Source organism: Enterobacter cloacae complex sp. 2024EL-00711 (assembly GCF_047529885.1).
GTDB classification, from domain to species: domain Bacteria; phylum Pseudomonadota; class Gammaproteobacteria; order Enterobacterales; family Enterobacteriaceae; genus Enterobacter; species Enterobacter ludwigii.
The window spans coordinates 1-57,671 of the sequence record NZ_JBLIZC010000005.1 but is presented as its reverse complement, the minus strand read 5'-3'; the positions used below and the strand labels follow the sequence as shown (position 1 = coordinate 57,671).

At 54.8% G+C, this 57,671-nt stretch carries 49 protein-coding genes and 1 pseudogene (1 of these 50 running past the window's edge); 31 read left to right on the top strand and 19 right to left on the bottom strand.

Annotation, left to right across the window (positions count from 1 at the left end; all coding sequences use genetic code 11):
- Both ACMVME_RS14945 and ACMVME_RS14940 read right to left on the bottom strand, forming a co-directional pair.
- On the bottom strand, positions 1-90 hold the start of the coding sequence (locus tag ACMVME_RS14945; RefSeq protein WP_014171487.1) for a response regulator. 612 nt of this gene lie to the left of the window's left edge; the window shows 90 of its 702 coding nt (coding positions 1-90); its start codon is at positions 88-90; its stop codon lies beyond the left edge, outside the window.
- Between the two features lie 3 nt (positions 91-93).
- Positions 94-1,731 carry a sensor histidine kinase gene (locus ACMVME_RS14940; protein ID WP_032678909.1) on the bottom strand — a complete coding sequence of 546 codons (1,638 nt, stop codon included), beginning with the start codon at positions 1,729-1,731 and terminating at the stop codon, positions 94-96.
- 178 nt (positions 1,732-1,909) lie between these two features.
- On the opposite strand from ACMVME_RS14940, the gene yjdI reads away from it, so the two are divergent.
- Both yjdI and ACMVME_RS14930 read left to right on the top strand, forming a co-directional pair.
- Positions 1,910-2,140, top strand: a complete 231-nt coding sequence (gene yjdI, locus ACMVME_RS14935) for a 4Fe-4S mono-cluster protein YjdI (protein WP_020883756.1) — start codon at positions 1,910-1,912, stop codon at positions 2,138-2,140.
- A gap of 10 nt (positions 2,141-2,150) precedes the next feature.
- A complete protein-coding gene (locus tag ACMVME_RS14930; protein WP_014171484.1) occupies positions 2,151-2,423 on the top strand; it encodes a GNAT family N-acetyltransferase in 273 nt (90 codons plus the stop codon).
- Between the two features lie 28 nt (positions 2,424-2,451).
- On the opposite strand, the gene ACMVME_RS14925 is transcribed toward ACMVME_RS14930, so the two are convergent.
- The gene (locus tag ACMVME_RS14925; RefSeq protein ID WP_207968527.1) at positions 2,452-3,063 is read right to left on the bottom strand and encodes a LysE family translocator; all 612 of its coding nucleotides are present in this window, start codon (positions 3,061-3,063) and stop codon (positions 2,452-2,454) included.
- Between the two features lie 116 nt (positions 3,064-3,179).
- Here ACMVME_RS14925 and ACMVME_RS14920 point away from each other — a divergent pair, with 116 nt between their 5' ends.
- The gene (locus tag ACMVME_RS14920; protein WP_032670215.1) at positions 3,180-3,653 is read left to right on the top strand and encodes an Lrp/AsnC family transcriptional regulator; all 474 of its coding nucleotides are present in this window, start codon (positions 3,180-3,182) and stop codon (positions 3,651-3,653) included.
- Positions 3,654-3,685: 32 nt separating this feature from the next.
- Here the strand turns inward: ACMVME_RS14920 and ACMVME_RS14915 are convergent, their stop codons facing one another.
- Positions 3,686-4,915, bottom strand: a complete 1,230-nt coding sequence (locus tag ACMVME_RS14915; RefSeq protein ID WP_032678908.1) for an amino acid permease — start codon at positions 4,913-4,915, stop codon at positions 3,686-3,688.
- A gap of 118 nt (positions 4,916-5,033) precedes the next feature.
- Positions 5,034-5,495, bottom strand: coding sequence for a multidrug/biocide efflux PACE transporter (locus tag ACMVME_RS14910; RefSeq protein WP_014171480.1), 462 nt, complete (start codon positions 5,493-5,495; stop codon positions 5,034-5,036).
- A 103-nt stretch (positions 5,496-5,598) separates the two neighbouring features.
- Here ACMVME_RS14910 and ACMVME_RS14905 point away from each other — a divergent pair, with 103 nt between their 5' ends.
- From ACMVME_RS14905 to ACMVME_RS14895, 3 genes are all read left to right on the top strand, one after another.
- Positions 5,599-6,465 carry a LysR family transcriptional regulator gene (locus ACMVME_RS14905; RefSeq protein ID WP_014171479.1) on the top strand — a complete coding sequence of 289 codons (867 nt, stop codon included), beginning with the start codon at positions 5,599-5,601 and terminating at the stop codon, positions 6,463-6,465.
- Between the two features lie 93 nt (positions 6,466-6,558).
- Positions 6,559-7,737 (top strand): acetyl-CoA C-acetyltransferase, encoded by a 1,179-nt coding sequence (locus ACMVME_RS14900; protein WP_020883759.1) that lies wholly within the window; start codon positions 6,559-6,561, stop codon positions 7,735-7,737.
- 317 nt (positions 7,738-8,054) lie between these two features.
- Positions 8,055-8,738, top strand: a complete 684-nt coding sequence (locus ACMVME_RS14895; protein ID WP_014171477.1) for a porin — start codon at positions 8,055-8,057, stop codon at positions 8,736-8,738.
- A 152-nt stretch (positions 8,739-8,890) separates the two neighbouring features.
- Here the strand turns inward: ACMVME_RS14895 and ACMVME_RS14890 are convergent, their stop codons facing one another.
- A complete protein-coding gene (locus ACMVME_RS14890) occupies positions 8,891-10,066 on the bottom strand; it encodes an oligogalacturonate lyase family protein (RefSeq protein ID WP_104440344.1) in 1,176 nt (391 codons plus the stop codon).
- A gap of 298 nt (positions 10,067-10,364) precedes the next feature.
- Here ACMVME_RS14890 and kduI point away from each other — a divergent pair, with 298 nt between their 5' ends.
- The 3 genes from kduI (at position 10,365) to ACMVME_RS14875 (ending at position 13,755) form a co-directional block, all read left to right on the top strand.
- Entirely contained in the window at positions 10,365-11,201 is an 837-nt protein-coding gene (gene kduI / locus ACMVME_RS14885) for a 5-dehydro-4-deoxy-D-glucuronate isomerase (protein WP_104440343.1), read from the top strand.
- Between the two features lie 63 nt (positions 11,202-11,264).
- Entirely contained in the window at positions 11,265-12,026 is a 762-nt protein-coding gene (gene kduD, locus ACMVME_RS14880) for a 2-dehydro-3-deoxy-D-gluconate 5-dehydrogenase KduD (protein WP_014171473.1), read from the top strand.
- Between the two features lie 295 nt (positions 12,027-12,321).
- Entirely contained in the window at positions 12,322-13,755 is a 1,434-nt protein-coding gene (locus ACMVME_RS14875) for a sugar porter family MFS transporter (RefSeq protein WP_279382300.1), read from the top strand.
- A gap of 38 nt (positions 13,756-13,793) precedes the next feature.
- On the opposite strand, the gene ACMVME_RS14870 is transcribed toward ACMVME_RS14875, so the two are convergent.
- The 4 genes from ACMVME_RS14870 to ACMVME_RS14855 are packed head-to-tail and all read right to left on the bottom strand — an operon-like array spanning position 13,794 to position 18,020.
- Positions 13,794-15,080: an ABC transporter substrate-binding protein gene (locus ACMVME_RS14870; RefSeq protein WP_044867121.1), complete on the bottom strand. Its 1,287-nt coding sequence runs from the start codon at positions 15,078-15,080 to the stop codon at positions 13,794-13,796.
- 14 nt (positions 15,081-15,094) lie between these two features.
- Positions 15,095-16,222, bottom strand: coding sequence for an ABC transporter ATP-binding protein (locus tag ACMVME_RS14865; RefSeq protein WP_014171470.1), 1,128 nt, complete (start codon positions 16,220-16,222; stop codon positions 15,095-15,097).
- A 12-nt stretch (positions 16,223-16,234) separates the two neighbouring features.
- Positions 16,235-17,137: a carbohydrate ABC transporter permease gene (locus ACMVME_RS14860; RefSeq protein ID WP_025203331.1), complete on the bottom strand. Its 903-nt coding sequence runs from the start codon at positions 17,135-17,137 to the stop codon at positions 16,235-16,237.
- Positions 17,130-18,020 (bottom strand): carbohydrate ABC transporter permease, encoded by an 891-nt coding sequence (locus tag ACMVME_RS14855; protein WP_014171468.1) that lies wholly within the window; start codon positions 18,018-18,020, stop codon positions 17,130-17,132. The genes ACMVME_RS14860 and ACMVME_RS14855 overlap by 8 nt, the downstream gene beginning before the upstream one ends.
- Positions 18,021-18,561: 541 nt before the next feature.
- Between ACMVME_RS14855 and wzz(fepE) the strand changes: the two genes are divergently transcribed.
- Entirely contained in the window at positions 18,562-19,686 is a 1,125-nt protein-coding gene (wzz(fepE), locus tag ACMVME_RS14850) for an LPS O-antigen length regulator Wzz(fepE) (protein ID WP_032670189.1), read from the top strand.
- Between the two features lie 41 nt (positions 19,687-19,727).
- Here the strand turns inward: wzz(fepE) and ACMVME_RS14845 are convergent, their stop codons facing one another.
- Positions 19,728-20,051: a cupin domain-containing protein gene (locus ACMVME_RS14845; RefSeq protein ID WP_044867117.1), complete on the bottom strand. Its 324-nt coding sequence runs from the start codon at positions 20,049-20,051 to the stop codon at positions 19,728-19,730.
- Between the two features lie 136 nt (positions 20,052-20,187).
- On the opposite strand from ACMVME_RS14845, the gene ACMVME_RS14840 reads away from it, so the two are divergent.
- Complete coding sequence (locus ACMVME_RS14840) at positions 20,188-20,880, top strand: aspartate/glutamate racemase (protein WP_207968525.1); 693 nt, start codon at positions 20,188-20,190, stop codon at positions 20,878-20,880.
- On the opposite strand, the gene ACMVME_RS14835 is transcribed toward ACMVME_RS14840, so the two are convergent.
- Positions 20,875-21,798, bottom strand: a complete 924-nt coding sequence (locus ACMVME_RS14835) for a LysR family transcriptional regulator (RefSeq protein WP_014171464.1) — start codon at positions 21,796-21,798, stop codon at positions 20,875-20,877. The genes ACMVME_RS14840 and ACMVME_RS14835 overlap by 6 nt on opposite strands.
- Before the next feature lie 122 nt (positions 21,799-21,920).
- Here ACMVME_RS14835 and lysA point away from each other — a divergent pair, with 122 nt between their 5' ends.
- Entirely contained in the window at positions 21,921-23,183 is a 1,263-nt protein-coding gene (gene lysA, locus ACMVME_RS14830) for a diaminopimelate decarboxylase (RefSeq protein WP_151887160.1), read from the top strand.
- On the opposite strand, the gene ACMVME_RS14825 is transcribed toward lysA, so the two are convergent.
- Complete coding sequence (locus ACMVME_RS14825; protein ID WP_032678896.1) at positions 23,153-24,190, bottom strand: LacI family DNA-binding transcriptional regulator; 1,038 nt, start codon at positions 24,188-24,190, stop codon at positions 23,153-23,155. The two genes, lysA and ACMVME_RS14825, sit on opposite strands and share 31 nt — an antisense overlap.
- A 300-nt stretch (positions 24,191-24,490) precedes the next feature.
- Here ACMVME_RS14825 and ACMVME_RS14820 point away from each other — a divergent pair, with 300 nt between their 5' ends.
- The 4 genes from ACMVME_RS14820 to ACMVME_RS14805 all read left to right on the top strand — a co-directional run bounded on the left by ACMVME_RS14820 (position 24,491) and on the right by ACMVME_RS14805 (position 28,588).
- Positions 24,491-25,816, top strand: a complete 1,326-nt coding sequence (locus tag ACMVME_RS14820) for a PTS sugar transporter subunit IIC (protein ID WP_104440341.1) — start codon at positions 24,491-24,493, stop codon at positions 25,814-25,816.
- 7 nt (positions 25,817-25,823) lie between these two features.
- The gene (locus tag ACMVME_RS14815; RefSeq protein WP_104440410.1) at positions 25,824-27,251 is read left to right on the top strand and encodes a glycoside hydrolase family 1 protein; all 1,428 of its coding nucleotides are present in this window, start codon (positions 25,824-25,826) and stop codon (positions 27,249-27,251) included.
- Positions 27,252-27,341: 90 nt separating this feature from the next.
- Positions 27,342-28,115: a GntR family transcriptional regulator gene (locus tag ACMVME_RS14810; RefSeq protein ID WP_014171459.1), complete on the top strand. Its 774-nt coding sequence runs from the start codon at positions 27,342-27,344 to the stop codon at positions 28,113-28,115.
- The gene (locus tag ACMVME_RS14805) at positions 28,112-28,588 is read left to right on the top strand and encodes a GNAT family N-acetyltransferase (RefSeq protein WP_063156813.1); all 477 of its coding nucleotides are present in this window, start codon (positions 28,112-28,114) and stop codon (positions 28,586-28,588) included. The genes ACMVME_RS14810 and ACMVME_RS14805 overlap by 4 nt, the downstream gene beginning before the upstream one ends.
- Here ACMVME_RS14805 and galR read toward each other — a convergent pair.
- A complete protein-coding gene (gene galR / locus ACMVME_RS14800; protein ID WP_020883772.1) occupies positions 28,549-29,565 on the bottom strand; it encodes an HTH-type transcriptional regulator GalR in 1,017 nt (338 codons plus the stop codon). The genes ACMVME_RS14805 and galR overlap by 40 nt on opposite strands.
- A 424-nt stretch (positions 29,566-29,989) precedes the next feature.
- On the opposite strand from galR, the gene aas reads away from it, so the two are divergent.
- Positions 29,990-32,149, top strand: coding sequence for a bifunctional acyl-ACP--phospholipid O-acyltransferase/long-chain-fatty-acid--ACP ligase (gene aas, locus ACMVME_RS14795; protein WP_020883773.1), 2,160 nt, complete (start codon positions 29,990-29,992; stop codon positions 32,147-32,149).
- On the top strand, positions 32,142-33,335 hold the full coding sequence (lplT, locus tag ACMVME_RS14790) for a lysophospholipid transporter LplT (protein WP_025203340.1): 1,194 nt from the start codon (positions 32,142-32,144) through the stop codon (positions 33,333-33,335). Before aas ends, lplT begins: the two co-directional genes overlap by 8 nt.
- 78 nt (positions 33,336-33,413) lie before the next feature.
- On the opposite strand, the gene ACMVME_RS14785 is transcribed toward lplT, so the two are convergent.
- The 4 genes and pseudogenes from ACMVME_RS14785 to ACMVME_RS14770 all read right to left on the bottom strand — a co-directional run.
- The gene (locus tag ACMVME_RS14785) at positions 33,414-34,454 is read right to left on the bottom strand and encodes an NADP(H)-dependent aldo-keto reductase (RefSeq protein ID WP_047956049.1); all 1,041 of its coding nucleotides are present in this window, start codon (positions 34,452-34,454) and stop codon (positions 33,414-33,416) included.
- Positions 34,455-34,586: 132 nt separating this feature from the next.
- Entirely contained in the window at positions 34,587-34,805 is a 219-nt protein-coding gene (locus tag ACMVME_RS14780) for a YgdI/YgdR family lipoprotein (RefSeq protein WP_020883776.1), read from the bottom strand.
- Positions 34,806-34,933: 128 nt separating this feature from the next.
- Complete coding sequence (mutH, locus tag ACMVME_RS14775; protein ID WP_032678891.1) at positions 34,934-35,626, bottom strand: DNA mismatch repair endonuclease MutH; 693 nt, start codon at positions 35,624-35,626, stop codon at positions 34,934-34,936.
- A gap of 154 nt (positions 35,627-35,780) precedes the next feature.
- Positions 35,781-35,846, bottom strand: a pseudogene (locus ACMVME_RS14770) (hypothetical protein); the annotation flags it as partial.
- 463 nt (positions 35,847-36,309) lie between these two features.
- Here ACMVME_RS14770 and rppH point away from each other — a divergent pair.
- From rppH to recD, 12 genes are all read left to right on the top strand, one after another.
- Positions 36,310-36,840, top strand: a complete 531-nt coding sequence (gene rppH / locus ACMVME_RS14765) for an RNA pyrophosphohydrolase (RefSeq protein ID WP_013098553.1) — start codon at positions 36,310-36,312, stop codon at positions 36,838-36,840.
- 12 nt (positions 36,841-36,852) lie between these two features.
- Positions 36,853-39,099, top strand: coding sequence for a phosphoenolpyruvate--protein phosphotransferase (gene ptsP / locus ACMVME_RS14760; protein ID WP_014171450.1), 2,247 nt, complete (start codon positions 36,853-36,855; stop codon positions 39,097-39,099).
- A 213-nt stretch (positions 39,100-39,312) separates the two neighbouring features.
- Entirely contained in the window at positions 39,313-40,188 is an 876-nt protein-coding gene (lgt, locus tag ACMVME_RS14755) for a prolipoprotein diacylglyceryl transferase (RefSeq protein WP_251858939.1), read from the top strand.
- Between the two features lie 6 nt (positions 40,189-40,194).
- Positions 40,195-40,989: a thymidylate synthase gene (gene thyA / locus ACMVME_RS14750; RefSeq protein WP_251858941.1), complete on the top strand. Its 795-nt coding sequence runs from the start codon at positions 40,195-40,197 to the stop codon at positions 40,987-40,989.
- A 184-nt stretch (positions 40,990-41,173) separates the two neighbouring features.
- Positions 41,174-41,638, top strand: coding sequence for a prepilin peptidase-dependent protein (locus tag ACMVME_RS14745; RefSeq protein ID WP_063925556.1), 465 nt, complete (start codon positions 41,174-41,176; stop codon positions 41,636-41,638).
- Positions 41,629-42,189: a prepilin peptidase-dependent protein gene (locus ACMVME_RS14740; protein WP_025203343.1), complete on the top strand. Its 561-nt coding sequence runs from the start codon at positions 41,629-41,631 to the stop codon at positions 42,187-42,189. Before ACMVME_RS14745 ends, ACMVME_RS14740 begins: the two co-directional genes overlap by 10 nt.
- The gene (locus ACMVME_RS14735) at positions 42,186-42,587 is read left to right on the top strand and encodes a DUF2509 family protein (protein ID WP_032678889.1); all 402 of its coding nucleotides are present in this window, start codon (positions 42,186-42,188) and stop codon (positions 42,585-42,587) included. Before ACMVME_RS14740 ends, ACMVME_RS14735 begins: the two co-directional genes overlap by 4 nt.
- Positions 42,572-42,895: a prepilin-type N-terminal cleavage/methylation domain-containing protein gene (locus ACMVME_RS14730; protein ID WP_014171443.1), complete on the top strand. Its 324-nt coding sequence runs from the start codon at positions 42,572-42,574 to the stop codon at positions 42,893-42,895. Before ACMVME_RS14735 ends, ACMVME_RS14730 begins: the two co-directional genes overlap by 16 nt.
- Before the next feature lie 12 nt (positions 42,896-42,907).
- On the top strand, positions 42,908-46,282 hold the full coding sequence (gene recC / locus ACMVME_RS14725) for an exodeoxyribonuclease V subunit gamma (protein ID WP_251858942.1): 3,375 nt from the start codon (positions 42,908-42,910) through the stop codon (positions 46,280-46,282).
- Between the two features lie 139 nt (positions 46,283-46,421).
- A complete protein-coding gene (gene ptrA, locus ACMVME_RS14720) occupies positions 46,422-49,304 on the top strand; it encodes a pitrilysin (RefSeq protein ID WP_068794977.1) in 2,883 nt (960 codons plus the stop codon).
- Positions 49,301-52,843: an exodeoxyribonuclease V subunit beta gene (recB, locus tag ACMVME_RS14715; RefSeq protein WP_068794976.1), complete on the top strand. Its 3,543-nt coding sequence runs from the start codon at positions 49,301-49,303 to the stop codon at positions 52,841-52,843. The genes ptrA and recB overlap by 4 nt, the downstream gene beginning before the upstream one ends.
- The gene (gene recD, locus ACMVME_RS14710; protein ID WP_068794975.1) at positions 52,840-54,660 is read left to right on the top strand and encodes an exodeoxyribonuclease V subunit alpha; all 1,821 of its coding nucleotides are present in this window, start codon (positions 52,840-52,842) and stop codon (positions 54,658-54,660) included. The genes recB and recD overlap by 4 nt, the downstream gene beginning before the upstream one ends.
- A gap of 34 nt (positions 54,661-54,694) precedes the next feature.
- On the opposite strand, the gene argA is transcribed toward recD, so the two are convergent.
- The gene (gene argA / locus ACMVME_RS14705) at positions 54,695-56,026 is read right to left on the bottom strand and encodes an amino-acid N-acetyltransferase (protein ID WP_020883786.1); all 1,332 of its coding nucleotides are present in this window, start codon (positions 56,024-56,026) and stop codon (positions 54,695-54,697) included.
- A gap of 227 nt (positions 56,027-56,253) precedes the next feature.
- On the opposite strand from argA, the gene amiC reads away from it, so the two are divergent.
- On the top strand, positions 56,254-57,507 hold the full coding sequence (gene amiC, locus ACMVME_RS14700; protein WP_020883787.1) for an N-acetylmuramoyl-L-alanine amidase AmiC: 1,254 nt from the start codon (positions 56,254-56,256) through the stop codon (positions 57,505-57,507).
- The last annotated feature ends 164 nt before the right edge of the window (positions 57,508-57,671 follow it).

Sequence of the window (57,671 nt, the reverse complement as noted above, 5' to 3'; positions counted from 1 at the left end):
GAAATTTTGCTCGATATACTCGCGATGCAGTTCCGCCAGGTGCGGCTCATCCTCAACAATCACAACATCAAGTGCTCGGGTCGTGGTCATGCGTTAGCCCTGTCGAACGGGGAGTGGATTGGGAATAAACACAGAGAATATCGTGCCTTGAGGAGCGTTATCCGTTATCTCAATGCTGCCGCCCGCCTTGTTGATATAGCCTGCCACCAGAAACAGGCCAATACCGTGCTCTGTGCCCACAATGTCGTTCTCGCTTTCCGGCTTGCTGCTGAATCCCTGGCGGAAAAGATGCGGTTTCATCGCCTCATCCACCCCGCAACCCCGATCGGCCACTTCTATCAGCAACTCCTGGTTGCGATCGGAAATGTAAAGCTCTACAGGTGCGGGAACCGGGGCTTTCAGGGTGGCGTCAACGGCGTTATCCAGCAGGTTGCCAATCACCGACACCAGCTCCGTTTCCGTGATGCTGGCAGGCATGCGGGTGAGCTGGCAGGCGGGATCAAACTGCAGTTCAACGCCCTTTTCCCGGGCGCTGACATATTTCCCTAGCAGCAATCCGCACAGGGCCGGCGAGACAAAATGGGCTGAGACGAAGTCCAGCACGCGCTGCGCTCCTTCTGACTGTGCCTGGATGTAACGGATCGCCTCGTCATAGTGTTTCATCTGCAGCAACCCCACCAGCGTGGCGGTCCAGTTCAGCTGTTCATGACGCATAATGCGCAGGTTATCCGCATAGCGTTTAATCTGGCTTAGCTGGCTGCTGAGAGTGTTGATATCATTCTTGTCGCGAAAGCTATAAACCCAACCGCTTTCAACACCAGGTTCAACCTCAATCGCCACGCGGTTCACAATCACCTCGCGCTGGTTAAGCACCGCAATCTGGTCGTGGCTGCCGCGGCTAACCGAGGCGTAGCGCTGAGATAAAAAACCGGGGGACGTTTGCAGAACGTCTTCCAGCGGTTTGCCGATAAGCGCTTTCTCACTTTGATGAATATCCAGCATCTCTCTGGCGGCACGGTTAATTAAAATCAGCTGCTTTTCTTCATTGACGGCAAATACCCCTTCATACATTGCTTCCAGCAGCGCGCGTTGCTGTAAGACCAGTTGCGCAATATCTTTTGGCTCAAGGCGGAACATCTGCTTTTTAAGATTGCGGGTAAACAACCAGGAAAAAATAAACAGTAACAGCAACAGACCCATACCGTATAACCCGGACTGCCAGAGAATACGCGCATTGATATTCGCAATGTACGACGTCAAATAACCGACCGAGACAATCCCAATCACCTGATGCTGCGCATTAAAGATGGGCGCTTTGCTGCGCAGTGAAACCCCAATCCCACCCTTACGCACCGAAATAATTGTTTTGCCTTGTAATACCTCCGCATTATCCCCGCCGATCATCGGTAAATTGATGCGTTCCGGTGATTCTGAATGATAGAGATGCTGTTCCCGGGTATCGCCAATGACAATATAACTGGCATCACTTTCGGCCCGTATAGGCTGAATTAAACGGGCGATGGCGGGGATATTTCTGGCCGCGACGTTTTCCGCCAGACCCGGCATCAACGCGATTTCGCTGGCCTGAACCCGGGCGCGCTGGCCGAGATCGTGATGCAATTGCCGGTCAATAAAATGAAACAGGATGGTTCCCAGCAGAACTAACAGCAGGCAGGAGAAGCACACCAGCGCTAAAAAAAGTTTTACCTGAAAAGAGAGTCTGCGTTTCATACGACCTGACGCGGGGAGTCTGATTAGAGCGGTCTGCGCAGACTGACATGAGGAAATGGGGGATGCAATCTGGCGAAAACAGAGTTGTGACCTGGCTTTTCGTTTTGGGGGTTATAGCTATCAGGATCGCGTAAGGCTATGCTTCATTCAGCACCCGAATAATTACAGAGGCAATGTCGTGGATAAAGCGCTACTGGATGCAGGCTACCGGGCCTATACCGGAGAGAAAATTGACGTTTACTTCAACACCGCGATCTGCAAACACTCAGGAAATTGCGTGCGCGGGAGCGCTAAGCTCTTCAACCTGAAACGTAAACCGTGGATTATACCGGATGAAGTGGACGTCGAAACGGTTGTACATGTGATTGATACCTGCCCGAGCGGTGCGCTGAAGTATCGCCAAAAATAAGCGAGGAACCATGGATATTCTGGAAGGCCATAACAAGTTTTACGTCAACGATGCTGACGGTAACCAGGTTGCAGAGATTGTCTTCGTACCGACCGGTGAACATCTGAGCATTATCGAGCACACCGATGTGGATCCGAGCCTGAAAGGGCAAGGTGTGGGTAAACAGCTGGTGGCAAAAGTGGTCGCGAAGATGCGCGGTGAAAATCGAAAAATTATCCCGCTATGCCCGTTTGCCAAACATGAGTTTGATAATACGCGGGAATATGACGATATTCGGGCGTAGAAACACACCGGCAATGGCCGGTGTTTTTTCATCTGATCTGTTCAAACAGCAGCACCGCCGCAATCACTACCATCATTCCCCCTGATGCTCTGCTCACCAGACGCGCGGCCTGCGGGCGGGTGGCCAGGATGGCTTTTGAACCGTATCCCACCAGCAGATAGACCAGCGTACAGGTGATGAGGTGTAGCAAGCCCAGCGCGGACATCTGCATCGCAACCGACCAGCTTCCCTTCGGGTCAGTAAATTGTGGAAGCAGGGCAAGGAACAGCAAAAAAACTTTCGGGTTAAGGCCGCTGATACATAATCCCTTCACCGCCCACTGTTTCCAGTTTGCCGCCGAGGTTGTGGCGCTTTCCGGTGCGCCAGGAGCGCGTAACAGTGAGATACCAAGCCACAGCAAGTAAAGTGCTCCCGCTATTGTCAGCCCGGATAATGCCAGCGGATGTTGCGCCATCATGACGCCCACGCCCGCGACCACAATCAGTGTCGCCAGCAGATGCCCGGACATGAGGCCCATCACTGCGGGTACCACGCGCCGCCCGTGGATGCCGGCGCTAATGGCGTAAGCCCAGTCGGCGCCCGGTGTCATGATGAGCAGGAAAGACACCACCCAAAACCCGGCCACAATACTCATTTCCATCGTCTGTAAAACTCCAGAATTTCACCCGTCAACAGAGAGAAAGCATATCGGTATCCGGACGAAATGAGTTTTCAATGTTATGCTCAAAAGACGGTGAAATTGACAAAATCTTCCACATGGACAGCATTGATCGAAAAATTCTTGCGCAGTTGCAGGCTGATGGCCGTTTATCTCTTACGGAGCTGGCTGAACGGGTGAACCTGAGCCTCTCGCCGTGTCACCGGCGCGTGCGGGCGCTGGAGCAAAGCGGGGCCATTACGGGATACCGGGCCAGTCTCGATCCCGCCAAAATGGGGTTTAACTTTCTGGCGATCGTGTTTGCGACGCTGAAAGAGGGCGACAGAAAGGCGGTGAGCGCCTTTGAGGAGGCGGTGGAAGAGATCCCGCAAATTGTGCTGGCGCAGCGTTTATTTGGCGATCCTGATTATCTGATGCACGTCGTGACCCGCGACCTGCCGGCTTTTCAGAAACTCTATGATGAGAAGCTCTCTGCGATGCCCGGCGTTCAGCATCTTCGCTCAACGCTGGTCATGAAAACGGTCGTGCAGGACAGGCCGTTTCCGCTCGACATCTCAGGGCGTGACGAATAACGCGCCCGGCAGAACGCCGGGCGCAGGGGCGTTTAGCCTACAAACATCACTGACACGCACAGTACGCCAACGATCAGCGTCAGCAGGTTGCCGACAGATCGGTACGGTTTCAGGGACGGGATCAGGTACGTCGACAGCGTCGGCATGATAAACAGGATCATGGCGATAAGCGGACCGCTGATGGCATAAATCATCGAAATGGCATTCGGATTAATGCAGCACACCGCAAAGGTGATTAACGACACCCCCATGATGGAGATCGCGCGGTTAAAGGCGCGGCTCTTTTTCACGCCCACCTGGTTCAGCGATGACTTCACAATCTCCGTCGCCCCTTCGATCACCCCAAAATAGGTGCCGAGGAACGATTTCGACATGGCGATAATCGCCACAATAATCCCGGAAATCCCCAGCCATGCCGGAGAAGAGGGCATCATCGACAGCGCCGACAGAATGGTTACCCCTTCCTGTTTTGCCGAAACGATATAGGACGGTGGAATAGAGAGCAGGCAGCTGAACACGAAGAACAGCACGCTCAGGCAGATAATCAGGTACGCCACCTTCATGATTTTCTTGCACTTGTCCATGGCGGCGTCGCCAAACTTCTCACGGCGGTCAACGGCAAACGTCGAGATAATCGGCGTATGGCTGAAAGCGAATACCATCACCGGGATCGAAATCCAGACCTGATGCAGCGTATGGCGGTCAAATGCCATCTGGCTTGTGAGCAGCGCGGGTTGCCAGCTTCCGGTCAGATAGAGCGAGACAAACAGAAAGTAGGCGATCAGCGGAAACACCAGGAAGCCCATCACTTTTATGGTGATATGCCGTCCCATCAGGAAGATCAGATTTAACACCAGCACCACGCCAAAACTGACCAGCACGCGAACGGCGGTATCCACCGTCATGTGTTTTGCCAGCTGCTCAGTTAACGAGTTGGTGATGGCCACTGCATAAATCTGCACCACCACGAAGAAGGCGATGAAATAGAGCGTGGTGATCAGGTTGCCTATCTTCCTGCCGTAATAATGGGAAACGGCGCCGGTGATCCCTTCATTGCCTTTTGTTTTCGACGACAGGATAAATTGTGCCAGCGCGCGGTGCGGCCAGTAGGTTAATGGGTAGGCCACAAGGGCAGTGATAAACAGGACGATAGCGCCTGCGGAGCCCAGCTGAATGGGCAAGAACAGCGTTCCTGCGCCCACGGCCGTGCCATAGAGAGCGAAACTCCAGAGAGTCTCATCTTTTGACCAAATTTTCGACATTAGAGCAACGTATCAACTATCAAACCAACAGAATGGAGCGCAATTTACCATAATTATGGGTTGAGAGCGCAGTTGCTTCGAAGGAGTTTGGCCGGAGCGGGCGTCCGGCCAGAGGGAATTAGCCTGCGAGGGCGCGTCGCTGCTGGCGACGTTTAAGGAATTTCTCGCGCAGCGTATCGTAAGCCCAGTTATAGAACATGGTGTACGGCAGGAAGAACAGGAAGAAACCAATTTCCAGTGTGAATGCCTGCAGCAGCGTGACGCCCAGCACCGCGGCGACTATCGACACGCCGATCACAATAAACCCGCACTCGAATCCCAGCGCATGCAGTGCGCGGATTTTTGCCGTGCGTGTGATGCGGTGAACCGGCCAGAAACGGTCGAAGCCGACGTTATAGATAATGTTCCAGAGCATGGCGGTGGTTGCCAGGATAATGGTCAATCCACCCATCTCCACCACGGAACGTTGCATAAGCCACGCCGCCGTCGGGGCGAGGATCGCCGTGGCAATCCCTTCGAAACAGACGGCATGAAATATCCGCTCCGGCAGTTTACGTTGGAGCGCATCCTGATGTTGCATAGTTTTAGACCTCGTGAATACGCATTTTGGCGTTGATGCGGCCTATTGTTATCGCTAAAGGTGATATATTAAAGATGGTATCCATCGATAAAGTAGATAGTGCATGCGTTATTCTCCTGAAGCCCTTACCGCATTCGTTGAGACCGTCGCGGCGGGCTCTTTTTCTGCCGCCGCGCGTCGGTTACGTAAAAGCCAGTCGACCGTGAGCACATCCATCGCCAATCTTGAAGCCGATCTGGGCTTCGATCTGTTTGACCGTTCGGCCCGTCAGCCGGTGTTAACCGCCCAGGGCGAACAGGTGCTGGGTTATGTGCAGGCGATCCTCGCGGCCAGCACGCGGCTTGACGAGCTGGCGGTGTCGTTAACGGCACAAACGGAGGCGCGCCTGACGTTTGTTCTTTCCGATACCCTCAACCCGGACGTGCTGGAAGACCTGATGAACCAGTTTGACCAGCGCTTTCCCCATACCGAATTTGAATGCCTGATTGGCGAGGAAGAGGACGTTATCGATCTGCTGCAGAAGTCGCGTGCGCAGGTTGGTCTCACAGAAGCGCGTGACAGTTATCCGACCGATATTGGTTTTACCCGGTTGCCGATACAGACCCGGATGGCAATCTATGTCGCGACCAACCATCCTCTGGCCGGGCAGCAAGAAATCCAGGCCGATGAGCTGCACGGCTGGCGGGAATTGCGGCTCAGCACCTATCTGGAGCGGGAGGCAACGCTCGCACGCGGACCCGTCTGGTCGGCACCCAACTACCTGTTACTGCTGAGTATGGCGGTTCAGGGGTTTGGCTGGTGCGTGCTGCCGTGCGCGCTGGTGGATGAATTTGCCGCCGCGAAATCGCTGGTGCAGCTGAATGTCCCCGGCTGGCCACGGGCGATCGGTATCGATCTGCTCTGGAATAAACGATCCCCGCCCGGCGTTGCCGGAAGCTGGCTGCGGCAGTATCTGCAGGATGCGCGCTAATCCTTGTGATTAAACTCACTATTTTTAAACAATTAAGATAATTGCCAATAACAATCCACTACTATCGTCATGTCATTTAACACAGAGGTTGTGATGAAAGATGTCGTTATAGTGGGTGCGTTGCGTACGGCTATCGGCTGTTTTCAGGGGGCGCTTGCACGCCACTCGGCTGTTGATTTGGGCAGCGTAGTGGTGAAAGCGCTGGTGGAACGCAGCGGGATTGCAGCACATGAAATTGATGAGGTGATCCTGGGACAGGTGCTGACCGCCGGTGCCGGGCAAAACCCTGCCCGTCAGGCGGCGCTTAAGGGCGGCCTGCCCAATACCGTCTCCGCTATCACCATCAACGACGTCTGTGGCTCAGGGTTAAAAGCGCTGCATCTGGCGACGCAGGCCATTCAGTGTGGTGAAGCGGATGTCGTGATTGCCGGCGGACAAGAAAATATGAGCCGGGCACCACACGTGCTGACCGACAGCCGTACCGGCGCGCAGCTGGGCAACAGCCAGTTGCTCGACAGTCTGGTGCATGACGGTCTGTGGGATGCGTTCAATGACTATCATATGGGCGTGACGGCGGAAAATCTGGCACGTGAGTATGGTATCAGCCGTGAGTTGCAGGACGCTTACGCGTTAAGCTCGCAGCAAAAAGCGCGCGCGGCGATTGATGCCGGGCGCTTTCGGGATGAAATCGTCCCGGTCAGCACGCAGCGTCAGAACGGTGAGGTTGCCGTGGTGGATACCGATGAGCAGCCGCGCACCGACGCCAGCGCTGAAGGGCTGGCGAGGCTCAATCCTGCGTTTGAAACTCAGGGCTCAGTGACGGCGGGAAACGCCTCCTCCATTAATGATGGCGCTGCGGCCGTGATGATGATGAGTGAAAGCAAAGCCCTCGAGCTGGATCTGCCCGTCCTGGCCCGCATTAAGGCATTTGCCAGCGTGGGTGTTGATCCTGCGTTAATGGGTATCGCCCCGGTTTATGCTACCCGTCGCTGCCTGGAACGCGCAGGGTGGCAGCTCTCTGATGTGGATCTGATTGAAGTCAACGAGGCCTTTGCCGCGCAGGCAATCTCGGTTGGCAAAATGCTGGAATGGGATCCCCTGCGGGTGAACGTGAACGGTGGGGCAATCGCACTGGGTCATCCTATCGGCGCGTCCGGTTGTCGAATTCTGGTATCGCTGGTGCATGAAATGAAAAAGCGCAATGCCCGCAAAGGCATTGCGACGCTCTGTATCGGTGGTGGACAAGGTGTCGCCCTCGCCATTGAACGCTAAAATCCCGCCCGCATAAAAGAGCCTCCCTTCAGGAGGTTTTTTTTTACATAACGTATGACGAATTAACCGTTATTAGCACATTCTCACTCTGCTATTGAATAATTACGGCCTTAATTATTATCGTTGTTAACGTCTTAGTGTGATCCCCCTCCGATAATTTCACGTTAATACACCCTGTTTGTTGATGGGTGTCACGTCCATCTTTGCCAAAAAAAATGAAACAAATAATTACGATCTTTGTCACTAAAATAATGTTCTTTAAAAAATAAACTGCAGTTTCATAAATAAGAAACATTATTTCAGTTGAGGGTTTTTTCATGTTTAAGAAATCTCTGGTCCTTACTTCCCTTATCGGTACGTCCTTCATGGCTCAGGCCGTTACCGTCGATCTGCGCCATGAATATATCGACAGTGGTGCCAATGCTGACCGTGTCTCGGTCTCACATCGCTTTGCTAACGGGGTCGGTTTTTCTGTAGAAGCTAAATGGAAATCCGGTGGTGATAAAGCCGACCAGCCGTTTGCGGATGTGGTGGGTAACGGGCATGAAGATCAAATTAGCTGGCGCTGGAAAGCGACTGAGAATATTGCACTGACGCCAGCGTTTACCCTTGAAAGTAACGACAGCCGCACAATATATAAACCGAATCTGCATCTGCAATATAGTTTCGACAATGGCTTCTACGTTGCCGCGCGTTATCGTTATGAATATACCCGCTACCCGTCAAGCTCGAATAAAGATGACGACAAAGTTAACCGTGGTGATGCCTGGGTTGGCTGGGTAATGGGTGACTGGCGTACCGAACTCAATTATGTTTATGCGAAGAGTTCTGAAGGTATGGTTCGTAATAATAACAAAGATTATTCCAACGAATATAACGCCAAGCTGGCGTATAAATGGGATAAAAACTGGGCACCGTATGTTGAAGTGGGTAACATCGGCGTGAAAGATACCGATGAACGCCAGACCCGCCTTCGTTTAGGCGTGGCCTATTCTTTCTGATATCACGTTATTCCGCTGAACATTGCCGGGTAGCGCCAGTGCCTACCCGGCTTTCCCATGTCTGATAAGCGCCGCCCAACGGGCAAAAGCCCACTGAAAAAAAAGCCCTCCGAAACGGAGGGCAAGGCCAGTTACAGAAACACAAACTCAAATCATGCATGCAACATTTCAGGTTGCTCAGGAAGTTTCGCGATATAGAGGGCGGGTTGACCGTCTTTATCGGAACTGAACAGCACCGCTTTCTCGTCCGGAGTAAAGGAGGGATGCGGGTGGGTGACCTGGCGGCTATTTGCCACCGTTGCCCAGGAGGTGTCGTGACGGGCAATGCGGAAGTAGCTTTTTTTTGCCACGTCAAAGGCGTACAGATACGGATCGTTATCGATGGTGTAACCGTGCGTATCCTTCACATCAACCGGCGTGCCTGAACCGTCGCCCACCAGCAGGGAGCCGTCAACGTTGCTCATCAGATGGGAACAGGCGGGCATTGGCATGACTGCGTCATTGACGCCCGTATCCGGATTGAAGCTGCAGATGGTGCGGCCCTTTTGGCCCTTCAGATAAGAGACATACACAAGGGCAGAACCGTTCGGCACCCAGAATTCATGGGTACAGCTTTCGCCTTCCGCATGCGTTTTCACTTTGCGCACGTGCGTACCATCTTCGTTGACCAGCCACATGCGGGCGTCGACCAGGTCGTGGGGCCCTTCATGGCAAAACGCCACCGTGTTGTCATCGAACGGACGATAGATAGGGTGGCCAAGCCAGTTTTTCTCTTCGTGGATTGTGGTGCTTAAACCGGTTTTCAGATCCACCCGCAGCAGTCGACAGTGCGGCCCCTTATGGAAGAAGTCGTGGAAAATTTTCCAGTCGTTGAGCGGCGTCCAGTCACGTCGGGCGATTTCTATCCCAACCAGTTTGGTGCAGTCGCTGTTGGCGACCCAGGTACCGTAACCGACCCAGTCATCGGGGACACGGTACACCTCGCGTTCTACCAGGGTATGGAGATCCACCTCCAGCAGCGTGCGGTCGTTCTTCACATAGTAGAAGGATTTATCATCCGGAGAGAGGAACCCGCCAAAGGTATTATCCCCCGCGCCTTCCGTCAGCTGTACCGCTTCGGCCTTCAGCAGATCCAGCAGGTAGTAGTTCCAGTGACCGTCAAACGCCCCTGCGAACAGCAGGTGGCTGCCATCATTAAAGAAGCACTTCTGGTAGAAGTAGTTGCGGTGACAGGTCACGTCGGGTGGGGTCAGGCGGGTGACTTCCACGCCTGTATCCGGATCGTGGCTGATCTCGTAGTTCAGCTTGACCCGCATACCTTTAGCCATAATGCACTCCTTTGAACGATAAAAGTAGATTAAAAAGTGAGTATTAAATTATCAAAACAATGTTTCATTATGTGTGACTGATGGCGCACTTTGTCTGTTTCATTGGCGAGATTAATGTCTGGCTCTCTTTATCGTGATCCGAACGCCATTTCTGGTATAAACAAACAGAAAAAATGAAACGTTGTTTTAAATGTAATTGAAAACCCCCTTCTCTGGGGCTAGACTGTGCTCATCATGAAAACGGAACGTCGTTTCGTTAATTTTCTGCCTGCGGGCACGATCATTTCTGGAGGTTACGGTGGACGTCAGACAAAGCATCCACAGTGCGCACGCCAAAACGCTGGATACTCAGGGGCTGCGCAATGAGTTTTTAGTCGAGCAGGTGTACGAGGCCGATAATTACACCATGGTCTACAGCCATATCGACCGTATTATCGTTGGCGGGATTATGCCGGTGACGCAGACCGTCTCCGTGGGCGGAGAAGTGGGTAAACAGCTTGGTGTGAGCTATTTCCTTGAGCGTCGCGAGCTGGGCGTGATTAACATCGGTGGCCCCGGCACCATCACCGTAGACGGACAGTGCTATGAGATAGGTCATCGCGACGCGTTGTATGTCGGTAAAGGGGCGAAAGAGGTCGTGTTCGCCAGCATCGACAGCGGTAAACCGGCGAAGTTTTACTACAACTGTGCGCCCGCACATACCCCGTATCCCACCAAAAAAGTGACCCCGTCGGATGTCGCCCCGGTGACGCTGGGTGACAACCTCACCAGCAACCGTCGCACCATCAATAAATACTTTGTTCCGGATGTGCTGGAAACCTGCCAGCTCAGCATGGGGCTGACCGAGCTTGCTCCGGGCAACCTGTGGAACACCATGCCGTGCCATACCCACGAGCGCCGTATGGAAGTGTATTTCTACTTCAACATGGACGAGGACGCCTGCGTGTTCCACATGATGGGGCAACCGCAGGAAACGCGCCATATCGTGATGCATAACGAGCAGGCGGTGATTTCGCCGAGCTGGTCTATTCATTCGGGCGTAGGCACGAAAGCGTACACCTTCATCTGGGGTATGGTCGGTGAAAACCAGGTCTTTGATGACATGGACCACGTCGCGGTTAACGATCTGCGCTAGCCGCAGGCAGTTAAGCATAAACCTGCCTGTTGGTGACAGGCGTTGAAAGATTAAGGAACAAACATGATTCTGGATGCATTTTCTCTGCAGGGTAAAGTGGCTGTGGTGTCCGGTTGTGACACCGGACTGGGCCAGGGTATGGCGTTAGGGCTGGCGGAAGCGGGCTGCGATATCGTCGGGATTAACATTGTTGAGCCTACTGAAACCATCGAGCGCGTCACCGCGCTGGGGCGTCGTTTTCTGAGCCTGACCGCCGATCTGCGTAAAATTGACGCCATCCCTGAACTGCTGGATCGCGCGGTGGCGGAATTCGGCCATATCGACATTCTGGTGAACAATGCCGGACTGATTCGCCGTGAAGACGCGATTAATTTCAGCGAGCGCGACTGGGACGACGTGATGAACCTGAACATTAAGAGCGTTTTCTTTATGTCCCAGGCGGCGGCGAAACACTTCATTGCCCAGGGGAAAGGCGGCAAGATCATTAATATCGCCTCTATGCTCTCCTTCCAGGGCGGTATCCGCGTGCCGTCTTATACCGCATCCAAGAGCGCGGTGATGGGCGTTACCCGTCTGCTGGCAAACGAGTGGGCGAAGCACAACATCAACGTCAACGCGATTGCGCCGGGGTACATGGCGACGAATAACACTCAGCAGTTGCGTGCTGACGAACAGCGTAGCGCGGAAATCCTCGACCGTATCCCGGCGGGCCGCTGGGGCCTTCCGGACGATCTTAAGGGGCCGATCGTGTTCCTGGCCTCTCCGGCATCCGATTACATCAACGGCTATACCGTGGCGGTCGATGGCGGCTGGCTGGCGCGTTAATTGCGTATTCCGTCTTAAACCTCTGCCGGTGGGTGGAGGTTTTTTTTACCCAAAAATTGCCATTATCCATATGGCTCAAGACGAAAAATCCATACTAAAAAATCATAAATGATATGTATCACAGTTTTATTGCTTAAAAATTAAATGATTAATAAAAACTGGCGGTATTTCATCGTTAGTTGAAATTGTAATGTCCATCACAGATCGCTATGCCACAGCGAAATAATCCATATCTTCGCGAATTACGGCCTGACACTTTTCCGCGCTATCTCGTAATTTCAGTTAACGAATTTCGCTGTTCAGGCAGGAAAATATGACATCTATAAATGACTCTACCCTTATGCCCGCCGCGTTGCGTGATACCCGACGCATGAATCAGTTTGTCTCCATCGCGGCTGCAGTGGCCGGTTTACTGTTCGGTCTGGATATTGGCGTGATCGCCGGGGCGCTGCCCTTTATCACCGATCACTTTACGTTGAGTAACCGCCTGCAGGAGTGGGTGGTCAGCAGCATGATGCTGGGTGCGGCCATCGGCGCACTGTTTAACGGCTGGCTTTCGTTCCGCCTCGGGCGAAAATACAGCCTGATGGTGGGGGCGATTCTGTTTGTCGCCGGCTCTATTGGGTCAGCATTTGCCACGAACGTGGAAATGCTGCTGCTCTCCCGCGTGCTGCTCGGCGTGGCGGTGGGGATTGCCTCTTACACTGCGCCGTTGTACCTCTCCGAAATGGCGAGCGAGAACGTGCGCGGCAAGATGATCAGTATGTACCAGTTGATGGTGACGCTGGGCATCGTGCTGGCGTTTCTGTCTGACACCTATTTCAGCTACAGCAGCAACTGGCGTGCGATGCTGGGCGTGCTGGCGCTCCCGGCGCTGGTGCTGATTGTTCTGGTGGTTTTCCTGCCAAACAGTCCGCGTTGGCTGGCGCAAAAGGGCCGTCATGTGGAAGCGGAAGAGGTGCTGCGGATGCTGCGTGATACCTCAGAAAAAGCACGTGAAGAGCTGAACGAGATCCGCGAAAGCCTGAAGCTGAAGCAGGGGGGCTGGGCGCTGTTTAAGATCAACCGCAACGTACGCCGCGCGGTGTTCCTCGGCATGTTGCTGCAGGCGATGCAGCAGTTCACCGGGATGAACATCATCATGTACTACGCGCCACGTATCTTCAAAATGGCGGGGTTCACCACCACGGAACAACAAATGGTTGCCACGCTGGTGGTGGGGCTGACCTTTATGTTCGCCACCTTTATCGCGGTGTTCACCGTGGATAAAGCCGGACGTAAACCGGCACTCAAGATTGGCTTTAGCGTCATGGCGCTCGGTACGCTGATCCTTGGCTACTGCCTGATGCAGTTTGATAACGGCACGGCCTCAAGCGGTCTTTCCTGGCTCTCTGTTGGCATGACCATGATGTGTATTGCCGGATATGCGATGAGCGCTGCGCCCGTCGTGTGGATCCTGTGTTCCGAAATTCAGCCGCTCAAATGCCGTGACTTTGGCATCACCTGTTCCACGACCACCAACTGGGTGTCGAACATGATCATCGGCGCGACCTTCCTGACGCTGCTGGATTCAATTGGCGCGGCAGGAACCTTCTGGCTCTATACGGTTCTCAACGTCGCGTTTATCGGGGTCACGTTCTGGCTGATCCCTGAAACCAAAGGCGTCACGCTGGAGCATATCGAGCGCAGGCTGATGTCCGGCGAGAAGCTGCGTAATATTGGCGTGTAATCTGTTGCCGGGTGGCGAAGAGGCCACCCGGTTTTTCGTTAGCGCATCGCGCGTTTCAGAATACGTTCAGCCTGACGCTGGAAGTCAGCGGCGGTCTCTTCCACGGATTTCTGTCCATAATCGATGTACTGCAGAGAGGTGCCGAACTGGGCCACAATCTGCGGATCGTCAAAGTAAGGTGACACGGAAAGTTTGGCTGGCAGAGACTGCGCCAGACGCAGCCCCGCAACCGACGGATCGCTCTCTTTGATGGTGCCGTCTGCGGTCAGGAACTGCACCGCGGCTTTACTCAGCGGCACGCCACGCTCCAGACCCAGCGTATCCACCCCCTCTTTACTGTTCAGCAGGAAGTTAATCAGTTTCGCCGCCGCTTCCGGGTTTTTGGTGGATTTACCAATCGAGAGCATCTGCGCCGGTTTGAAGAAAAGGCCCGCATCGGTTGCGCCCGGCAGCATCGGGTAACTGCCCAGCACCAGTTTTGCCGGTGGCTTCAGGTTATCGGAATACTTGTTGATGGTGGAGTTCCACATGTAGGTTCCCGCCCATTCTCCCTGGATCCACGGCTTCATCTCATACATGTTGCTCTTACCAAACGACGCATAGTATTTGGTGTCCGGCATGACGTGGCTATCCACCAGCGTTTTGTAGGTCTGGAAGAATTCCACCCACTGCGCTTTGCTGTAGGCGAACTTCTTGGTTTTCTCGTCCACGGCAGGGATGTTGTACTTCTGAATCATGTACGAGTTCAGCAACGCCAGCGTGTCCTGATGCTCCAGCACGACCGGGTAGTACTGCTTGCCGAGTTTACTCTCGAAGGTTTTACCCGCTGCCATCAGCTCGTCCCAGGTTTTCGGGTATGCAATACCGGCTTTTTTCCAGGTCTCGTCGTTGAAGTAGAACACGCGTGCGGTGACGGAGATCGGAATGCCGTTCAGCTTGCCGTTGATGGTGGTGGACTGAAGTTCTTTGGGATCGAACTGGGTCAGGTCGATCACGTCTTTCATTTTGTTCAGGTCGTAGAACCCGTCGCCGGTTTTCGAGAAGATTGGCAGCCAGTTCCAGTTGGTCTGCATCACATCCGGCTCGGTGCCGCCCGCAATTTGAGTGGTCAGGCGGGAGAGGTGCCCATCCCAGCCGGTGTACTCTGCTTTAACGTTGATATCCGGGTTCTGCTTATGGAATTCCTCCAGCGCTTTCAACGTCACCTGATGGCGGCCATTACCGCCCCACCAGGACATGCGTAATTCGACATCTTGCGCCATCGATGGCAAAGCGGTAAGGCCCAGCGTCGCGGAGATTGCTGCGCTTAAAAGCACTTTTTTCATTTTTATAAACTCCATCAGAGAGAGAGGTTCTGTTCAGTTTTTGCGTCAAAAATATGACATTTATTCATATCAAATTTGAAATACACCTTGCGATGAAGGCCTTTATCAATCATGGGCTTAGCTTCATCGGAAGGAATTCTGGCGGTCAGTTCGTAGTCCGCAACCTTCAGATAGACGAAGAATTCGTGGCCCATGTTTTCCACGCGAACCATTTCGCCACTGCAGCCCCCGTCAACGAATGGTGCGTCGGAGAGGGAAACGAATTCCGGACGTACGCCGTAGTAAATGGCCTGCCCGGCATAAGCGGAGACTTTCTCCTGCATCCCGGCGTTCAGCGGCATGGTTTCATTGCCGATGGCGATGTGCAGTTTCCCGGCGCTTTCCACCAGCTGGCTTTGACGAATATTCATCTCCGGCGCGCCGATAAAGCCTGCCACGAACATGTTTTTCGGCTTGTGGTAGAGGTTGTCCGGGGTATCAACCTGCATGATGTGGCCGAGTTTCATCACGCAGATGCGGTCGCCCATGGTCATCGCTTCGGTCTGGTCGTGGGTGACGTAGACGGTGGTCGCCGGTTTACCGGATTTCTTCAACTGCTTGTGCAGGTCGGAAATACGAATGCGCATTGAGGCGCGTAGTTTGGCGTCGAGGTTTGACAGCGGTTCGTCGAACAGGAATACATCCGGCTTTTTCACAATCGCACGGCCTACCGCCACGCGCTGTGCCTGGCCGCCGGAAAGCTGGCGTGGCAGGCGGTCGAGTAACTCTTCCAGCTCAAGGATTTTGGCCGCTTCGTTGACCTGAGATTCAATCTGATCTTTTGGCAGTTTGCTCAGCTTCAGACCAAAGGCCAGGTTTTCGCGCACCGTCATGTGGGGATAGAGCGCGTAGTTCTGGAACACCATCGCAATCCCGCGCTCTTTTGGCGCGAGGTTGTTCACAATCTTATCGCCGATGCGGACTTCACCCCCGCTGATGGTTTCCAGGCCAGCCAGCATGCGCAGGGTGGTGGATTTGGCGCAACCGGAGGGGCCAACGATCACCATGAACTCTCCTTCAGCGATTTTCAGGTCAATGGCATGTACCGCTTTAAAGCCGTTGGAGTAGACCTTTTCCAGTTTGTTGAAGATAACTTCAGCCATAATATTTCCCTCTTAACCTTTAATTCCGCTGCTGGTGACGCCCTGGACGAAGTAGCGCTGTGCCAGGAAGAAGACAATGATGGATGGCAGAATGGAGATGCTCGCCATTGCCAGAATTTCGTTCCACGGCGCCCCTTCGGTGACGTCGATGGACATTTTCAGCGCCAGTGCAATCGGGTATTTATCCACGCTGTAGACATAAATCAGCGGCCCGATAAAGTCGTTCATTGACCACATGAACTGGAACAGGGCGACGGAGATAATGGCCGGTTTCAGGATCGGCACCACCACGTACCACAGCACCTGAAGCGAGTTACAGCCGTCAATTTGCGCCGCCTCCTCCATGTCACGCGGCACGCCGCGCAGGAACTGGATAAGCATGAAGACGAAGAACCCCTGGGTGGCGAAGGCCAGCGGCAGGTACAGCGGCATATAGCTGTTGAGCATGCCCATTTCACGGAACATCAGGTACTGCGGGATCAGCAGCACGGTGCTGGGGAGCAGCATGGTGGTGATGAGGGTAGCGAACCAGAATTTCTTCCACGGGATTTCAAAGCGCGCAAAGCCGTACGCCACGATGGTGGAGGAGATAATGGTCAGGATCACTTTCGGGATCACATACTTAAAGGTGTTCAGCATGTAATGGCCGAAGTTGTATTCGGTACCGGTTTTCCAGCCATTCACAAAACCGTCCCAGGTCGCATGGGCAGGCCACAGGCTGAGAGTGGTGAAAATCTCGTGGTTCGGTTTGAACGACGCCGAGAACATCCACACCAGCGGATAAAGCATCAGCAGGCCGACAAACAGCAGGATCACGTAGCGCACAGCGGCGTTAATTTTCTCTCTGCGCAGCGTGCGGGCGACTTCACGCTCGGCAATCGTCCTCGCCGTGGAAAGTTGTTGGATATCAGCCATTTTTGCCTCCTTTATCGGCGGAGTAGAACACCCAATATTTCGATGACTTAAAGGCGATACCGGCAAAAATGGCCACCACCAGGAACAGGATCCACGCCAGTGCTGCGCCGTAACCCATGTCAAAGTATTTGAACGCGGTGTCGTAGATGTAGAGTGAGAACAGGTAAGTGGAATACGTTGGCCCGCCGCCGGTAATGACATACGGTCCGGTAAATTCCTGGAACGCCTGGGTGGTCTGCATAATGAAGTTGAAGAAAATCACCGGCGTGATCAGCGGCACGGTCACTTTCGTGAACATCTGCCATTTGGATGCCCCATCGATCATCGCAGCTTCATACTGCGACTGCGGAACGTTTTGCAGCGCGGCCAGGAAGATGACCATCGCGGAACCGAACTGCCAGACGCGCAGCAGGGTAACCGACATCAGGGCCAGCGAGGGTTCACCCAGCCAGTTCACCGGGTCAAAACCAAATACGCCAATAAAGCTGTTCAGCAGACCATCAATGGCAAAGAGCGCGCGCCACAAAACAGCAATGGCCACGGAGCTGCCGAGGATCGACGGAATATAGTAGGCGGTGCGGAAGAATCCAATACCGCGTAATTTAAAGTTCAGAACAAACGCAATCCCTAATGCAAAGGCGAGCTTCAGGGGGATGGTCAGAAATACATACGCAAACGTCACTCCCATTGATGTCCAGAAGAGCGTGTCTTCCGTAAACATGTAGCGATAATTTTCAATGCCGTTAAATACCGGCGGGCTCATCAGGTCGTAATCCGTAAAACTCAGGAAAAACGATGAGACGAAGGGGAAAGCCGTAAAGAGTATCAACCCAATGATGTAGGGTGATATCCACGCGAGCCCCAGCAGCTTGTTTTCATTCATACTTACCTACCTGGTAATCAATGGTTTAAAACGGAATCTGCGTCTGTAACAACCTTTCAGGCTGTCGAAACCGAGCCTGAACGGCAATGTTCTGGGTAATACGTGTCACGGTTACTTCATTTAACTTTGTTTTATAAGACTTTTTAAGATTTCATCGTTGAGCGAAACGCCTGGGTTTCAATACGGTAGAACTCGTGTTCCTGGATAATAAAACGCCGTTTTATTTTATATTATTGCTATTTGTTTCTGCGTCATTCGCTTAATAGCGGAAATGTGATCAAAGTCGAAACGGTGTTTCAATAAGGTGATGAGGATGGCATTTTTGCGCTATTTCAGGCGTTCAAAGAAGAGAGAGGCGGGCGGGGCGGAAAGAACCGGATGATTAATAAAGACAATACCGTGGAGAAACTAACTACTAATTCTGATAGCAGGTCTACAGCTGGATCATTCTTTCGTTCAGATAATTCTTACTTTCTTGTATCATCGGACCACTGTAACCAATCAGGCAGAAATGGTCTGCACCCTCAAAAGAAGAATGGCTATGTCAGCAATGGATTTCAAAAAAAATACGGATCTCGACTTCCCCCATTACGCGGCCCCGGCAGTCAGTTCCAAAGAAATTGACCTTCTGGGACTGTTAGAAGTTCTTCTGGCGGCAAAAAAACGTATCGTCGTGATTGCCTTCGCATTCGCACTGGTTGGACTGGCCATCGCGTTCTTACTGCCACAAAAATGGACCAGTAAAGCGGTGATCACACCGGCGGAACAGACGCAGTGGAACCCGCTGCGCCAGATGATGGTCGCCCTGCAGGTGCTCGACGTGGACGTGAAAATTACCCGTCCGGACGTGTTTAACCAGTTTATTAAAAAGTTCCAGTCGCAGTCGTTGCTTGAGGAGTACATGAAATCCTCACCTTACGTGATGGCACAGCTGGAAGGCACTGATGTGGATCCGCTTGAGCTGCATCGTGCGGTGGTCAATATCTCCGAAAAGATGAAAGCGGTAGATAACACCCTGGCAAAAGATGCGGATAAAGCGCCGTACGTCTCGTGGACATTGAGCTTCACCGCGCCGACGGCGGGGGATGCGCAAACGGTTCTTAAAGGTTACGTGGATTACATCTCGCAGATTGTTGAGCAGGAAACCATGGAGAATATCCGTAACCAGATCACCCTGAAAACCAAAGTGGTGGAGCAACAGCTGGAGCTGGATCGGGTACGTCTGACGAATGTTCACAACACCAATCTGCAGCGTCTTAACTATTCTCTGGAAGTGGCCAACGCGGCGGGTATCAAAAAGCCGGTCTACAGCAACGGTCAGGCGGTTAAAGACGATCCGGATTATTCCGTTGCGCTCGGTGCCGACGGTATCGCGCAAAAACTGCAGATTGAAAAAAATCTCAAGGACATCGCTGAGCTGAACGCAGACTTCCAGAACCGGGAATACTACCTGGCGCAGCTGAAAAAGCTGTCTGTCGAAGACGTCAAACTTGAACCGTTCAAGTATCAGCTCTCTCCATCCATGCCGGTGAAAAAAGACGGTCCGGGCAAAGCCCTGATTGTGATCCTGGCGGGACTGCTGGGCGGGCTGTTTGCCTGTGGCAGCGTATTACTGCGTGAGGCCATGCTCAGCCGCAATCCTCTGGTCGAGCCTGTAACGGAATAAAAAACGCAGACGAGAAGGGCGCTGTTATCAGCGCCCTTTTTTTATTTCAAAAAATCCTCACGTACCGGCGTGAAGGTATCCAGCAGCTTGCCGGGTTTAAGACACACGCAGCCGTGCATCACATATGGCTTTTTGTAGAGGGTATCCCCGGCTGTCACCACATGTTTTTCATCTCCAATCGTGAACTCAAACTCGCCGGACAGCACATAGGTTAACTGTTCATGAGGATGGTTATGCAGTGGGCCTGTCGCGCCCTGTTCAAAATTCACCTCCACCGCCATCATTTTACCGGCATAGGCAAGAATACGGCGCGTCACGCCGTTCCCCAGATCGTCAAGCGTGGTCTCGTTGTGGAAAATAAACATATCGTCACCCCAGAATGTATTAAAACAATGTTTCATTTAATTTATATCACCATGGGTTAAAAAGAAACGACGTGACAAAGAACTGGAAACACGATCACAAGTTTGCTTCACTGGGATAAACACTTAAGGAGGGATGATGAAAACGATCGGCCTGCTAGGGGGGATGAGCTGGGAATCGACAATCCCCTATTACCGCCTGATTAATGAAGGGGTGAAGCAACGTCTGGGGGGCCTGCATTCTGCCAGCCTGCTGCTGCACAGCGTAGATTTCCATGAAATCGAAGCCTGCCAGTCGAGCGGTGAATGGGATAAAACCGGGGAAATACTGGCCGAGGCCGCGCTGGGGCTGGAGCGTGCGGGAGCAGAGGGGATTTTGCTCTGTACCAACACTATGCATAAAGTCGCGTCCCATATCGAAGCGCGCTGTTCGCTGCCCTTCCTGCACATTGCCGATGCAACCGGGCGGACCATCACCGCAACTGGATTACGTCGTGTGGCGCTGCTGGGAACGCGCTACACCATGGAGCAGGATTTTTACCGCGGTCGGTTGAGCAGCCAGTTTGGCATTGAAAGCCTGATCCCGGATGAGGCTGACCGGGCCCGCATCAACCAGATTATCTTTGATGAACTCTGCCTCGGCACCTTTAGCGAATCATCCCGGGCATATTACGTCAGCGTGATTGAAAAACTCGCGCAGCAGGGGGCGGAAGGGGTGATTTTCGGCTGTACGGAAATCGGTTTACTGGTGCCGGTTGAGCAAAGCCCGATTCCGGTCTTCGATACCGCCGCGATTCATGCCGCCGATGCCGTGGAGTTTATGCTGTCATAAACTTTGCCGATCGGATAAACGAAGCGCCACCTGACGGGCATGGGCTATCAGGTGCTCCGTAAACGCCTCCACCAGTGCTGAGACCGGGCGATGGAGGGGGCGGATCAGGCTCACGGTGAACGGGACTGACAGGCTAAATGGGCGGATGACAATATCGCGCCCGGCGTAATCCAGCGCCGTCAGTGGATTCACCACCGAAACGCCCACCCCGGCGCGCACCATGGCGCAAATGGAGGCCGCACTGTGGGTCTCAACCACCATCCTGCGCTTCACCTGATGCTCGGCAAACAGTGAATCCAGCAGCTGCCGGTAGCTGTCGGTTTGTGACAGGCTAATGTAGTTTTCACCGTGAAAATCCGCTGGCGTCAGAATCTGCTTGCGGGCAAGCGGGTGCCCGGCTGGCAGCACGCACACCTCATCTAAAGAGAGCAGTTCCGTGCGTTCCGTTCCCGCGGGCGTAGAGAGGGTTTCGGTCAGGCCTAAATCATGGCGCTGTGCGGAGAGCCACTCCTCAAGCAGCGGTGACTCCTGCGGGACAATCGTGAGATTCACCTCCGGATATCGGGCCAGAAAAGGCTGGAGCAGCGTCGGCAAAAAAGACTGCGAAAAGACGGGCAGGCAAACAATCGATAGCTCGCCCTGCCGAAACTCGCGCAGGCTTTCCGCCGCACTGACAATGCGATCCAGGCCGTACCATGAGCGCTGCACCTCCTCGAACAGGCGCAGCCCCTGTACCGTCGGGTGAAGCCTGCCGCGGGTGCGTTCGAACAGCTTCAGTCCCAGCACTTTCTCGAATCGCGCCAGCTCGCGGCTGACCGTTGGCTGCGAGGTATGGAGCATCTGCGCAGCCTCGGTGAGGTTGCCCGTGGTCATCACGGCGTGAAAAATCTCGATATGGCGTAAATTGACGGCGGGCATAGGTCACCTGAATACAAAGAACTGTCCATATCATTTTTGCATAGACTCGCGATAAAACGATATTTTTTATTCTCTTCCTGCTGTGGCGTAATCATAAAAAAATGTCACCCCGGAGAAAGACCATGCCACGCCCGCTTAACCAGACTGATACCGATTTGAATGCCGAAAACCTGCTACGCCTGCCTGCCGAGTTTGGCTGTCCGGTGTGGGTCTACGACGCGCAGATTGTTCGCGAGAAGATTGCTGCCCTGCATCAGTTTGACGTGGTGCGTTTTGCCCAGAAGGCGTGCTCCAATATCCACATTCTGCGTCTGATGCGTGAGCAGGGTGTGAAGGTCGACTCCGTCTCCCTGGGGGAGATTGAGCGCGCGCTGGCGGCCGGGTTTGATCCGAAAGCCGATCCTGACGCGATTGTGTTTACCGCCGATGTGATCGACGACGCCACGCTTGCTCGCGTCCATGAGCTACAGGTGCCGGTAAACGCCGGGTCCGTGGATATGCTGGAACAGCTTGGGCAAGTTTCTCCGGGCCACCGCGTCTGGCTGCGCGTGAACCCTGGCTTTGGTCACGGTCATAGCCAAAAAACCAATACCGGCGGCGAAAACAGCAAGCACGGTATCTGGTACGCCGATATGCCCGCTGCCCTGGACGTACTGCAGCGTTACAATCTGAAGCTGGTGGGCATTCATATGCACATCGGCTCCGGTGTGGATTACGCGCACCTTGAGCAGGTTTGTGGCGCAATGGTGCGCCAGGTGATCGAGTCTGGTCAGGATCTGGAGGCGATCTCCGCCGGGGGCGGTCTTTCCATTCCCTACCGTGAAGGGGAAGAGGCGATCGACACCGATCACTATTACGGCCTGTGGAGCGCCGCGCGTGACCAGGTCGCCGCGCATCTTGGTCATGCCGTGAAGCTGGAAATTGAGCCGGGTCGTTTCCTGGTGGCTGAATCCGGTGTGCTGGTGGCGCAGGTTCGCAGCGTGAAAGAGATGGGCTCGCGCCACTTTGTGCTGATTGACGCCGGCTTTAACGATCTGATGCGCCCGTCAATGTACGGCAGCTATCATCACATTTCGGCTCTGGCTGCCGATGGCCGCGATTTAACTCACGCGCCGCGTATCGAGACGGTTGTCGCGGGCCCGCTGTGTGAGTCTGGTGATGTCTTTACCCAGCAGGAAGGGGGGAAAGTGGAAACCCGCGCGCTGCCGGAAGTTAAACCAGGCGACTATCTGGTGCTGCACGATACCGGTGCCTACGGGGCGTCAATGTCCTCAAACTACAACAGCCGCCCGCTGCTGCCAGAAGTGTTGTTTGATAACGGCAAGGCGCGGCTGATCCGCCGCCGCCAGACCATTCAGGAACTGCTGGCGCTGGAACTCGTCTGAGTGAAGTACGGCCCCGTCGTGACCGAGTCGCGTAATACCAGCGTACCGGTGAACGGCGGGATCGCGTCGACCGGTTGGTTTTTTGCCAGCCGGATCGCCTGATCGATAGCTGTAACGATCATATTGTCGATGGGCAGGTAAACCGACGAGAGCGCTGGCTCCAGCCATTTCGCGCATGGGGCATCGTCAAAGCCAAACAGGGAAATATCCTGTGGGATCCGCAGCCCCGCCTGGTGTAACGCCTTGGACGCACCCAGCGCCATATCATCGTTACAGGCAAACAGAGCGCTAAACGCTATACCGTCGGCAATCAGCTCTTTGCAGAGCTCATATCCTCGCGTCATTCCCGCATCGCCATACTTAATCCGCCGCTCGTCCAGACGAATGCCGTGCTTTTCCAGCGCTTTACGGTAGCCCATCAGCCTCGCTTTCCCGGTTGGCGTGTGGATCGGGACGGTGATACAGGCGATCTCCCGGTGGCCCTGGTTGATCAGGTAATCCACTGCCTTAAAGGCGGCATCCTGCTGTTCGAAGAACACGCAGCGATCGGGCGCCTGGCTGACTTCACGGTTGATGACCACCAGCGGGGTTTGCACCGAATGGATCAGCTTCATGATCGCTTTTTCGCTCATGTAGCGGGTGTAAAGCACGATGGCATCGCATTTGCGATCGGCCAGCATTTGTACCGCCTGCTCTTCCTGCTCCGGGGCGTCGTGACCATCCGTGACGATCAGCTGCTTGCCGTGGGTTTCCGTCTGTCGGGAGGCCTGCTGAAGAAGACGACCAAAGTAAAAACCATCAAAGGTAGAGACCACCAGACCAATGCTGTTGCTGGTCTGGTTCGCCAGCGAACGCGCGAGAAAATTCGGGCGGTAGCCCAGCTCTTCCATCGCATTAAACACCTGCTGACGCGTACTCTCTTTAACCTGACCTGTGCCGTTCAGCACGCGCGATACCGTGGCTTTCGACACGCCCGCGCGCAATGAGACATCCAGCATTGTTGCCATTAGACATTCCTGATTCCACGTAACGATCTGCAGTTTAACACAGACCATCCGGTGCATAAGCGATGCGGGAAGGGCAAAACTTCCAGCACGATCACGCTTTTAGGTAACGATCGGTCAGTTCGAAATACAGGGTTTTAAGTGGTATGCCAAAAACGATATAAACCGCATTTTGGAATACCTGTTACGTCGTTGAGAGCTTAATCACAGAACAAAACCCGACATGTAGCTATTTTTGGTATGCCAATAGTATCCGGCTGTACACCTTATCCAATAAAAGCCCTTTTACTGAGGTATTACCCTATGGCATTACAGGAAAAACTGATCGACGCTCTGGGCAGTTTTGCCACAAAATTCAACAGTTATCGCTATATCATGGCGATCAAGTCTGCCTTTATTACCTTAATGCCGGTCATCATCGTTGGGGCATTCTCTGTCTTGATCTCCAATATGGTACTGGATCCGAAAAATGGCCTGGCGAGCTTCCAGTCCCTCTCTTTTCTCGCCACGCTAAAACCCATCACCAGCGCGCTCAATTACGCCACCCTGAATTTCCTTAACATTGGCGCGGTGTTCTTAATCGGCATCGAACTGGGCCGCATCAACGGGATCAAATCGTTATTCCCTGGCCTGCTGGCGGTGATCTGCTTTATCTGCGTGACGCCGACAACCGTCGAGATGGTGGTGGATGGTGAAATGCACGTGGTGAAAGACGTGCTGCTGCGTCAGTTCTCTGATACCCGCAGCCTGTTCCTCGGCATGTTTATCGCGATTCTGTCGGTTGAAATTTACTGCTGGCTGGAAAACCGCAAGGGGCTGAAGATCAGGATGCCGGACACCGTACCGCCAAACGTGGCGGCATCGTTCTCCGCGCTGATCCCGGCGATCATCACCACTACCGCGATTGCCACATTGGGTTTCGTCTTCCATCAACTCACCGGCATGTATCTCTATGACGCGGTCTATCAGGTGGTGCAACAGCCGCTGGAGCGCGTGGTGCAAAGCCTGCCAGGCATTCTGCTGCTGATGTTTGTCGCACAGCTTTTCTGGGTGATTGGTATTCACGGCAACCAGATGATCAAGCCGATCCGCGAGCCGCTGCTGTTAGGCGCCATCACCGTTAATATGAGCGCCTTTGAGCAGGGCAAAGAGGTGCCGAATATCATCACCATGCCGTTCTGGGATGTGTATATGAGCATCGGCGGGTCGGGGCTGACCATCGGCCTGCTGATCGCGGTCATGATTGCCACCAAACGCAAAGAGATGAAAGAGATCGCCAAGCTTTCCATTGGTCCGGGGCTCTTTAACATCAACGAGCCGGTGATCTTCGGCATGCCAATCATGCTTAACCCGATCCTCGCCATTCCTTTCATTATCACGCCGCTGGTGACCGGCTCTATCGGTTACTTTGCCACCGTAACCGGCTTTGCCGGTAAAGCCGTGGTGATGGTGCCGTGGACCACGCCGCCGCTGATCAACGCCTGGCTCTCCACCGCCGGATCGATGGGGGCGGTCATCACTCAGCTTATCTGCATTGTGACTGCCGTCATTATCTACCTGCCGTTTGTGAAGATTGCTTCACGACGTGCCGAACAGGCCGCGCTGCAACAGGCGACCGACAATGCATGAGGATGTGATGACGACAAAACAGATAACCATTCCGCAGGATTTCATTCTGGGCGCGGCCGCGTCAGCCTGGCAAACCGAAGGCTGGTGCGGCAAAAAGGCGGGGCAGGATTCGTGGATCGATCTCTGGTACAAAAACGATCGCCACGTCTGGCACAACGGCTATGGCCCGGCGGTGGCGACCGACTTTATCAACCGCTTTCGCGAGGATGTGGCGCTGATGAAGCAGGCGGGGCTGACGCACTACCGAACCTCGATTAACTGGTCACGTTTTTTAACCGACTATGAAAAAGTGACGGTGGACGAGGAGTACGCCGCCTATTACGACGCGTTGTTCGATGAGATGCACCGTCAGGGTATTGAGCCGATGATCTGCCTCGAGCATTACGAGCTGCCGGGCGTGCTGCTTGACACTTACGGCGGCTGGGCTTCAAAGCAGGTTGTCGACCTGTTTGTCCGCTATGCGGAAAAAGTCTTTGAACGCTACCACGGTAAAGTCACCCGCTGGTTTACCTTCAATGAACCGATCGTGGTACAGACCCGCGTTTATCTCGATGCGCTGCGCTGGCCCTACGAGCAGAATACCGGTAAATGGATGCAGTGGAACCACCATAAGGTTCTGGCGACGGCAAAGGTTGTACAGCTGTTTCGTGCCAAAGGCTACCCTGGCTCGGTGGGTTGTATTCTCAACCCCGAAGTCACCTATCCTCGATCGTGCGCACCGCACGATGTTAACGCCGCAGAGAAGTACGATCTGTTCTATAACCGCGTATTTCTCGATCCGCTGGTGCACGGGCGCTACCCGTCAGAACTGTTTACGCTGCTGGAACAGCATCAGGTGGCGTGGGACTACACCGCAGAAGAGCTGGAACTGATTGCGCAGAACACCGTCGATGAGCTGGGGATAAACCTCTATTACCCGCATCGGGTGAAAGCGCCGTCTCGTGCCTGGCACCCGGAGACACCGTTCCACCCGGCGTACTACTACGAACCGTTCGAACTGCCAGGACGGCGAATGAATAAATCCCGCGGCTGGGAAATCTATCCCCGCATTATCTACGATATGGCGATGCGGATAAAAAATGACTACCGCAATATCGACTGGTTCGTGGCGGAGAGCGGGATGGGCGTGGAGAACGAAGCGCAGTTTCGCAACAGTGACGGGGTCATTGACGACGAGTACCGCATTGCGTTCATTCGCGAGCACCTCTATTACACGCTGCTGGCGCGGGAGGAGGGGGCAAACTGTCATGGCTATATGCTGTGGGCCTTCACGGACAACGTATCGCCGATGAACGCCTTCAAAAACCGCTACGGGCTGATTGAGATCGATCTCGATAACAATCGCGCCAGGCGGGCGAAAAGGTCGGCGAGCTGGTTCCGGCAGCTGCGCGATGCGCGCGTGCTCACGCTCCCGGTCGATGATGAATGGAAGTAAGCGAAAACCATGCTGGTTCTGGTAAAATAGCGCACAAACTGGCCGGGAGGACGCCCGGCCTGCGCATTAACTGAAAAAACAGGTGAAAACGTGGATAAGGCTGTCATCCTGCCGGAAAAAAAACAGTACCAGGAAATTGGCGAGGATTTACGGGCGCAAATTATCCAGGGGCACTATCCCGTAGGTTCCCGTCTGCCGCCCGAGCGAAATATTGCTGAGAAGTACGGTGTAAGTCGTACCATCGTGCGTGAGGCATTGCTGATGCTGGAGCTGCAGGGCACGGTGGATATCCGCCAGGGGTCTGGCGTTTATGTGATGCGCATTCCTGAAGAACACGAAAACGAAGAAGAACGTTTTCTGAACAGCGACGTCGGCCCCTTTGAGATCCTGCAGGCGCGCCAGCTCCTCGAAAGCAACATCGCCGCGTTTGCTGCCAAAATGGCGACACGCGCAGACATCGACAATCTGCGCCGTATTATTGAGCAGGAGCAGCGCGCCATTGCCGCCAACGATAACAGCCAGGACAACAATAAAATGTTTCACCTGGTGCTGGCGGGGGCAACGCAAAACCAGATGCTGCTGGCAACGGTAGAAAGTATCTGGCACCACATGGACAGCAGCCCGCTGTGGCAGCAATTCAATGGGCATATCGCCAGCCGTGCATACCGCCTGAAATGGCTGGGCGACAGGCAAACTATCCTCGCGGCGCTGCGTCGTCGTGACGTGATGGGTGCCTGGCAGGCGATGTTCCAGCATCTGGAAAATGTGAAAAAGAGTTTACTTGAACTCTCCGATGAAGATGCGCCGGATTTTGACGGTTATCTTTTTGAATCTGTGCCCGTGTTTCAGGGGAAGCTGGTGTGACTATTCTGCCTCTCTATGCCGCGCCTCAGTATGCGGAACAGGTAACTGACTGGATCTGGCAGGCGTTCGGTGACGGGCTTACGCGGGCGTTTTTCCAGAGCATCGTTGAACACAGCCAGACGCCGGGCGCGTTACCGTTGACCTTTATTGCTCTGAAGGGCGAACAGCTTCTGGGTACGGTCGGGATCTGGCGCTGCGATTTAATCACCCGACAGGATCTTTGTCCGTGGCTGGCTGCGCTTTACGTTGATGAAGCGGCGCGTGGTAACGGACTGGCGGGAAAACTGCAGCAGCATGTTATCGCCTATGCCGCACAGGCCGGGTATCACGAACTGCATCTGTGGTCTGCCTGCCGCGACTTCTACGAACGTTACGGCTGGCAGTACATTGGCGATGCGCTCGAATACCCGAACAAAACGGTACATCTGTATCGCTATTCCTCTCCCGCTTCTGCTGGCGAACCTACGGAGTGACGGCGGACTAAGGTGGGGCTGAACAGGTGGGTGATATCCGGTGGCTGGCGTTGTTCGGCCAGCGCCAGTGCCAGCTCCGCAGCCTGCGTTGCCATTGTGATAATCGGGTAACGTACGGTGGTCAGGCGCGGACGCACGTAGCGGGACACCAGCACATCATCGAAGCCAATGAGTGAAATTTCTCCCGGCACCTCGATTCCGTTGTCATTTAACACCCCCATTGCCCCGGCGGCCATCGAGTCGTTATAGCTGGCAACCGCCGTGAAATTCCGTCCACGTCCCAGCAGCTCTGTCATTGCCTGTTCGCCGCCACTCTCATCCGGCTCGCCGTAGGCCACCAGCCGGTCATTACACGGCAAGCCGTTTTCGCGCAGGGCATCGTAGTAGCCCTGCAGGCGATCTTCAGCATCGGAAATCGGGTGATTGGAGCAGAGATAACCAATGCGGGTATGGCCCTGCTGAATCAAATGGCGGGTAGCAAGCCAGGCGCCGTACCGGTCGTCGAGTGCCACGCAGCGTTTCTCAAAACCGGGAATAATTCGATTGATGATCACCATGCCGGGGATCTGCTTCATCAGATGAATGAGTTCAGCATCGGGGATCATTTTGGCGTGAACAACCAGCGCAGCGCAGCGGTGGCGCATCAGCTGTTCGATAGCCTGGCGTTCTTTTTGTTCGTTGTGATAGCCATTGCCGATCAGCAGAAAATTGCCGGTCTGATAAGAAACCTGTTCAACCGCTTTTACCATGGCGCCGAAAAACGGATCAGACACATCGCCCACCACCAGTCCGATGGTTTCAGTAGACTGTTGGGCAAGGGCGCGGGCGTTGGCATTCGGATGATAATTCAATGATTCCATGGCGTTTTGCACCGCCTGGCGTGATGCGTCACTGGCTTTAGGGGAGTCGTTAATCACGCGCGAGACGGTCGCCACGGAAACACCAGCCAGACGGGCCACATCCTTTATTGTCGCCATTACATACCTTCTTAGTGGGGGTAAGCGTTTACACACGAAATAGTGTTGCGGAAAAGCGCCCTGCATTCAAGGGGCGCGGGGGTTCGCCCTCCACAAACGTGACGCAGCACAACCCTGGCCGTGTAATCGTTACACGGCCAGTCATGTCTGAATAATGTCAATCTGAACCTTTAGTTACACTTTGCCTCAGGCTGTTGCGATTGTCCGATGGCGAGGATGAGGGGGAGATTGATAGAGTCGAGATCCCAGAGGTATTGATTGGTGAGAATTCTTAGTACGGTTTCGTACTCTTCTCTTGCACCAACCTGCGCGGATGCGCAGGTTTTTTTTCGCCTCAACTTTGCAGTCGCTCCCGTATCACTTCTCGTGTAATCTGCCACCATTTACTATCAACCCTTCACACTGGCTGGCAAAGGGAGTTGAGATGCTTTTTGGGTTCTTCCGTACACTCTTCCGTATTCTCTTTCGCATTCGCGTCACTGGCGATGCTCAGGCGCTTCGCGGCGAACGCGTTCTTATCACACCAAACCATGTTTCCTTTATCGACGGCATTCTGCTGGCGCTATTTCTGCCCGTGCGTCCGGTGTTTGCGGTTTATACCTCCATCAGCCAGCAGTGGTACATGCGCTGGCTCACGCCGCTGATTGATTTTGTGCCGCTCGACCCGACCAAACCGATGATGATTAAACATCTGGTGCGTCTGGTGGAGCAGGGGCGTCCGGTGGTTATTTTCCCGGAAGGGCGCATCTCGGTGACCGGTTCACTGATGAAAATCTACGACGGCGCCGGGTTTGTCGCGGCGAAGTCAAAAGCAACCGTGGTGCCACTGCGTATTGAAGGGGCGGAGCGCTCCTATTTCAGCCGTCTGAAAGGGTTGGTAAAGCAGCGCGTGTTCCCAAAAATTACGTTGCATATCCTGCCGCCAACGTCGTTACCGATGCCTGACGCGCCCCGTGCACGCGATCGCCGTAAAATTGCCGGAGAGATGCTGCACCAGATTATGATGGAAGCGCGTATGGCGGTTCGCCCGCGCGAGACGCTGTATGAATCCCTGCTGTCGGCACAGCACCGCTACGGCGCGAAGAAAAACTGCATCGAAGACATCAACTTTACCCCGGATACCTATCGCAAGCTGCTGACCAAAACATTGTTCGTGGGCCGTATTCTTGAGAAGTACAGTCAGCAGGGCGAAAAGATTGGCCTGATGCTGCCCAACGCAGGCATCAGTGCGGCGGTGATTTTTGGAGCCGTTTCCCGTGGCCGTATTCCGGCGATGATGAACTACACGGCGGGCGTGAAAGGGCTGACCAGCGCCATCACGGCAGCGCAAATCAAAACCGTCTTTACCTCCCGCCAGTTCCTCGACAAAGGCAAACTGTGGCATCTTCCTGAACAGCTTACCCAGGTACGCTGGGTCTTCCTGGAAGATCTTAAAGCGGACGTGACGACAGGCGACAAACTGTGGATTTTTGCTCATCTGCTGATGCCGCGTCTGGCCCAGGTGAAACAGCAGCCGGAAGACGACGCGATTATCCTCTTCACCTCTGGCTCTGAAGGCAACCCGAAAGGCGTCGTCCACAGTCACAAGAGTATTCTGGCGAACGTTGAGCAGATCAAAAGCATTGCCGACTTTACCGCGAAAGACCGGTTTATGTCAGCGCTGCCGCTGTTCCACTCGTTTGGTCTGACGGTGGGGCTTTTCACGCCGCTGCTGACCGGTGCCGAAGTCTTCCTTTATCCAAGCCCGTTGCATTACCGCATTGTGCCGGAGCTGGTGTATGACCGTAACTGTACCGTGTTGTTTGGAACCTCAACCTTCCTCGGGAACTACGCGCGTTTCGCCAATCCGTATGACTTCTTCCGCGTGCGCTACGTGGTTGCTGGCGCGGAAAAACTGCAGGAGAGCACGCGACAGATCTGGCAGGACAAATTTGGTTTGCGCATCCTCGAGGGGTATGGCGTGACAGAGTGTGCGCCGGTGGTCTCTATCAACGTGCCAATGGCGGCGAAACCGGGGACAGTAGGCCGAATTCTGCCTGGGCTGGATGCTCGTCTGCTGGCGGTGCCTGGTATTGAAGACGGCGGCCGTCTGCAGCTGAAAGGGCCAAACGTGATGAACGGCTATCTGCGCGTGGAAAACCCCGGCGTGCTGGAAGCACCGACCGCAGAAAACGTTAATGGCGAGATTGAAACGGGCTGGTACGACACCGGCGATATTGTACGTTTCGATGAGCAAGGCTTTGTGCAGATCCAGGGGCGTGCAAAACGCTTTGCCAAGATTGCGGGTGAAATGGTCTCGCTTGAGATGGTTGAACAGCTGGCATCGGGCGTCTCCGCCGACAAGATGCATGCCACGGTTGTGAAGAGTGATGCAAGTAAAGGCGAGGCGCTGGTGCTGTTCACCACCGACAGCGAGCTTAAGCGCGACCAGTTACTGAGCTATGCCCGCGAGCACGGCATTCCGGAGCTGGCGGTACCTCGTGATATTCGCTACCTGAAACAGCTTCCGGTGCTCGGCAGCGGTAAGCCCGACTTCGTGACCCTCAAGGGCATGGTTGAACAGGCGGAACAACATAATGCGTGAGTCAGTACACACTAACACCTCTCTGCGCTCAAAAGGCATGATGGCGGTGATTGCCGCCCAGTTCCTTTCCGCCTTTGGCGATAACGCGCTGCTGTTTGCCACGCTGGCACTGCTCAAGGCTGAGTTTTACCCCGACTGGAGTCAGCCGGTTCTGCAGATGGTGTTTGTGGGCGCTTACATTATCTTTGCACCGTTTGTCGGACAGGTTGCGGACAGCTTCCCGAAAGGCCGGGTAATGATGTTTGCCAACGGCCTGAAACTGCTGGGAGCCGCCAGCATTTGTTTTGGTTTCAATCCGTTTATTGGCTATACGCTGGTCGGCATTGGTGCCGCAGCCTACTCCCCGGCGAAGTATGGCATCCTCGGGGAGCTGACCACCGGTGATAAGCTGGTGAAAGCCAATGGGCTGATGGAGTCCTCCACCATTGCGGCAATCCTGCTTGGCTCCGTCGCAGGCGGTGTCCTCGCTGACTGGCACGTGCTGGCGGCCCTCGGCGTGTGTGCCGTGGTGTACGGTGGCGCGGTAGTCGCTAACCTGTTTATTCCGAAACTGCCGGTGGCGCGTCCGGGGCAATCCTGGCGCTTTAAGCCGATGACCGGCAGCTTCTTCAATGCCTGCCGCGTACTGTGGCGTAACGGTGAAACGCGATTCTCTCTGATGGGCACCAGCATGTTCTGGGGCGCTGGCGTTACGCTGCGCTTCCTGCTGGTGCTGTGGGTGCCGGTGGCGCTGGGGATCACGGACAACGCGACGCCAACCTACCTTAATGCGATGGTGGCGATCGGGATTGTGGTGGGCGCGGGGGCAGCGGCAAAACTGGTGACGCTCGACACCGTTGCTCGCTGCATGCCGGCAGGGATACTGATTGGCGTTGCGGTGCTTTTTTTCGCGCTGCAACACGCGTTATTGCCAGCCTACGTACTGCTGATCCTGATTGGTATTCTGGGAGGCTTCTTCGTGGTGCCACTGAATGCGCTATTACAGGAGCGTGGCAAGCAGACGGTCGGGGCGGGCAATGCTATTGCGGTGCAAAACCTCGGTGAAAACCTGGCGATGCTGCTGATGCTGGGCCTGTATTCGCTGGCGGTTAAAGCCGGTGCGCCTGTGGTAGGGATTGGCGTCGGGTTCGGTGGATTGTTCGCGTTGGCGATTGCCGGCTTGTGGGTCTGGCAGCGCCGCCGCTGATTCGGGTCGTCTTCAGCGCCTTTTCACAAGCGGGTGCAAACATTAAAAACGGCAACAGAGGTTGCCGTTTTGCTTTTTTTACGGTGCCGGATAGGTATAAACCTGATGCACCGCGTCAATCTCCGCCAGCACGTCCTCGCTCAGGTCCAGATGGAAACTCTCAATGTTGGTTTTCAACTGTTCCATCGTCGTTGCGCCCAGCAGGGTGCTGGCCACAAACGGCTGACGGCGTACGAAGGCCAGTGCCATCTGGGCAGGATCGAGCCCGTGGCGCTTCGCAATATCAACGTAGGCCGCGACGGCTTTCTGCGTCTGCTCGCCGCTATAGCGGGTAAAGCGGCTGAAGAGCGTATTACGCGCGCCGGCTGGCTTCGCACCGTTCAGGTATTTACCCGTCAGCGTACCAAAGCCCAGGCAGGAATAGGCGAGCAGCTCAACCTCTTCATATTGCGTCACTTCGGCCAGACCCACTTCGTAACTGCGGTTGAGCAGGCTGTAGGGGTTCTGGATGGTGACAATGCGCGGCAGATCGTGTTTATCAGCCAGGTGCAGGTAGCGCATAACGCCAAAAGCCGTTTCGTTAGACACGCCGATGTAGCGGATTTTGCCCGCTCGCTGGCATTCGGTCAGTGCTTCCAGCGTTTCAAGCAGCGTAACGGCGGGAGCACTTTCGTTCCAGCTGTAGCCGAGCTTACCAAAGCAGTTGGTTGGACGCTGCGGCCAGTGTACCTGGTAGAGATCAAGATAATCGGTTTGCAGACGCTTCAGGCTGGCATCCAGCGCGGCACGGATATTCTTGCGATCGAGGATCTGGTTTGGGCGGATCCCGGCATCGCTGTTACGCGCAGGGCCGCTGACTTTCGAGGCGACAACCAGTTTTTCGCGATTGCCGCGTTTTGCCAGCCAGTTGCCGACGTAGGTTTCGGTAAGCCCCTGCGTTTCCGGGCGTGGAGGAACAGGGTACATCTCTGCGACATCAATCAGGTTAATGCCCTGGCTGACGGCATAATCGAGTTGTGCATGGGCATCGGCTTCGCTGTTTTGTTCACCAAATGTCATCGTGCCCAACCCCAGTTGGCTTATCTCCAGAGAGCTGTGGGGGATACGGTGATAATGCATAGCCGGCTTCCTTCAATAGACATGTAGACCGCGTCAGGAACCTCCCGACAAAGGAATATAAACATGGCAGAGGGGAAGCAAAAGGGGAAGAAAAAAATCAAAAAGGCCAGCAAGGTACTGACCTCTCTCTGTTTATCGCTCGATAATTTGCGAGACTTCGTCGCGATTGATCTGCATTTTATTCCCGGACTGATCGCGATAGCTGACCAGGCCGGTGTCATCATCGACTTCCGGCTTGCCGTCTGTCAGGATCATCCGGCCATCTTTTGTCGCCATCACGTAATCGCTGCTACAGCCCGATACTGCAAACGCTAATCCGACTGCTGAAATTAACACTGCCCATTTTTTCATCGTTATCGTCCTCACCTGGCTCGTATCAAATCATAGTGTAGTAATAACCCGATATTTCGACAGGAGGAAGCGGTAAAATCTTAAAAACCAGGTGATTATGTTTGAGAGCTCTCAAAATAAGTAAAAAACTACGTTTTGAGTAAGAAATGGCGAGCAAGGAGCGCCCCGGTAAAGTTCTTTTTGAGATAAAAACCACGTGGCAATGTCAGTATCGGCTCGCCCCGGGCACCGATTGCTTCCGTGAGCGCTTTACTGTTCGCCGCCTTTGGCCGCAGCTGTAACACCTCTCCGTGTCGGGCGGTGATGCGCTCAACCTGACCGAGGACAATCATATCCATCAGCTCTTCCCAGTCCAGACGCAGCTGATGCTCTTCATCTTCATCCGGACTCCACAGCAGCGGTGCGCCAACCCGGCGTTCAGCCAGCGGGATCTGACGTTCTCCTTCTACGGGGACCCAAAGCACGCGCTTCAGTTTATGGCGAACGTGACTGGTTTCCCACGTCACACCAGTATTCCCGGTTAACGGTGCAACGCAGACAAATGTCGTTTCCAGGGGCTTCCCAAGGCTATCGATGGGAATGGTTTTTAACTCTACGCCCAGGGCGGCGAAATCCTGCTCCGGTTTACTCCCTGCGCTTGCACCCAACCACAGCTCCAGCAGCATGCCGATCCAGCCTTTATCCCGCTTCAGATCCTGAGGGATCGGCAGGCCAGCCATTGCCGCCAGCTCGCCAAGCGAAAAGCCAGCCAGACGCTGCGCCTGCTGTAGCAACTGGGTTTCGCTGGACGGCGGTGAAAGCAAGGGTAAAAGCGAATGCATGAAGGTAACCTTTTGATTAAAAAATACACTAAGAAATTGTCCCCTGTGGATAGAGTTTAACTTTTTCTGTACGAATATGCCATGTGTATGATTTATAGGTTTTTTTAGCACGCTAAAAATGGATGGCGAAGGACAAAAATTCGGTTGTTCAATTCTGGTCACTGACAATGAACAGGATCTTACACCATGTTATCCACAGAAAAGTGGGATAACTGGGCATAACCCTGACTACTGTTTCAATTTACAGCCTTGACGTGGGACGAAAATCCAATTTTCAAACAAATTGTGCCTAACTTATTGGCACAATCTGTGGATAAAACCGACGCTGTTCGATCTTTCATCAGCACAACGATCCCTGATGTGATGATCGTCACGCTTAAGCGGTGTGGGTCGGTTTTATTACGATTAACTTTATGAAAATAATGATTTTATTTTTTATTGGTAATGGAGGGAGATTGACGGCGGCTGAGGTTGTTCATCGGTAATCAGACACTTCTTCACAACTATATCCACAGAAAAGGTGAATAAAATTCCCCTCAGAGCTGCTCATCTGTTTATAACTCTGCCTGTATTTGTGAGTTATTCAAATGTTATTAGGTTGCAGCCCTGTAAGAGAGTGGTTTACCGCCTCCCTGTAGTGTGAAACAATCATTCATATATAAGGTTTAGTTTGGGGTAGTCCGGTGATTGATGACGATGGCTACCGCCCGAACGTAGGAATAGTAATTTGTAATCGTCAGGGCCAGGTGATGTGGGCCCGTCGATATGGTCAGCACTCCTGGCAGTTCCCGCAAGGCGGGATCAACCCGGGAGAGTCCCCAGAACAAGCGATGTACCGGGAGCTGTTTGAAGAGGTTGGTTTAAGCCGAAAAGATGTTCGCATCCTGGCTTCGACCCGCAACTGGTTGCGTTACAAGTTACCGAAACGTTTGGTGCGTTGGGACACAAAGCCGGTTTGTATCGGCCAGAAACAAAAATGGTTTCTACTGCAGTTGGTGGGCAACGATTCAGATATCAATATGCAAACCAGCAGTACGCCGGAGTTTGATGGCTGGCGTTGGGTGAGCTATTGGTATCCTGTTCGTCAGGTCGTGTCATTTAAACGCGATGTTTACCGTAGGGTGATGAAAGAGTTCGCAAGTGTTGTTATGCAGCTTCAGGAGATCCCGCCTAAGCCGCAGAGCGCACCTGCCTGGCGACGTAAAAGAGGTTAAGCTACGCAAATCATGCTCACCCGCTTGCGAGAAATAGTCGAGAAGGTGGCCAGTGCGCCGCGTCTGAATGAGGCGCTGAACATTCTGGTTACCGACATCTGTCTTGCGATGGAGACCGAAGTCTGTTCGGTGTATCTGGCCGACCACGATCGGCGTTGCTATTACCTGATGGCGACCCGTGGTTTGAAAAAGCCACGTGGACGCACCGTAACGCTCGCGTTTGATGAAGGTATCGTTGGTCTGGTTGGGCGACTCGCCGAACCTATCAACCTTGCCGACGCGCAAAAACACCCCAGCTTTAAATATATCCCCTCCGTAAAAGAAGATCGTTTCCGCGCCTTCCTGGGCGTGCCGATTATTCAGCGCCGTCAGCTGCTTGGTGTGCTGGTGGTACAGCAGCGTGAGTTGCGTCAGTACGATGAAAGCGAAGAGTCTTTCCTCGTCACGCTGGCCACGCAGATGGCCGCGATCCTCTCCCAGTCCCAGTTGACGGCACTGTTTGGTCAGTATCGCCATACGCGTATTCGCGCGCTTCCGGCGTCGCCGGGCGTCGCTATCGCCGAAGGCTGGATGGACGCCACCCTGCCGTTGATGGAGCAGGTGTACGAAGCCTCAACGCTTGATGAAGCGCTTGAGCGTGAGCGTCTCACCGCCGCGCTGGAAGAGGCGTCGAATGAGTTTCGTCGCTACAGCAAGCGCTTTGCCGCTGGGGCGCAAAAAGAGACGGCGGCCATTTTTGACCTTTACTCGCACCTTCTCTCCGATGCACGTCTGCGCCGCGAGCTTTTTGACGAAGTCGACAAAGGTGCGGTTGCGGAGTGGGCGGTTAAAAAGGTCATCGAAAAATTTGCCGAGCAGTTTGCGGCACTGACCGACGGTTACCTGAAAGAGCGGGCCGGTGATTTACGCGCCCTGGGGCAGCGTTTACTGTTCCATCTTGATGACACTATTCAGGGCGCGAATGCCTGGCCAAAACGTTTTGTGCTGGTTGCCGATGAACTCTCCGCGACAACGCTGGCTGAACTGCCTCATGACCGCCTGGCGGGCGTAGTGGTACGCGATGGCGCGGCGAACTCGCACGCGGCCATTATGGTGCGTGCGCTGGGAATTCCCACCGTTATGGGGGCGGATATCCAGCCATCGGTGCTGCACCGACGCACCCTGGTGGTCGACGGTTATCGCGGTGAGCTGTTGGTTGATCCTGAGCCGGTTCTGCTTCAGGAATACCAGCGCCTTATCAGCGAAGAGAATGAATTAAGCAAGCTGGCAGAGGATGACGTTAATCTGCCCGCGCAGCTCAAAAGCGGCGAGCGAATCAAAGTCATGCTCAACGCAGGTTTAAGCCCCGAGCATGAAGAGAAGCTCGGCAGCCGCATCGACGGTATCGGCTTATACCGCACCGAAATCCCGTTCATGCTGCAAAGTGGCTTTCCCTCTGAAGAGGAGCAGGTCGCGCAGTATCAGGGCATGCTGCAGATGTTTAACGACAAACCGGTCACCCTGCGCACCCTTGATGTCGGGGCAGATAAACAGCTGCCGTACATGCCGATCAGTGAGGAAAACCCGTGCCTGGGCTGGCGTGGGATACGCATTACGCTCGATCAGCCTGAGATCTTCCTGATCCAGGTGCGTGCCATGCTGCGCGCGAATGCGGCGACGGGTAACCTCAGCATTTTACTGCCGATGGTCACCAGCATTGATGAGATTGACGAGGCGCGGCGTCTGATTGAGCGTGCCGGTCGTGAAGTCGAAGAGATGATTGGCTATGCGATCCCCAAACCACGAATTGGGGTGATGCTTGAAGTGCCGTCAATGGTCTTTATGCTGCCGCAGCTGGCTAACCGTGTCGACTTTATCTCGGTCGGTACCAATGACCTGACGCAGTATATTCTGGCCGTCGACCGTAACAACACGCGTGTTGCCAGCATCTATGACAGCCTGCACCCTGCGATGATCCGGGCGTTAGCGATGATCGCGCGAGAAGCCGAACAGCACGATATTGATTTGCGCCTGTGTGGTGAAATGGCCGGAGATTCGATGTGCGTTGCAATCCTGATTGGGCTGGGGTACCGCCACCTCTCCATGAACGGCCGTGCGGTTGCCCGCGTGAAGTACCTGCTGCGGCATATCGATATTGAGGATGCCCGCGAGCTGGCTGAACGCAGTCTTGAAGCGCAGCTGGCCGCCGAAGTGCGTCATCAGGTGGCTGCTTTCATGGAGCGACGCGGTATGGGCGGCCTGATTCGCGGCGGTCGCTAATACGTACTTTTCCCCTCACTCCGTCCTCGTCCTTTGTTACAGGGCGGCGGTGAGGATATAACACACTCCTCTATACACATCTTTTACATCTCTGGCGCATCCTCCGCGTCCGCCTTATGCTATGATTCGCAACTTTGGAGCCTCTGCTAACAGCAGAATCGCATTTCTACCGCTGTCCACTTTCAGCGGAATAACAACATCTTGTGGTGACAGATGAACAGTGGTTATCTGCATTTTCCGGAATTTGATCCGGTCATTTTCTCAATAGGACCTGTTTCGCTTCACTGGTACGGTCTGATGTACCTGGTCGGCTTCATTTTTGCCATGTGGCTTGCTGGCCGTCGCGCCAGTCGTCCCGGCAGTGGCTGGACCAAAAACGAAGTCGAGAACCTGCTGTATGCAGGCTTCCTTGGCGTGTTCCTGGGCGGCCGTATTGGGTATGTTCTGTTCTATAACCTCCCGGTATTCCTGAACGATCCACTCTACCTGTTCCGCGTCTGGGATGGCGGCATGTCCTTCCACGGCGGGCTGATTGGTGTGATCCTGGTGATGGTGATTTTTGCCAAACGCACCAAGCGCAACTTCTTCCAGGTGTCAGATTTTATCGCGCCACTGATCCCGTTTGGTCTGGGAGCAGGACGTCTGGGCAACTTTATCAATGGTGAGCTCTGGGGACGTGTCGACCCGAGTGTCTCCTTTACCATGCTGTTCCCGGGTTCGCGTGCAGAGGACATGGCGCTGCTACCGTCTCATCCTGAGTGGCAATCCCTGTTCGATACTTACGGTGTTCTGCCGCGCCATATGTCTCAGCTTTACGAGCTGGCGCTGGAAGGCGTGGTGCTGTTTATCATCCTGAATCTCTTTATCCGTAAACCGCGTCCGATGGGGTCTGTCTCCGGTCTGTTCCTGATTGGCTACGGTGCATTCCGTATCATCGTCGAGTTCTTCCGCCAGCCGGATGCACAGTTCACCGGCGAATGGGTACAGTACATCAGCATGGGGCAGATCCTCTCCATTCCGATGATTGTCGCGGGTGTCATTATGATGATTTGGGCGTATCGTCGTCGTCCAAAGCAACAACTTTCCTGAGGAACCATGAAACAGTATCTTGAACTGATGAAAAAAGTGCTCAATGAGGGCACGCCGAAAAATGACCGTACCGGTACCGGCACGCTCTCCATTTTTGGCCACCAGATGCGCTTCAATCTGCAGGAAGGTTTTCCGCTGGTGACGACAAAGCGCTGCCACCTGCGCTCGATCATTCATGAACTGCTCTGGTTCCTGCAAGGCGATACCAACGTTGCGTATCTGCATGAAAACAACGTCTCTATCTGGGACGAATGGGCAGATGAAAACGGCAACCTGGGCCCGGTGTACGGTAAGCAGTGGCGCGCATGGCCTACGCCGGATGGCCGCCATATTGACCAGATCACCACCGTGATGAACCAGCTGAAAAACGATCCGGACTCGCGCCGTATTATCGTTTCCGCCTGGAACGTCGGCGAGCTGGATAAAATGGCTCTGGCACCGTGCCATGCGTTCTTCCAGTTCTATGTGGCAGACGGCAAGCTCTCCTGTCAGCTCTATCAGCGCTCCTGCGACGTGTTCCTCGGCCTGCCGTTCAACATTGCCAGCTATGCGCTGTTAGTGCATATGATGGCGCAGCAGTGCGATCTGGACGTGGGCGATTTTGTCTGGACCGGTGGGGATACCCACCTCTACAGCAACCATATGGAGCAGACGCATCTCCAGCTGACTCGCGAACCGCGCGCCTTGCCTAAGCTGATTATCAAACGCAAACCGGAATCCATTTTTGATTACCGCTTTGACGATTTTGAGATTGAGGGTTATGACCCTCATCCAGGCATCAAAGCGCCCGTCGCTATCTGAGGCCGTCAATCGTGACATAACCGGTGCTGTTTAGCGCCGGTTTTTTTTCGCCTTCTTCTCGCTTTCCAACGCGTTATCCAGAACGTATGCAACGCACTGCAACCGTTTAACTTTCCTTGATAAGGGCTCGTAAAACGGTCATCCGTAGCTCGTCAATTCCAGGCCATTTCGCCACACTCCCGGCATGAAAAAAGAGAACGGTTTTACGCTTATCGAAACCCTGGTGGCTATCTCGCTGGTGGTCATTCTCAGCGCCTCCGGGCTATACGGTTGGGACAACTGGCAACGGCAGCAACGGCTCTGGCAAACCGCCGGGCAGGTGCGCGATTACCTGGCATTTCTGCGCAATGACGCAAACCGGCACAACCGTGACCACCAGGTCACATTGCGGCGCGACAGGGGCGTCACCTGTCTGATGAGCGCATTCGTGCAGGGCTGTGATAAGGGCAGTCCGTTTGTATTTATTTCCCTGTGGCCGGAGGTCACGGTAAGTGAAATAACGCCGTTATTTGGCTTCTATGGACTCAGGGATACGGCATGGGCAGGGCGAATACGCCTGCAAAGTCGTGCAGGAGAATGGCTCGTCATTGTCTCGAATGGAGGGCGAATCAGGATGTGCAATGTCACAGGAGAAGGTTCATGTCCCTAAACCAGCAGGGTTTCTCACTGATGGAAGTTCTGATTGCCACGGCGATCAGCAGTCTTTTACTGATAAGCGCCTCGCGCTTTTTACCGGGCTTGCAGCGGGCTGTTTTACAGCAGTCCGGTCAGCGGGAGCTTGAGGAGGAGGTGTGGCAACGCCTTTTTTCCCTCGGCAAACAGCTTCAGCGTGCGGGGTATTGCGCCGGAAACTGTGCGGGGCAGGGACTGACGATCGGCAGGCAAGGTCGCTGTGTCATTGTACGGTGGGATGCAAACAGTAACGGTAACTGGGATAGCTCGTCTTCGGAAAACGACAGCACAGGTTTTCGTCTGGAATCAGGTGCACTGGAGACCCTGCATGGGGCGACCTCGTGTGAGGGTAAAGGATGGGAGAAACTCACTGACCCCAACAGGCTTCTCATCCAGCACTTTGTGGTGAGTCAAGTTGAGCATGCGGGGTTTGCCCCCCAGCTGAATATTGAAATGACCGCCCTTCGTCAGGGCGAGCAGGGGGCCCCCTGTCAGGCTTTTTATGGCGTCACGGGGTACAACCTGTGAACCGGCAGCGTGGGATGTCCTCGCTGGCGCTGGTGTTACTTTTACTGGTGTTGGGCACGCTGATCCTCACCGGCCTCAATCAGCAGCTGGCCACGTTTAGCGCACTGGTGGGCGGTGAGAGCCGCTCGGTTCAACAGCAGGCATCCGTGCAGTCAGCGCTTGAATGGGGACGCGTTCAGAGCTGGTTGTCTGAGCCTGAGATCCAGTGCAAAAAGGTATCGGCATGGCGAGTTTGCCTGCGGCTACTGAATGAAGCGCGTGTGCTGCTTATCGCCGGGAGTGATGACCTGCAGCTATGGCGCAGAGGCGAAATCATCGATGGTAAGATCCATTTCTCGCCACACGGCTGGAGTGATTTTTGTCCGCTTAAGGAGAGTGCGTTATGCCAGCTGCCGTGAGCAGAGAAAAAGGCTTTAGCATGGTTGAGGTATTACTGGCGATGATGCTGCTGGTGATGATTGTCACGGCACTGTCGGGTTATCAGCGGGCACTGGCGACGCGGTTCTCCATGTTTAATCAGTATCGTCAGCTCTGGCACCATGCCTGGAATCAGTCTCAGCTTTCAACAATTGCTCTCCCGGCAGGCTGGCAGGTCAGTCGGGGGCAGACAACACTCTCTGGATGTGTCAGCATCACGGTTACACTTATTTCTCCTCTGGGGCGGCGCGGCGAGATGACGCGTCTGCATTGCCCGGTTAGCCAGTAGTCGGGAGCGTCTATGTTAAGGGTCTACCACTCAAATCGTCTGGATGTGCTGGAAGCGCTGATGGAATTTATCGTTGAGCGCGAGCGGCTTGACGATCCTTTTGAGCCAGAAATGGTGCTGGTGCAGAGCACCGGTATGGCGCAGTGGCTGCAGATGTCGCTTTCGCGTAAATTCGGCATTGCCGCAAATATCGATTTCCCGCTGCCCGCGAGTTTTATCTGGGAGATGTTTGTCCGCGTGTTGCCGGACATCCCGGAACAGAGTGCCTTCAACAAGCAAAGCATGAGCTGGAAGCTGATGGCATTGTTGCCGGACATGCTGCAGCATGATGAATTCGTCATGCTACGCCACTACCTCAATGACGACACCGATAAACGCAAGCTGTTCCAGCTGGCATCGCGCACCGCCGATCTCTATGACCAGTATCTGGTGTATCGCCCGGAATGGCTGACTCGCTGGGAAGCGGGCGAGCGGGTCGACGGGTTACCGGAGGCGCAAGTCTGGCAGGCACCGCTCTGGAAAGCGCTGGTGGAACACACTGAGAAACTCGGCCAGCCGAAGTGGCACCGTGCAAACCTCTACCAGCGGTTTATCTCCATACTGGAAAACAGCGCTGAGCGACCAGCCCGGCTGCCCTCTCGCGTGTTTATCTGCGGCATCTCGGCGCTGCCACCGGTGTATTTGCAGGCGCTGAGTGCGCTGGGTAAACACATCGACATACATATCCTCTTTACCAATCCGTGTCGCCAGTACTGGGGCGACATTCAGGATGAACGCTGGCTTTCGCGGCTGGTGTCTCGTCAGAGACGACGCCTGTTTGAAGAGCGTACCGTGCCACTGTTTAAAGACAGCGCGTCTGCCGCACAGCTATTTGATGAGCACGGCATTCAAAATCTGCCGAACCCGCTGCTTGCCTCCTGGGGAAAGCTGGGCCGTGACTACATTCACATGCTCTCAGACATCACGTCGTCAGGCGAAGGGGATGTGGATGCCTTCGTCGAGATCGCTCCGGATAGCCTGCTGCATAATATCCAGCTCGACATTCTGGATCTCGAAAACCGCGCCGTCATGGGCGTTACGGCGAAAGAATTTGAACGCAGCGACAGTAAGCGCAAGCTGGACGGCGACGATCGCAGCGTCACGATCCACGTTTGCCACAGCCCGCAGCGCGAGGTTGAAGTCCTTCACGATCAACTGCTGGCGATGCTGCAGGACGATCCTGAGCTGACGCCACGTGACATTGTGGTGATGGTGGCGGATATCGACAGTTACAGTCCTTTTATTCAGGCTGTTTTTGGGAGTGCGACAGGTGAACGCTACCTGCCGTACGCCATTTCTGACCGACGGGCCCGCCAGTCTCATCCGGCCTTGCAGGCCTTTATTACTTTGCTTTCATTACCGGATAGCCGGTTTATCTCCGAAGATGTCCTGGCATTACTGGATGTCCCAGTCCTGGCCGCACGTTTCTATATCAATGAAGAGGGGCTGCGCTACCTTCGCCAGTGGGTTAACGAGTCCGGCGTACGCTGGGGCATTGATGATGACAACGTTCAGGCGTTCGAGCTTCCTCCTACCGGCCAGCACACCTGGCGGTTTGGCCTGACGCGTATGCTGCTGGGCTATGCGATGGAAAGCAGCCAGGGCGAGTGGAATGAAGTCCTGCCCTACGATGAGTCCAGCGGGTTGATCGCTGAGCTGGTCGGTCATTTAGCTTCCCTGCTGATGCAACTTAACCGCTGGCGGCTCGAGTTGATGCAGCCGCGTCCACTGGATGCGTGGCTCCCGGTATGCAGGGCGTTGCTCAATGATTTCTTCCTGCCGGACAGTGATACCGAAGCCGCTATGGCGCTCATTGAAACGCAGTGGCAGGCAATCGTCGAAGAGGGCGTGAGTTCCCACTATAACGAGGCTATCCCGTTGTCATTGCTGCGCGATGAGCTGACGCAACGGCTCGATCAGGAGCGAATTAGCCAGCGTTTCCTGGCAGGCCCAATCAATATTTGCACCCTGATGCCAATGCGTTCTATCCCGTTCAAAGTGGTGTGCCTGCTCGGAATGAATGACGGTATTTATCCACGCGCCCTGGCGCCGCTGGGTTTTGATCTGATGAGTGCGAATCCAAAGCGGGGCGATCGTAGCCGTCGTGACGATGACCGCTATCTCTTCCTTGAGGCGCTCATTTCGGCTCAACGTCAGCTGTATATCAGCTATATCGGCCGCTCTATCCAGGACAACAGCGAGCGCTTTCCTTCTGTTCTGGTGCAGGAACTGGTGGATTATATCGGGCAGAGCCACTATCTGGCGGGGGATGAAGCCCGTAACTGTGATGAAAGTGCGCAGCGAGTGAAAGCGCATATCACCCGCTTCCATAGCCGCATGCCGTTTGACCCGGTGAACTACGTGGTCAGCGATCATCAGAGCTATGCCCACGAATGGCTGCCTGCGGCGAAAAAAGAGGGGAGAGCGCATACCGATTTCATTCAGGAGCTTGATCCTCGCCCGATAGACACCCTGACCTTTGAACAGCTTCAGCGGTTTTGGGGGCATCCGGTACGCGCTTTCTTCCAGCAACGGTTGCAGGTCAATTTCCGTTCTGAAGAGAGTGAAATTCCTGATGCAGAGCCGTTTACGCTGGAAGGGCTGGAGCGGTATCAGTTAAACCTGCAGCTGCTGAACGCGCTGGTTGAAGAGGAAGATGCCGACAAGCTTTACCGCCGCTACCGTGCTGCGGGGCAGTTACCCTACGGGGCGTTCGGAGAAATTGTCTGGGAGGCGCAGCGCCAGGAGATGGAATCTCTGGCAGAACGCGTGAGGGAATGCCGGCAACCCGGAACCAGTCTTGAAATCGATCTCAACTGCCAGGGTGTGCAGCTCACGGGCTGGCTAACTCAGGTACAGCCGGATGGGCTCCTGCGCTGGCGTCCTTCCATGCTTAGCGTTTCACAAGGTTTGCAACTCTGGCTCGAACATCTTGTCTACAGTGCTGGCGGCCATAAAGGCGAAAGCCGTATTTTTGTCCGCAAAGAGGGCGAATGGCGCTTTCCGCCGATGGACGCAGAGCAGGCGTTACGTTATTTATCCTTGTACGTTGAAGGCTATCTGCGGGGAATGAATAAACCGCTCCTGCTACTGCCCGAGAGCGGTGGCGCCTGGATAAAAGCTTGTTATGACGCACAGAATGATGCCATGTTAACGGATGACGCTTCACTGCAGAAAGCACGGAGTAAATTCATGCAGGCGTATGAAGGTAACATGATGGTGCGCGGCGAAGGTGAGGATGTCTGGTATCAACGTTTATGGCGAACGCTTGAGCCTGAATACTTCGAGGCTATCACGGAAGAAGCACAACGCTACCTGTTACCGTTGTTCAAATTTAATCAGTCCTGAGCGCTGTATAAAAATTGCGCAGCATGGGGTGTTCATTTATGATGCACTTCTTATCACGGACTGATGTACCCAAAGAAAGAGATGTTGGTGAGTCCAGCACGCAGTTTGTTAATGATGTAGCCGTGATAAAGAGGTCGTAATGCCAGGCAGCACCTTGTTCAAAGCGTTTGTTTTGTTTGTCGCCCTTTGGGCACCTTTCACTCAGGCAGGCTCCGGTTGGCAACCCATTCAGGAAACTATCCGTAAGAGCGAAAAAGATACCCGTCAGTATCAGGCTATTCGCCTTGATAACGGGATGACTGTGCTGCTGGTTTCCGATCCGCAGGCGGTAAAATCCCTGTCGGCACTGGTGGTGCCGGTTGGGTCGCTGGAAGATCCGGAAGCCCACCCTGGGCTTGCACACTATCTGGAACATATGACGCTTATGGGTTCCAAAAAATACCCACAGCCAGATAGCCTGTCCGAATTTCTCAAAATGCATGGCGGCAGCCACAACGCCAGCACGGCGCCGTACCGTACAGCCTTCTATCTCGAAGTAGAGAATGATGCGCTGGGAGGTGCAGTGGATCGTCTGGCGGATTCTATCGCGGCTCCCCTGCTGGATAAAAAATACGCTGACCGCGAACGCAATGCCGTTAATGCTGAACTGACCCTTGCCCGTACGCGAGACGGGATGCGCATGGCGCAGGTGAGTGCAGAAACCATTAACCCGGCGCACCCCGGATCGCGTTTTTCCGGTGGTAACCTGGAGACGCTGAGCGATAAACCGAACAGCCCGGTGCTGGATGCCCTGCATGCCTTTCGCGATAAATACTACTCCGCCAATCTGATGAAAGCGGTCATCTACAGCAACAAACCGTTGCCTGAGCTGGCAAGCATGGCGGCACAGACGTTTGGCCGGGTACCGAATAAAAATATCGACCTGCCGCAGATAAACGTTCCTGTGGTCACGGACGCGCAAAAAGGGATCGTTATCCACTACGTTCCTGCACTGCCGCGTAAAGTGTTACGCGTTGAGTTCCGCATTGATAACAATACGGCGCAGTTTCGCAGCAAAACCGATGAACTGGTCACCTACCTGATTGGCAACCGTAGCCCGGGTACACTTTCTGACTGGCTGCAAAAACAAGGGCTGGTGGAAGGTATTCGTGCCGACTCCGATCCGGTTGTGAACGGCAACAGCGGCGTGCTGGCGATCTCCGCCACCCTGACTGACAAAGGTCTGGCTCACCGTGATGACGTCGTGGCGGCTATCTTCAGCTACCTCTCTTTGCTGTGCGATAAAGGCGTCGATAAACGCTACTTTGATGAACTGGCGCACGTGCTGGATCTCGATTTCCGTTATCCGTCTATTACCCGCGACATGGATTACGTTGAGTGGCTGGCGGATACCATGATCCGTGTGCCGGTGGAACATACCCTCGACGCGGTCAATATTGCCGACCAGTATGACGCCGACGCGGTAAAAGCCCGCCTGGCGATGATGACGCCGCAGAATGCCCGCGTCTGGTATATCAGCCCGAACGAACCGCATAACAAAATGGCCTATTTTGTCGATGCCCCTTACCAGGTGGATAAAATCAGTGACCAGACCTTCGCCGACTGGCAGAAAAAGGCCGGTGAGATCGCGCTTAAATTGCCGGAGCTGAACCCCTACATTCCGGATGATTTCTCGCTGATTAAAACCACGAAAGCCTATCCGCACCCGGAACTTATCGTTGATGAGCCGACGCTGCGCGTGGTGTATACTCCAAGCCGCTATTTCGCGAGTGAACCGAAAGCCGATGTGAGCGTGGTTCTGCGTAACCCAAAAGCAATGAACAGCGCTAAAAATCAGGTGATGTTTGCGCTCAATGACTACCTTGCCGGTATCGCACTCGATCAGCTTAGCAATCAGGCGGCCGTCGGCGGGATAAGCTTCTCGACCAACGCCAATAACGGTCTGATGGTCAATGCCAACGGCTACACCCAGCGTCTTCCGCAGCTGTTCCAGGCGTTACTGGAAGGTTATTTCAGCTATACCCCGACGGAAGAGCAACTTGAGCAGGCCAAATCCTGGTATGCGCAGATGATGGATTCTGCCGAGAAAGGTAAAGCGTATGACCTGGCGCTCATGCCGACGCAAATGCTTTCGCAAATTCCCTATTTCCAGCGCGAAGATCGCCGGGCGCTACTGCCCTCTATCACCTTAAAAGATGTGCTGGCGTATCGTGATGCGCTGAAAACGAACACGCGTCCGGAGTTCCTTATCGTCGGGAATATGAGTGACGTACAGGCCAAAACACTGGCAGAAAATGTCCGTACGCAGCTTGGTTCGAAAGGCGACGAGTGGTGCCGCAACCAGGACGTACTGGTTGAGAAAAAACAGAATGTGATTTTTGAAAAGGCGGGTAACAGCACGGATTCTGCCCTGGCCGCTGTGTTTGTACCCACGGGTTATGATGAATTCACCAGTACCGCGCAGAGTGCGGTGCTGGGGCAGATTATTCAGCCGTGGTTCTACAACCAACTGCGTACAGAAGAGCAGCTTGGTTACGCGGTCTTTGCCTTCTCCATGAACGTAGGTCGCCAGTGGGGGCTGGGCTTCCTGCTGCAAAGCAGTGATAAACAGCCTGCTTATCTCTGGCAGCGTTATCAGGCATTCTTCCCACAGGCGGAAACGAAGCTGCGGGCGATGAAGCCGGAGGAGTTTGCTCAGATTCAGCAGGCCGTCATCGCGCAGGTGATGCAGCCGCCGCAGACGCTGGGTGAAGAAGCATCACAACTGAGCAAAGATTTTGATCGCGGTAATCTGAAATTTGATTCGCGTGATAAAGTAGTGGCCGAGATAAAACAGCTGACGCCGCAGAAGGTTGCTGATTTCTTCCACCAGGCGGTGGTTAAACCGCAGGGAATGGCGATTCTGTCGCAGGTTTCCGGTAGTCAGAACGGGAAAACGGACTACGTTAACCCGAAAGGCTGGACGATCTGGAAGAGCGTCAGCGCGCTGCAGCAATCTATGCCCTGGAGTAAGAAAGAATGACCGATACCGCTGAGCCCCTTAATCCCTTACGTTTACCTCTACAGGGTGAACGATTGATTGAAGCCTCAGCGGGAACGGGAAAAACCTTCACCATTGCCGCGCTCTATCTGCGTCTTCTGTTAGGGCTTGGTGGTAACGCCGCTTTTCCACGTCCGTTAAGCGTGGAAGAGCTGCTGGTGGTCACCTTCACCGAGGCCGCTACCGCTGAGCTGCGCGGTCGTATTCGTGCCAATATTCATGAGCTGCGCATCGCCTGCCTGCGCCAGACCACGGATAACCCTCTCTACGCCAGCCTTCTTGAAGAGATTGCAGATAAGCAACAGGCCGCCCAGTGGCTGCTGTTGGCGGAACGGCAGATGGACGAAGCGTCCGTTTTCACCATTCATGGTTTTTGTCAGCGCATGCTGAGCCTGAATGCGTTTGAATCCGGAATGCTGTTCGAACAGCAGCTCATTGAAGATGAATCTGTGCTTCGCTATCAGGCCTGTGCGGATTTCTGGCGTCGCCACTGTTACCCTTTATCGCGCGATATCGCTGAAGCGGTCCATGCGTTGTGGAAAGGTCCCGAAGAGCTTCTTCGCGCTATCGAACGTTATCTTCAGGGCGAAGCGCCGGTTATCAAATCTCCGCCGCCTGCAGACGAAACGCTGGCTTCACGTCATGAAAAGATTGTCGGAAAAATTGCTGCGCTCAAGCAAAAATGGAATGCGTCCGTCGGTGAGATTGAGGCGATCATCGAAAACTCCGGGATCGACAGACGTAAATTTAACCGCGGCAACCAGGGTAAATGGATCGAGAAGATCAGCGCCTGGGCGCAGGAAGAGACGCGCGGTTATCAGCTTCCGGACGCACTGGAGAAATTCTCGCAGCGTTTTTTGATTGAGCGGACTAAAGCCGACGGCATTGTGCCTGAGCATCCCCTGTTTGTTGCGATTGAATCGCTGCTCGCTGAGCCACTCACGCTCAATGACCTGATGATCACCCGCGCCATGACGGAAATTCGCGAAGCCGTATCACGTGAGAAACGTCGCCGTGGCGAACTGGGTTTTGACGATATGCTGAGCCGCCTTGATGCGGCGCTGTGCAGTGAAAACGGCGAAGCCCTTGCCTGCGCGATCCGTACCCGCTTCCCGGTAGCGATGATTGACGAATTTCAGGATACGGACCCTCAGCAGTACCGTATTTTCCGCCGCATCTGGCGACAACAGCCCGACACCGCGCTGTTGTTAATCGGCGATCCGAAACAGGCCATTTACGCCTTCCGCGGTGCGGATATTTTCACCTACATGAAGGCCCGCAGTGAGGTAGAGGCGCACTATACGCTGGATACCAACTGGCGCTCTTCCCCGGGCATGGTGCAAAGCGTCAATGCGCTGTTTAGCCGCATGGATATGGCGTTTATGTTCCGTGAGATCCCCTTTCAGCCGGTAAAGTTTGCCGCAAAAAACCGCTCGCTGCGTTTCGAATTCAACGGGGTGACGCAGCCCGCCATGAACTTCTGGCTGCTGGACGGTGAAGGCTGTGGCGTCGCGGACTATCAAAATGCCATGGCCCAGCATTGTGCCGCGCAGATCCGTGACTGGCTCAGCGCTGGTGCGCGTGGCGAGGCGCTGTTGTGGAAGGAAAATGAGTCAGCCCCCGTGAAGGCGTCTGATATCACGGTGCTGGTGCGCAGTCGTCAGGAGGCGTCGCTGATCCGCGATGCGCTTACCCTGCTGAACATCCCGTCCGTGTACCTCTCAAACCGTGATAGCGTTTTTGAAACCCTGGAAGCACAGGAGATGCTGTGGCTGCTTCAGGCCGTGCTGTCCCCGGAGCGCGAAAGTACGCTTCGCAGCGCACTAGCCAGCGCAATGCTCGGTCTGAACGCCCGTGACATTGATGCACTCAATAATGACGAAGCCGCATGGGATGCGGTCGTCGAAGAGTTCGTTCACTACCGTGAGCGATGGCAGAAGCGCGGTGTGATGGCGATGGTGCGCGAACTCATGGCGAAGCGACACCTTGCGGAGAATATGCTCGCGACAGCAGGCGGTGAACGCCGTCTGACCGACATTTTACATATCAGTGAGCTGTTGCAGGAGGCGGGCACGCAGCTTGAAAGCGAACATGCTCTGGTGCGCTGGCTGGCGCAACAGATTGCCGACCCAAACAGCAACGCCTCCAGCCAGCAGATGCGTCTTGAGAGTGATAAACATCTGGTACAGATCGTCACGATTCACAAGTCGAAAGGCCTGGAGTATCCGCTGGTCTGGCTGCCGTTTATCGCCAATTACCGCGTGCAGGATCAGGCCTTTTACCACGATCGCGAGTCGTTCGACGCAGTGCTCGATCTCAGTAAAGCGGAGTCCAGCGTTGAGCTGGCCGAGGCCGAACGTCTGGCGGAAGATTTACGCCTGCTCTACGTGGCATTGACCCGTTCGGTCTGGCACTGCAGCCTGGGCGTGGCGCCGCTATTCCGCCGTCGTGGCGACAAGTCGGGGGAGAGCGATTTCCACCTGAGCGCGCTGGGGCGACTCATTCAGCTCGGCGAGCCCAAAGATGCTGCCGGATTGCGCCAGTGCATCGAGTCGCTGTGCGGCGAGCATGTTGCCCTGCACATTCCGTCGCCACCCGATAACAGCCGCTGGCAGATGCCGGACTGGCGGGAATCTGAACTGGAAGCCCGGCAGATTCTGCGCACCATTGCCGACGACTGGCGCGTTACCAGCTACTCCGGGTTACAGCAGCACGGGCAGAGCATTGCGCAGGACCTGATGCCAAAGCTGGATATTGATGCCGCCGGAGCCGGTAGCGTACCGGTTGAGCCTGCGCTTACGCCGCATCAATTTCCACGCGGCGCGTCACCGGGAACCTTTTTGCATAGCCTGTTTGAAGAGCTGGATTTTACCCAGCCTGTCTCTGACGAATGGGTCCTGAAGATGTTACAGAGTGGGGGCTATGATGCACAATGGCAGCCGGTCCTCACCGAGTGGATCCGCGCTATTCTGCACGCCCCGCTCACGGCAGAGGGCCTCTCTCTCAGCCAGTTGACCGCCAAAGATAAACAGGTGGAGATGGAGTTTTACCTTCCCATCGCCAGCCCGCTGCGGGCTGACGCGCTTGATGCGGTGATCCGCGAGTATGACCCGTTGTCTGCCGGTTGCCCGCCGCTGAACTTCCGCCAGGTGCAGGGGATGTTAAAAGGCTTTATCGACCTGGTTTTCCGTCACGAAGGGCGCTACTACCTGCTGGATTACAAATCAAACTGGCTGGGTGAGAACAGCGAAGCCTACACCCAGCAGGCGATGGCATCCGCCATGCAAATGCATCGCTACGATCTGCAGTACCAGCTCTATACTCTCGCGCTGCATCGTTATCTGCGCCATCGCATTGCTGACTACCGTTACGAAGAGCACTTTGGTGGGGTGATTTACCTTTTCCTGCGCGGTGTGGATGCGGCTGACCCGCGTTCAGGCATCTTTAGCACACGCCCGCATGCGGCACTGATTGAGAAAATGGATAACTTATTTGCAGCAAACACGGAGGAAGTGGCATGACGATGCAGGAATTGTTGCTGGAAGCGGTAGAACAGCGACTACTGCGCCACCTGGACGTACAGTTCGCCATGATGGTGTCCGGTGATGAGCCTGCCGTGATGCTCGCCGCTGCCATCCTGAGTAAAGACGCAGGGGAAGGGCACGTTTGCCTGCCGCTTTCGCGTCTGGTGATGGATGAGAAAATGCCCGCGGCCCTGCAGTCCTGTTTTGCTCTGCTGGGAGAATCCGTGGACTGGCCGACGGTGTTGCACCGTTCGCCTGCCGTCAGCGCAGCCGATAGCCAGACACCCATGATCCTGACGGACGATCGTTTGTATCTCAACCGACTGTGGCGTAATGAACTGGCGGTCGCGCGTTTTTTCAGCGAGACCAATGCGCCTCTTCCCTGCGATGAAGCCCAACTGCGGCAAACGCTGGATACCTTGTTTACCTCTGTTGAGGCGACAGACTGGCAGAAAGTGGCGGCGGCCGTGGCCTTAACACGGCGGATCTCCGTCATCTCTGGCGGCCCGGGAACCGGTAAAACCACCACCGTGGCCAAACTGCTTGCCGCCCTGATTCAGTTATCAGGTGAGCAAAAGTGCCGTATTCGTCTGGCGGCCCCTACCGGCAAAGCGGCGGCGCGCCTGACCGAGTCGTTAGGTGGTGCGCTGCAGAAGTTGCCACTCACCGGGGAGCAGCTTGCCCTTTTCCCAAACGAAGCCAGCACGCTGCACCGGCTGCTGGGTGCTCAGCCGGGAAGCCAGCGTCTGCGTTATCATGCCGGTAACCCGTTGCACCTGGATGTGCTGGTGGTGGATGAGGCGTCAATGATCGACCTGACGATGATGGCGCGGTTGATTGATGCTCTGCCAGCGCACGCCCGCGTCATTTTCCTGGGCGATCGCGACCAGCTTGCCTCGGTGGAAGCCGGGGCGGTGCTGGGAGATATCTGCACTTATGCAAGCCTGGGATATACCGCTGAACGCGCTGAGGAGCTGTCCCGTCTGACCGGCTGTTCGCTCGCCAGTGAAAACCATTCCCTGGCGGGGGCGCTGCGCGACAGCCTGTGCCTGCTGCAAAAAAGCTACCGTTTCGGCAGCGACTCGGGCATCGGTCAGCTGGCTTCGGCTGTGAACAGAGGCGACCGGCACACGACCTGTGCGGTATTTGACGGTCAATTCACCGATATCGAGAAAAAATCGCTGCAAACCGGGGAAGAGTATCAGGCGATGCTTGATGACGCCCTGCAGGGGTATCAGCATTTCCTGACGGGTGTACAACAGCAATGCACGCCCGCACAGGCGCTCGCCGCCTTTGGCGAGTATCAGCTACTGTGCGCACTGAGGGAAGGGCCATTTGGCGTAAGCGGTCTGAACGACAGGTTCGAACAGCTGCTGGGCCAGAAACGCAAAATCCACCGCACCCCGCACTCGCGCTGGTATGAGGGACGCCCGGTGATGATCGCCCGCAACGATAGCGCGCTGGGGTTGTTTAACGGGGATATCGGGATTGCCCTCGATCGTGGACTGGGGCTGCGCGTCTGGTTCCAGATGCCGGATGGAAGCGTGAAGTCCGTTCAGCCCAGCCGCCTGCCTGAACATGAAACGGCCTGGGCAATGACGGTGCATAAGTCTCAGGGCTCCGAGTTCAACCATGCGGCGCTGATCCTGCCGACACAGCTTTCGCCCGTCATTACCCGCGAACTGATTTATACCGCCATTACGCGCGCGCGTCAGCGCCTGTCGCTGTATGCCGATGAACGTGTGCTGCTACAGGCGATTGCCACCCGCACGGAACGTCGAAGCGGCCTGAGCGCGATATTTGAATCCCTTTAAGCGAAAGCCCCCACCGGGTGGTAAGGGCTTCGTATTATCCCAGATCGGCCATCAGCACTTTTGACCGGCGCTGATAGTTGTACATCTCTTTCTTACTCTCTGGCAGTGATTCAATGTCCACCGGTGTAAATCCGCGCTCCTGGAACCAGTGAATGCTGCGTGTAGTCAACACGAACAGCTTGTTCAGCCCCATCTGACGCGCCTGAGCCGCCACGCGCTCAAGCAGCATTTCACCCCGTGAAGAGCTCCGGTAGTCAGGATGCACCGCCACGCAGGCCATTTCTCCGATCTGCTCTTCCGGGAACGGGTAGAGAGCGGCGCAGGCAATGGTCAGGTTATCGCGCTGAATAATGGTGAATTTGTCGATCTCCATCTCCAGCTGTTCGCGGGAGCGCCGAACCAGAATGCCCTGCTGTTCCAGTGGGCGAATCAGCTCCAGAATTCCGCCGATATCATTGATGGTGGCGCGACGGATTTGCTCCGCGCTCTCCATCACTATCTGGGTGCCGATACCATCGCGGGAGAACAGTTCCTGCAGCAGGGCACCGTCTTCCTGATAGCTGATCAGGTGGCTACGGCGTACGCCGCTGCGACAGGCCTTCACAGCACCGCGCAAAAAACGCACGGTACCCGAGTGGTAATCCCCTTCGGCTTCCAGCGCTTCCACGCGAGCCTGGGCCTCATTCGGGAAGAGCTCTGGCACAATCACCCCTTCATCATTCACGACGCCCTGGGAAGAGCAAAACCCAATCATTTTTTCCGCCTTCAGCTTGATGGCCAACTGAGTGGCAATCTCTTCTGAGGTGAGGTTAAAGCTTTCACCGGTTACGGACACTGCCACAGGCCCCATCAGCACGATGGCACCGCTGTCCAGCTGGCGGTGAATGGCCTCTTCATCGATACGACGAATACGTCCGCTATGGCAATAGTCTACGCCATCGTCCACGCCGAGAGGCTGAGCGATGATAAAATTGCCGCTCACAACGTTGATGTGCGCGCCCTGTAGCGGTGTGTTGTTAAGGCTCATCGACAGGCGAGCGGTGATATCCAGCTGCAGCAGACCCGCCGCCTGTTTCACCAGCTCAAGGGTTTTCGCATCCGTGACGCGGGTATGTTTATGGTAAATCGGCTCGTGGTGATGCGCGGCCAGGTTGGCATCAATCTGCGGGCGCGCGCCATACACCACAACCAGGCGGATCCCGAGGCTGTGCAGCAGGCCAATGTCATTGACGATGCTGGAAAAGTTTTCATGCTCAATGGCTTCGCCGCCGAGCATGATGACAAACGTTTTTCCCCGATGGGCGTTGATATAGGGAACAGAATGGCGGAATCCCTGGACCAGTTCGGTTCTACGTTCCTTCACCATGACACAACCCTTAATGAATGTTTATTCGTAATTTCCGTATTTTTATTCGATTGTGGCCGTGTGTGCAAGCCTAAATTTTCTGCGACCCACAGAAATTGATAAGTAATCCGTGCGTTAGCGTATGAATGTTTACCCTTTTATAGATGACAGTTTATGCGTCATTCGTTAAAGTTTTCGGTCAATTTAGCGATTTTGTAAATCAATCACTTTTCTTGCTCGGGAGAAGCATGTCGGGATCCAATTCAGCAATAAGCCGTCGCCGGTTGTTAAAAGGGGCAGGGGCGATGTGGTTGCTTAGCGTCAGCCAGGTGGGTCTTGCCGCCACCAGTCAGGTGGTGGCGGTGCGCGTCTGGCCGTCGTCGACCTATACACGCGTTACGGTAGAATCCAATCGGGTGCTGAAATATAAGCAATTTGCTCTCAGCAATCCTGAACGTGTGGTGGTGGATCTCGAAGGTGTTAACCTCAACTCTGTGCTTAAGGGAATGGCGGCGCAGATCCGCGGCGACGATCCGTTTATCAAATCGGCGCGAGTGGGTCAGTTTGATCCGCAAACCGTGCGCATGGTGTTTGAGCTGAAGCAAAACGTTAAACCGCAGCTGTTTGCCCTGGCGCCTGTTGCGACGTTCAAAGAGCGTCTGGTCATGGATCTCTATCCGGCGAATGCGACGGATATTCAGGATCCGCTGCTGGCATTACTGGAAGACTACAACCAGGGCAACCTGGAGAAGCAGGTGCCACCGGCCCAGAGCGGTCCGCAGCCCGGAAAAGCAGGGCGCGATCGCCCGATTGTGATCATGCTTGATCCTGGTCATGGCGGCGAAGACTCGGGCGCAGTGGGGAAATATCGTACCCGGGAAAAAGATGTGGTGCTGCAAATCGCCCGCCGGCTGAAGGCGCTGATTGATAAAGAAGGCAATATGCGCGCCTATATGACGCGAAACGAAGATGTCTTTATTCCACTGAAAGTCCGCGTGGCGAAAGCCCAGAAGCAGCGTGCAGACTTGTTCGTCTCGATCCATGCCGATGCGTTTACCAGCCGCCAGCCGAGCGGTTCGTCGGTGTTTGCGCTCTCGACTAAAGGGGCAACCAGCACCGCCGCAAGATTTCTGGCTGACTCTCAGAACGCCTCCGACCTGATTGGCGGCGTGAGCAAAAGTGGCGACCGCTATGTCGACCACACCATGTTTGATATGGTGCAGTCGTTGACCATCACCGACAGCCTGAAATTTGGTAAAGCGGTGCTGGGCAAGCTAGGCAATGTTAATAAGCTGCACAAAAACAGCGTTGAACAGGCCGGGTTCGCGGTGCTGAAGGCCCCGGATATTCCGTCGATTCTGGTCGAGACCGCGTTTATCAGTAACGTGGAAGAAGAGCGTAAGCTCAGGACGGCAAAATTCCAGCAGGAAGTGGCAGAGTCGATTCTGGCAGGGATCCGGGCGTATTTCTCAGATGGGGCGACGCTGGCAAGGCTTGGGTAGTTGAGTGCGCCGGGTAAACGCCCGGCAGTTTCACACACCGCAGATACAAAAAAACACCCTGAAGGGTGTTTATTGTTTTTAGAAGTGTTGGTTGCGGGGGCCGGATTTGAACCGACGACCTTCGGGTTATGAGCCCGACGAGCTACCAGGCTGCTCCACCCCGC

Excerpts from the sequence above, each read along its gene's own strand:
- lgt (WP_251858939.1), top strand. The coding sequence starts at position 39,313 with ATGAACAGTGGTTATCTGCATTTTCCGGAATTTGATCCGGTCATTTTC.
- ACMVME_RS14825 (WP_032678896.1), bottom strand. The coding sequence starts at position 24,190 with ATGGCAACAATGCTGGATGTCTCATTGCGCGCGGGCGTGTCGAAAGCC.
- argA (WP_020883786.1), bottom strand. The coding sequence starts at position 56,026 with ATGGTGAAGGAACGTAGAACCGAACTGGTCCAGGGATTCCGCCATTCT.
- ACMVME_RS14785 (WP_047956049.1), bottom strand. The coding sequence starts at position 34,454 with ATGCATTATCACCGTATCCCCCACAGCTCTCTGGAGATAAGCCAACTG.
- ptrA (WP_068794977.1), top strand. The coding sequence starts at position 46,422 with ATGCCAGGCAGCACCTTGTTCAAAGCGTTTGTTTTGTTTGTCGCCCTT.
- ACMVME_RS14730 (WP_014171443.1), top strand. The coding sequence starts at position 42,572 with ATGCCAGCTGCCGTGAGCAGAGAAAAAGGCTTTAGCATGGTTGAGGTA.
- recD (WP_068794975.1), top strand. The coding sequence starts at position 52,840 with ATGACGATGCAGGAATTGTTGCTGGAAGCGGTAGAACAGCGACTACTG.
- lysA (WP_151887160.1), top strand. The coding sequence starts at position 21,921 with ATGCCACGCCCGCTTAACCAGACTGATACCGATTTGAATGCCGAAAAC.
- ACMVME_RS14835 (WP_014171464.1), bottom strand. The coding sequence starts at position 21,798 with ATGCCCGCCGTCAATTTACGCCATATCGAGATTTTTCACGCCGTGATG.
- ACMVME_RS14860 (WP_025203331.1), bottom strand. The coding sequence starts at position 17,137 with ATGGCTGATATCCAACAACTTTCCACGGCGAGGACGATTGCCGAGCGT.
- ACMVME_RS14915 (WP_032678908.1), bottom strand. The coding sequence starts at position 4,915 with ATGTCGAAAATTTGGTCAAAAGATGAGACTCTCTGGAGTTTCGCTCTC.
- ACMVME_RS14820 (WP_104440341.1), top strand. The coding sequence starts at position 24,491 with ATGGCATTACAGGAAAAACTGATCGACGCTCTGGGCAGTTTTGCCACA.
- ACMVME_RS14745 (WP_063925556.1), top strand. The coding sequence starts at position 41,174 with ATGAAAAAAGAGAACGGTTTTACGCTTATCGAAACCCTGGTGGCTATC.
- ACMVME_RS14920 (WP_032670215.1), top strand. The coding sequence starts at position 3,180 with ATGGACAGCATTGATCGAAAAATTCTTGCGCAGTTGCAGGCTGATGGC.
- ACMVME_RS14930 (WP_014171484.1), top strand. The coding sequence starts at position 2,151 with ATGGATATTCTGGAAGGCCATAACAAGTTTTACGTCAACGATGCTGAC.
- kduD (WP_014171473.1), top strand. The coding sequence starts at position 11,265 with ATGATTCTGGATGCATTTTCTCTGCAGGGTAAAGTGGCTGTGGTGTCC.
- ACMVME_RS14845 (WP_044867117.1), bottom strand. The coding sequence starts at position 20,051 with ATGTTTATTTTCCACAACGAGACCACGCTTGACGATCTGGGGAACGGC.
- ACMVME_RS14815 (WP_104440410.1), top strand. The coding sequence starts at position 25,824 with ATGACGACAAAACAGATAACCATTCCGCAGGATTTCATTCTGGGCGCG.
- ACMVME_RS14910 (WP_014171480.1), bottom strand. The coding sequence starts at position 5,495 with ATGCAACATCAGGATGCGCTCCAACGTAAACTGCCGGAGCGGATATTT.
- recB (WP_068794976.1), top strand. The coding sequence starts at position 49,301 with ATGACCGATACCGCTGAGCCCCTTAATCCCTTACGTTTACCTCTACAG.
- ACMVME_RS14780 (WP_020883776.1), bottom strand. The coding sequence starts at position 34,805 with ATGAAAAAATGGGCAGTGTTAATTTCAGCAGTCGGATTAGCGTTTGCA.
- aas (WP_020883773.1), top strand. The coding sequence starts at position 29,990 with ATGCTTTTTGGGTTCTTCCGTACACTCTTCCGTATTCTCTTTCGCATT.
- ACMVME_RS14865 (WP_014171470.1), bottom strand. The coding sequence starts at position 16,222 with ATGGCTGAAGTTATCTTCAACAAACTGGAAAAGGTCTACTCCAACGGC.
- ACMVME_RS14900 (WP_020883759.1), top strand. The coding sequence starts at position 6,559 with ATGAAAGATGTCGTTATAGTGGGTGCGTTGCGTACGGCTATCGGCTGT.
- ACMVME_RS14905 (WP_014171479.1), top strand. The coding sequence starts at position 5,599 with ATGCGTTATTCTCCTGAAGCCCTTACCGCATTCGTTGAGACCGTCGCG.
- ACMVME_RS14895 (WP_014171477.1), top strand. The coding sequence starts at position 8,055 with ATGTTTAAGAAATCTCTGGTCCTTACTTCCCTTATCGGTACGTCCTTC.
- ptsP (WP_014171450.1), top strand. The coding sequence starts at position 36,853 with ATGCTCACCCGCTTGCGAGAAATAGTCGAGAAGGTGGCCAGTGCGCCG.
- recC (WP_251858942.1), top strand. The coding sequence starts at position 42,908 with ATGTTAAGGGTCTACCACTCAAATCGTCTGGATGTGCTGGAAGCGCTG.
- mutH (WP_032678891.1), bottom strand. The coding sequence starts at position 35,626 with ATGCATTCGCTTTTACCCTTGCTTTCACCGCCGTCCAGCGAAACCCAG.
- ACMVME_RS14855 (WP_014171468.1), bottom strand. The coding sequence starts at position 18,020 with ATGAATGAAAACAAGCTGCTGGGGCTCGCGTGGATATCACCCTACATC.
- lplT (WP_025203340.1), top strand. The coding sequence starts at position 32,142 with ATGCGTGAGTCAGTACACACTAACACCTCTCTGCGCTCAAAAGGCATG.
- thyA (WP_251858941.1), top strand. The coding sequence starts at position 40,195 with ATGAAACAGTATCTTGAACTGATGAAAAAAGTGCTCAATGAGGGCACG.
- ACMVME_RS14740 (WP_025203343.1), top strand. The coding sequence starts at position 41,629 with ATGTCCCTAAACCAGCAGGGTTTCTCACTGATGGAAGTTCTGATTGCC.
- galR (WP_020883772.1), bottom strand. The coding sequence starts at position 29,565 with ATGGCGACAATAAAGGATGTGGCCCGTCTGGCTGGTGTTTCCGTGGCG.
- ACMVME_RS14840 (WP_207968525.1), top strand. The coding sequence starts at position 20,188 with ATGAAAACGATCGGCCTGCTAGGGGGGATGAGCTGGGAATCGACAATC.
- amiC (WP_020883787.1), top strand. The coding sequence starts at position 56,254 with ATGTCGGGATCCAATTCAGCAATAAGCCGTCGCCGGTTGTTAAAAGGG.
- ACMVME_RS14890 (WP_104440344.1), bottom strand. The coding sequence starts at position 10,066 with ATGGCTAAAGGTATGCGGGTCAAGCTGAACTACGAGATCAGCCACGAT.
- ACMVME_RS14870 (WP_044867121.1), bottom strand. The coding sequence starts at position 15,080 with ATGAAAAAAGTGCTTTTAAGCGCAGCAATCTCCGCGACGCTGGGCCTT.
- ACMVME_RS14925 (WP_207968527.1), bottom strand. The coding sequence starts at position 3,063 with ATGGAAATGAGTATTGTGGCCGGGTTTTGGGTGGTGTCTTTCCTGCTC.
- ACMVME_RS14940 (WP_032678909.1), bottom strand. The coding sequence starts at position 1,731 with ATGAAACGCAGACTCTCTTTTCAGGTAAAACTTTTTTTAGCGCTGGTG.